Annotated in this window: 44 protein-coding genes, 1 tRNA gene and 1 pseudogene; 40 read left to right on the forward strand and 6 right to left on the reverse strand. The window is 38.9% G+C overall.

The window, feature by feature from the left end; translation table 11 throughout:
* The 10 genes from gltB to rsfS form a co-directional block, all read left to right on the forward strand.
* Window positions 1-2,897 (forward strand): glutamate synthase large subunit (gene gltB / locus WKV44_10155; protein MEM5948902.1); only part of this gene is annotated, 2,897 nt, incomplete at its 5' end.
* Entirely contained in the window at window positions 2,898-4,373 is a 1,476-nt protein-coding gene (locus WKV44_10160; GenBank protein MEM5948903.1) for a glutamate synthase subunit beta, read from the forward strand.
* Between the two features lie 56 nt (window positions 4,374-4,429).
* Entirely contained in the window at window positions 4,430-4,741 is a 312-nt protein-coding gene (rplU, locus tag WKV44_10165; protein MEM5948904.1) for a 50S ribosomal protein L21, read from the forward strand.
* Window positions 4,742-4,744: 3 nt separating this feature from the next.
* A complete protein-coding gene (locus WKV44_10170) occupies window positions 4,745-5,071 on the forward strand; it encodes a ribosomal-processing cysteine protease Prp (GenBank protein ID MEM5948905.1) in 327 nt (108 codons plus the stop codon).
* Window position 5,072: 1 nt separating this feature from the next.
* On the forward strand, window positions 5,073-5,330 hold the full coding sequence (rpmA, locus tag WKV44_10175) for a 50S ribosomal protein L27 (protein ID MEM5948906.1): 258 nt from the start codon (window positions 5,073-5,075) through the stop codon (window positions 5,328-5,330).
* Window positions 5,331-5,345: 15 nt separating this feature from the next.
* Window positions 5,346-6,350, forward strand: coding sequence for a GTPase ObgE (obgE, locus tag WKV44_10180; protein MEM5948907.1), 1,005 nt, complete (start codon window positions 5,346-5,348; stop codon window positions 6,348-6,350).
* Window positions 6,350-6,937 (forward strand): nicotinate (nicotinamide) nucleotide adenylyltransferase, encoded by a 588-nt coding sequence (gene nadD, locus WKV44_10185; GenBank protein MEM5948908.1) that lies wholly within the window; start codon window positions 6,350-6,352, stop codon window positions 6,935-6,937. Before obgE ends, nadD begins: the two co-directional genes overlap by 1 nt.
* Window positions 6,885-7,496, forward strand: a complete 612-nt coding sequence (yqeK, locus tag WKV44_10190) for a bis(5'-nucleosyl)-tetraphosphatase (symmetrical) YqeK (GenBank protein ID MEM5948909.1) — start codon at window positions 6,885-6,887, stop codon at window positions 7,494-7,496. The genes nadD and yqeK overlap by 53 nt, the downstream gene beginning before the upstream one ends.
* Complete coding sequence (locus WKV44_10195; protein MEM5948910.1) at window positions 7,480-8,661, forward strand: LCP family protein; 1,182 nt, start codon at window positions 7,480-7,482, stop codon at window positions 8,659-8,661. The genes yqeK and WKV44_10195 overlap by 17 nt, the downstream gene beginning before the upstream one ends.
* A complete protein-coding gene (gene rsfS, locus WKV44_10200; GenBank protein MEM5948911.1) occupies window positions 8,642-9,010 on the forward strand; it encodes a ribosome silencing factor in 369 nt (122 codons plus the stop codon). Before WKV44_10195 ends, rsfS begins: the two co-directional genes overlap by 20 nt.
* Here rsfS and WKV44_10205 read toward each other — a convergent pair.
* Window positions 8,989-9,213, reverse strand: coding sequence for a hypothetical protein (locus tag WKV44_10205; protein ID MEM5948912.1), 225 nt, complete (start codon window positions 9,211-9,213; stop codon window positions 8,989-8,991). The two genes, rsfS and WKV44_10205, sit on opposite strands and share 22 nt — an antisense overlap.
* A 9-nt stretch (window positions 9,214-9,222) precedes the next feature.
* A complete protein-coding gene (locus WKV44_10210; protein MEM5948913.1) occupies window positions 9,223-9,693 on the reverse strand; it encodes a chemotaxis protein CheX in 471 nt (156 codons plus the stop codon).
* 193 nt (window positions 9,694-9,886) lie between these two features.
* Between WKV44_10210 and nadC the strand changes: the two genes are divergently transcribed.
* The 13 genes from nadC to WKV44_10275 all read left to right on the forward strand — a co-directional run bounded on the left by nadC (window position 9,887) and on the right by WKV44_10275 (window position 22,442).
* Window positions 9,887-10,753, forward strand: coding sequence for a carboxylating nicotinate-nucleotide diphosphorylase (gene nadC, locus WKV44_10215; GenBank protein ID MEM5948914.1), 867 nt, complete (start codon window positions 9,887-9,889; stop codon window positions 10,751-10,753).
* A 12-nt stretch (window positions 10,754-10,765) separates the two neighbouring features.
* A complete protein-coding gene (gene nadB / locus WKV44_10220; protein MEM5948915.1) occupies window positions 10,766-12,334 on the forward strand; it encodes an L-aspartate oxidase in 1,569 nt (522 codons plus the stop codon).
* Window positions 12,335-12,337: 3 nt separating this feature from the next.
* Window positions 12,338-13,216, forward strand: coding sequence for a 4-(cytidine 5'-diphospho)-2-C-methyl-D-erythritol kinase (ispE, locus tag WKV44_10225; protein ID MEM5948916.1), 879 nt, complete (start codon window positions 12,338-12,340; stop codon window positions 13,214-13,216).
* Window positions 13,217-13,255: 39 nt separating this feature from the next.
* Complete coding sequence (spoVG, locus tag WKV44_10230) at window positions 13,256-13,546, forward strand: septation regulator SpoVG (protein MEM5948917.1); 291 nt, start codon at window positions 13,256-13,258, stop codon at window positions 13,544-13,546.
* Between the two features lie 62 nt (window positions 13,547-13,608).
* Window positions 13,609-13,680: transfer RNA gene (locus WKV44_10235), tRNA-Gln, on the forward strand.
* 41 nt (window positions 13,681-13,721) lie between these two features.
* Window positions 13,722-14,330: a 50S ribosomal protein L25 gene (locus WKV44_10240; protein ID MEM5948918.1), complete on the forward strand. Its 609-nt coding sequence runs from the start codon at window positions 13,722-13,724 to the stop codon at window positions 14,328-14,330.
* Between the two features lie 2 nt (window positions 14,331-14,332).
* Complete coding sequence (pth, locus tag WKV44_10245; protein MEM5948919.1) at window positions 14,333-14,914, forward strand: aminoacyl-tRNA hydrolase; 582 nt, start codon at window positions 14,333-14,335, stop codon at window positions 14,912-14,914.
* A complete protein-coding gene (gene tilS, locus WKV44_10250; GenBank protein MEM5948920.1) occupies window positions 14,907-16,286 on the forward strand; it encodes a tRNA lysidine(34) synthetase TilS in 1,380 nt (459 codons plus the stop codon). Before pth ends, tilS begins: the two co-directional genes overlap by 8 nt.
* Window positions 16,287-16,290: 4 nt before the next feature.
* Complete coding sequence (gene ftsH, locus WKV44_10255) at window positions 16,291-18,153, forward strand: ATP-dependent zinc metalloprotease FtsH (GenBank protein MEM5948921.1); 1,863 nt, start codon at window positions 16,291-16,293, stop codon at window positions 18,151-18,153.
* Between the two features lie 31 nt (window positions 18,154-18,184).
* Complete coding sequence (locus WKV44_10260; GenBank protein MEM5948922.1) at window positions 18,185-19,837, forward strand: tetratricopeptide repeat protein; 1,653 nt, start codon at window positions 18,185-18,187, stop codon at window positions 19,835-19,837.
* Complete coding sequence (locus tag WKV44_10265; GenBank protein ID MEM5948923.1) at window positions 19,809-21,602, forward strand: S1C family serine protease; 1,794 nt, start codon at window positions 19,809-19,811, stop codon at window positions 21,600-21,602. The genes WKV44_10260 and WKV44_10265 overlap by 29 nt, the downstream gene beginning before the upstream one ends.
* Window positions 21,603-21,687: 85 nt before the next feature.
* Window positions 21,688-22,107 (forward strand): hypothetical protein, encoded by a 420-nt coding sequence (locus WKV44_10270; protein MEM5948924.1) that lies wholly within the window; start codon window positions 21,688-21,690, stop codon window positions 22,105-22,107.
* A gap of 62 nt (window positions 22,108-22,169) precedes the next feature.
* Entirely contained in the window at window positions 22,170-22,442 is a 273-nt protein-coding gene (locus WKV44_10275; protein MEM5948925.1) for a DUF3276 family protein, read from the forward strand.
* Here the strand turns inward: WKV44_10275 and WKV44_10280 are convergent.
* A complete protein-coding gene (locus tag WKV44_10280) occupies window positions 22,378-22,962 on the reverse strand; it encodes a ribonuclease HII (GenBank protein MEM5948926.1) in 585 nt (194 codons plus the stop codon). The genes WKV44_10275 and WKV44_10280 overlap by 65 nt on opposite strands.
* A gap of 287 nt (window positions 22,963-23,249) precedes the next feature.
* Between WKV44_10280 and gap the strand changes: the two genes are divergently transcribed.
* The 4 genes from gap to secG all read left to right on the forward strand — a co-directional run bounded on the left by gap (window position 23,250) and on the right by secG (window position 26,724).
* Window positions 23,250-24,263, forward strand: coding sequence for a type I glyceraldehyde-3-phosphate dehydrogenase (gene gap, locus WKV44_10285; GenBank protein MEM5948927.1), 1,014 nt, complete (start codon window positions 23,250-23,252; stop codon window positions 24,261-24,263).
* Between the two features lie 71 nt (window positions 24,264-24,334).
* Window positions 24,335-25,513: a phosphoglycerate kinase gene (locus WKV44_10290; protein ID MEM5948928.1), complete on the forward strand. Its 1,179-nt coding sequence runs from the start codon at window positions 24,335-24,337 to the stop codon at window positions 25,511-25,513.
* A gap of 42 nt (window positions 25,514-25,555) precedes the next feature.
* Window positions 25,556-26,311 (forward strand): triose-phosphate isomerase, encoded by a 756-nt coding sequence (gene tpiA / locus WKV44_10295; protein MEM5948929.1) that lies wholly within the window; start codon window positions 25,556-25,558, stop codon window positions 26,309-26,311.
* A gap of 8 nt (window positions 26,312-26,319) precedes the next feature.
* Complete coding sequence (gene secG / locus WKV44_10300; protein ID MEM5948930.1) at window positions 26,320-26,724, forward strand: preprotein translocase subunit SecG; 405 nt, start codon at window positions 26,320-26,322, stop codon at window positions 26,722-26,724.
* Window positions 26,725-26,874: 150 nt separating this feature from the next.
* Here secG and WKV44_10305 read toward each other — a convergent pair whose 3' ends face one another.
* Together WKV44_10305 and WKV44_10310 are read right to left on the reverse strand one after the other, a co-directional pair.
* Window positions 26,875-27,843: an aldo/keto reductase gene (locus WKV44_10305; protein ID MEM5948931.1), complete on the reverse strand. Its 969-nt coding sequence runs from the start codon at window positions 27,841-27,843 to the stop codon at window positions 26,875-26,877.
* Window positions 27,844-28,058: 215 nt separating this feature from the next.
* A complete protein-coding gene (locus WKV44_10310) occupies window positions 28,059-29,051 on the reverse strand; it encodes a class II fructose-bisphosphate aldolase (protein ID MEM5948932.1) in 993 nt (330 codons plus the stop codon).
* Window positions 29,052-29,206: 155 nt separating this feature from the next.
* On the opposite strand from WKV44_10310, the gene WKV44_10315 reads away from it, so the two are divergent.
* The 4 genes from WKV44_10315 to WKV44_10330 all read left to right on the forward strand — a co-directional run bounded on the left by WKV44_10315 (window position 29,207) and on the right by WKV44_10330 (window position 35,342).
* On the forward strand, window positions 29,207-29,989 hold the full coding sequence (locus WKV44_10315; GenBank protein MEM5948933.1) for a hypothetical protein: 783 nt from the start codon (window positions 29,207-29,209) through the stop codon (window positions 29,987-29,989).
* A 74-nt stretch (window positions 29,990-30,063) separates the two neighbouring features.
* Window positions 30,064-32,577, forward strand: coding sequence for a Smr/MutS family protein (locus tag WKV44_10320; GenBank protein MEM5948934.1), 2,514 nt, complete (start codon window positions 30,064-30,066; stop codon window positions 32,575-32,577).
* Between the two features lie 228 nt (window positions 32,578-32,805).
* The gene (locus WKV44_10325) at window positions 32,806-33,258 is read left to right on the forward strand and encodes a DUF1801 domain-containing protein (protein MEM5948935.1); all 453 of its coding nucleotides are present in this window, start codon (window positions 32,806-32,808) and stop codon (window positions 33,256-33,258) included.
* A gap of 185 nt (window positions 33,259-33,443) precedes the next feature.
* On the forward strand, window positions 33,444-35,342 hold the full coding sequence (locus WKV44_10330) for a glycoside hydrolase (protein ID MEM5948936.1): 1,899 nt from the start codon (window positions 33,444-33,446) through the stop codon (window positions 35,340-35,342).
* Here the strand turns inward: WKV44_10330 and WKV44_10335 are convergent.
* Window positions 35,305-36,528, reverse strand: a complete 1,224-nt coding sequence (locus WKV44_10335; protein ID MEM5948937.1) for a hypothetical protein — start codon at window positions 36,526-36,528, stop codon at window positions 35,305-35,307. The two genes, WKV44_10330 and WKV44_10335, sit on opposite strands and share 38 nt — an antisense overlap.
* A gap of 410 nt (window positions 36,529-36,938) precedes the next feature.
* Here WKV44_10335 and WKV44_10340 point away from each other — a divergent pair.
* From WKV44_10340 to WKV44_10380, 9 genes and pseudogenes are all read left to right on the forward strand, one after another.
* A pseudogene (locus WKV44_10340) lies at window positions 36,939-37,106 on the forward strand (tyrosine-type recombinase/integrase).
* A 121-nt stretch (window positions 37,107-37,227) separates the two neighbouring features.
* Window positions 37,228-37,983: a DNA alkylation repair protein gene (locus tag WKV44_10345; protein MEM5948938.1), complete on the forward strand. Its 756-nt coding sequence runs from the start codon at window positions 37,228-37,230 to the stop codon at window positions 37,981-37,983.
* A 164-nt stretch (window positions 37,984-38,147) separates the two neighbouring features.
* Entirely contained in the window at window positions 38,148-38,618 is a 471-nt protein-coding gene (locus tag WKV44_10350; protein ID MEM5948939.1) for a hypothetical protein, read from the forward strand.
* 3 nt (window positions 38,619-38,621) lie between these two features.
* Window positions 38,622-40,055, forward strand: a complete 1,434-nt coding sequence (locus WKV44_10355) for a UvrD-helicase domain-containing protein (protein MEM5948940.1) — start codon at window positions 38,622-38,624, stop codon at window positions 40,053-40,055.
* On the forward strand, window positions 40,055-40,654 hold the full coding sequence (locus tag WKV44_10360) for a UvrD-helicase domain-containing protein (protein MEM5948941.1): 600 nt from the start codon (window positions 40,055-40,057) through the stop codon (window positions 40,652-40,654). Before WKV44_10355 ends, WKV44_10360 begins: the two co-directional genes overlap by 1 nt.
* A 313-nt stretch (window positions 40,655-40,967) precedes the next feature.
* On the forward strand, window positions 40,968-41,252 hold the full coding sequence (locus WKV44_10365; protein ID MEM5948942.1) for a 3'-5' exonuclease: 285 nt from the start codon (window positions 40,968-40,970) through the stop codon (window positions 41,250-41,252).
* Between the two features lie 226 nt (window positions 41,253-41,478).
* Window positions 41,479-42,285, forward strand: a complete 807-nt coding sequence (locus WKV44_10370) for an ABC-three component system protein (GenBank protein MEM5948943.1) — start codon at window positions 41,479-41,481, stop codon at window positions 42,283-42,285.
* A 301-nt stretch (window positions 42,286-42,586) separates the two neighbouring features.
* Window positions 42,587-44,212 carry a DUF2326 domain-containing protein gene (locus tag WKV44_10375; GenBank protein MEM5948944.1) on the forward strand — a complete coding sequence of 542 codons (1,626 nt, stop codon included), beginning with the start codon at window positions 42,587-42,589 and terminating at the stop codon, window positions 44,210-44,212.
* Between the two features lie 179 nt (window positions 44,213-44,391).
* On the forward strand, window positions 44,392-44,622 hold a 231-nt coding region (locus WKV44_10380; GenBank protein MEM5948945.1), incomplete at its 3' end, for a hypothetical protein.

Consider the following 44,622-nt stretch of genomic DNA (forward strand, 5'->3'; position numbering starts at 1 on the left):
GCCTTGAGGCTTTTATCGGGCCTGAGAAAAATTTGCTGGATACTACTCCCGAGCATTGTCATAGACTGCATATTCCCACACCATTCCTCACCAATGAGCAGCTTGCTGCACTCAAGCATCTAAACTACAGAGGGTGGAAATCCAAGCTCATAGATATAACCTTCCCCAAGACAGAAGGACCCTCTGGATTGGAAAAGTGCCTTGACAGAATAGAAAAAGAGGCGGAAGAGGCTATAAAGGATGGATATTCCCTTATTATTCTTTCCGACAGAGGAGCTGGCAAGGACAGAGTTCCTGTGAGCGCTCTTCTTGCTACTTCTACCGTGCACCATCATCTTGTAAGAAAATCTGTGAGAACTCAGATTGGTATTGTTGTTGAGTCAGGAGAACCCAGAGAAGTCCATCACTTCTGTATGCTTGTGGGTTACGGTGCGGATGCTATTAACCCCTATCTTGCCTATGAGGCGATGTGGAAGATGGCAAGAGAAGGCATATATGACTATTCTGATGAGGAAATTCTCAAGAGATATATAGCTGCCCTGGAAAAAGGCATGCTTAAGGTTTTTGGAAAAATGGGTATATCGACCCTTGAGAGTTATAAGGGCGCTCAGATTTTTGAGGCAGTGGGACTTGCAAAATCCGTTGTAGAGCGTTCTTTTGCCGGCACAACCAGCAGGATAGGTGGTGTTGATTATAAAACCCTTGCAGAAGAGGCAATTACAAGGCATAAAACTGCGTATCCGGGCAGAAATAAACCCATAGGTGATACTATTCCTAATCCTGGTGATTTTGCTTACAGATATGCGGGCGAAAAGCACATGTGGGATCCGGAATCAATTGCCAATCTACAGCATGCCTGTTGGTTTGATGATAAAGAAGCATATAGGAGATTTTCGGATATTCAGAATAGAAGGTCCAAAGAGCAGGCAACTATAAGAGGCTTGCTTAAATTTAAGAAGACCAACCCAATTCCAATAGAAGAGGTTGAGCCTGCTTCTGAGATTGTAAAGCGCTTTGTTACCGGTGCTATGAGTTTTGGATCTATTTCTCAGGAAGCTCATGAGACTCTTGCCATTGCAATGAACCGTATTGGAGGAAAATCTAACACAGGAGAAGGCGGAGAAATGCCTGAGCGTTTTATTCCTCTTCCCAATGGAGATTCTAAGCGTTCTGCAATAAAGCAGGTTGCTTCCGGAAGGTTTGGGGTTACTATAAACTATCTTACTAACTCGGATGAGATACAGATTAAGATAGCTCAGGGAGCAAAGCCTGGCGAAGGTGGAGAACTTCCCGGCCATAAGGTCTTTGAAATAATTGCAAAAACAAGACATACGACTCCTGGAGTAGGACTTATAAGTCCTCCGCCGCATCATGATATATATTCTATCGAGGATCTTGCACAGCTTATCTTTGATCTTAAAAATTCTAACCCTAATGCACGCATAAGTGTCAAGCTTGTTTCTGAGGTAGGTGTAGGAACGATAGCAGCTGGTGTTGTAAAAGGTCATGCGGATCATCTTCTCATCTCCGGTCATGATGGTGGAACAGGAGCTTCTCCTCTTACAGGGGTAAAGAACGCAGGGCTTCCGTGGGAGCTTGGAATAGCAGAGACACATCAGACCCTGGTTATGAATGACTTGCGTTCTAGAGTGGTTTTGCAGACGGACGGTCAGATAAAAACAGGTAGGGATGTTGTTGTAGCAGCTCTTCTTGGTGCAGAAGAGTGCGGTTTTGCAACAGCGCCTCTTATTGTTATGGGCTGCATAATGATGCGTAAGTGTCATAAGAATACCTGCCCTGCTGGTATTGCAACACAGGATGAAAGGCTTAGGGCAAAATTTAAGGGAAGTGCAGACCATGTTGTGAGATACTTCTATTTTGTAGCAGAAGAAGTAAGAGAGATAATGGCACAGCTTGGCGTCAGAACTTTTAATGAGCTTGTGGGTAGAAGAGAATTGCTTGAGGTGGATACGGATTCTATTCCTGAGAAGGCAAAAGGTATAGACCTTACTCCTGTAATTACCATGCCAATAAAACCCAGAGAAGATATAGGTGTTTATTGTACCCAAAAACAGGATCATGGCATAGATAAAATATTGGACAGGCAGCTTATAAGTGATATTCTTCCTCTTGCAAAACAAAATAAAAAGGCAGAGCTTACATATAATATAAAAAATATAGATAGAACAACTGGTACTATGCTTAGTCATACTCTTACCAGAGAGCTTGGTCCTGATGTTTTGGAGGATGACTCTTATGTAGTACGTTTTTACGGGTCTGCCGGTCAGAGTTTTGGTGCATGGCTTGCAAAAGGACTTACCTTCGAATTGGAAGGTGATGCTAACGACTATGTGGGCAAGGGGCTTTCCGGAGGCAAGATTATTGTGAAACCGCCAAAGGGTGCTACTTTTGTTCCTGAGGAAAATATTCTTATAGGCAATGTTGTTTTGTACGGAGCCATAAAAGGAGAAGCATATTTCCGTGGTATTGCGGCAGAAAGGTTTTGCGTAAGAAACTCTGGTGCACATGCAGTAGTAGAAGGTATAGGAGATCATGGTTGTGAGTACATGACAGGTGGTATTGCTGTTGTGTTAGGTGAGACGGGCAGAAACTTTGGTGCTGGTATGAGCGGTGGCGTTGCCTATGTTTGGGATAAGAAGGGAGATTTTGTAGAAAAGGTTAACTATGAGATGGTTAATACAAAAGAACCTTCAGATGAGGATTATGAAGATATTCTCAGACTGGTTAAGAATCATGTTAAGTATACTGAGTCCACTGTTGGACAGTATGTGCTTGATAACTGGGATGAGGTTAAAAAGCAATTTGTAAAAGTTATTTCTCCCGAGTATGAGAGAGTTATCCAAAAGCTAAAAAACGCTTCAAAGGTGGAGGCATAAATGGGAAAACCTACAGGATTCTTAGAATATGACAGAAAGACTGTTATAGATAGAGCTCCTTCTGAGAGGATTAATGATTTTAACGAATTTCATATACATTTATCCGAAGAAGAGAGAAAAGAGCAGGGTGCAAGGTGTATGGATTGTGGGGTGCCTTTCTGCCACAGCAGTTATGGCTGTCCTATCCATAACCTCATTCCTGAGTGGAATGATTTTGTCTACAGAGGAAGATGGGAAGATGCTTTCTATAGGCTGAGATACACCAATAATTTTCCTGAGTTTACCGGAAGAGTGTGTCCTGCTCCCTGTGAGTATGCATGTGTTCTGGGTATAAATGAGCCTGCCGTTACAATAAAAGATAACGAGTGTACAATAATTGATAAGGCTTGGGAGAGCGGACTTATGGTTCCCAGACCTCCTCAGAGCAGAACTGGGAAGAAGATTGCTGTAGTGGGTAGCGGTCCTGCCGGGCTTGCGGCAGCGGATCAGTTAAATCAAGCAGGTCATGAGGTTACTGTATACGAGAGGGATGATAGACCGGGCGGACTTTTGATGTATGGTATTCCCAATATGAAGCTTGATAAAGAGTTGGTGCTCAAAAGAATATCAATAATGGAGCAGGAAGGTGTCAAGTTTATAACAAGCACTCATATAGGCAAGGATATTCCTCTTTCTCAGCTTGTGGAGGAGTTTGATGCGGTTTTGTTGGCATGTGGGGCGACAAAACCAAGGGATTTACCTGTTCCAGGAAGAGATTTGAAGGGAATCCATTTTGCAATGGATTTTCTCAAAGCTAATACTAAGAGCCTGTTAGATTCCAGGCTGGAAGACAAGAATTATATTTCTGCGGAAGGTAAACATGTAGTCGTGATAGGCGGAGGAGATACAGGAAATGACTGTATAGGCACATCTATACGTCATGGTTGTGTGAGTGTGACCAATTTTGAGCTTCTCCCAAAACCACCTGAGGACAGGTTTGAGGCTGCTCCTTGGCCGTTATATCCGCGCATGTTTAAGGTTGATTATGGACATGCGGAGGCTATTGAAAAGTTTGGAAAAGATCCCAGAGAATTTTCTATCTTGACTAAGGAATTTATAGGAGATGAAAATGGTCATGTTAAGGCTATAAAGACAGTAAGGGTAGAATGGAAGAAGAACTCGGAAGGTCGTTTTGTAATGGAAGAGCTTCCTGGTACAGAAGAAGAATGGAAGGCTGATCTTGTACTGCTTGCTCTTGGTTTTCTTGGGCCTGAGGATACTCTTCCAGAAGAGTTAGGATTAGAAAGAGATGCCAGATCCAATATATCTGCTCCCTATGGCAGGTTTACTACTTCTAATCCCAAGGTCTTTGCTGCGGGAGATGCCAGGAGAGGGCAGTCTCTTGTTGTATGGGCTATACACGAGGGACGTGAAGCTGCTTATGAGATAGATACTTATCTTATGGGAGAAAGTGTGCTTCCAAAGATGAGGCCTTGACTAGATTAGCAAGGTATGGTATACAGCCCACTATATTATTGTATGAGGTTATAGCTATGTATGCGCTAGTAGAGATTGCAGGAAAACAGTATAAGGTAGAAGAGGGTTCCAAGCTGGTTGTGGATAAACTTCAGCTTGAACCGGGTGCTTCTGTGGATTTTGATTCTGTTTTGATGTTAAGAAAGGATGATGAAGTAAAGTTGGGCTCTCCTTATGTGGATGGCTGTAAGGTAAAGGCTGTTGTTGAGGATCAGATAAAAGGCAAAAAGATAGTGGTTTTTAAGTACAAAAGAAGAAAAAACTACAGAAGGAAAAGAGGACACAGACAACAGTATTCTGTTCTTAAGGTAGAAAAAATAGAGGCATAATTTATGATTTTTGTGAGACTCTATCTTCAAGATGGATTGATAAAACGGATAGAGTCCGCGGGTCATGCCTCTGCATCAGAGGGTGTGAGCATACCTTGTGCAGGAGTAAGCCTTGTATTGAGAACCGCAGGACGCTTGATTAATAAAGTTCCTGCGGCTAAGCTGGATGTAAGAGCAAATAAAGAGGGGGAGTTTTTTCTGGATGTTTTATCACCAGAGAGGCTTTCTCGTGATTGGTACTCAGGTGTTTCTTCTTATATCCTGCAGGCTCTGGAAGATCTTGTGAGAGATTTCCCAGACCAGATAAAACTAAGTGTTGAGGAGTTGTGATATGGCACATAAGAAAGGTGGCGGTAGCTCTAAAAACGGAAGAGACTCTAAGTCAAAAAGACTTGGGGTAAAGCGTTTTGGCGGTCAGATGGTTAAGGCCGGTGAGATAATCGTGAGACAGAGAGGAACTAAGTTTCATCCCGGCAATAATGTGGGATTGGGTAAGGATTTTACTATATTTGCCAAAACAGAAGGCGTTGTAAAGTTTAGACTCAGAAGGGGAAAGAAGCTTATAGATATCGTTCCTGTTGAGGCTTAGTTTTCGGGATTTGGAGTGGAAAAATTCGTAGATGAGGTAGTGATAGAGCTGTCTTCCGGAAAAGGGGGAGATGGCTCTGTGTCTTTTAGAAGGGAAAAATATATTCCCAAGGGTGGTCCTGACGGGGGAGATGGTGGGGACGGTGGTTCTGTCGTTTTTGTTATAAAAGAAAATCTAAAAACCCTTTTACATCTTAGTCATAAACCTTTTTTGCGTGCAAAGAACGGAGAACCCGGAAAAGGTAAAAAAATGCATGGTAAAAAAGGTGAAGATCTTATAATAGAAGTTCCCCCGGGTACTGTTATAAGGGATGCTGATACTGGAGAACTTATAAAGGATCTCTCGGATATATCTGAGCCGTGGACTTTTTTGAAAGGTGGAAAGGGAGGAAAAGGGAATGTCCATTATAAGTCCTCTGTGCGTCAGGTTCCGCGCTATGCCCAACCGGGAAAACCTGGAATAACAAAAAGAGTAGTTATAGAATTAAGGCTTATTGCTGATATCGGCCTTGTGGGGTTTCCTAACGCGGGTAAATCTACTCTTTTGAGTGTTCTTACCAATGCGCATCCTAGAATCGCTCCCTATCCTTTTACGACAAAAATTCCCAATTTGGGTGTATTGTATGTAAATGATTTTGAGCTTATTTTGGCTGATATTCCTGGTATAATAGAGGGAGCAAGTCATGGTGCCGGATTGGGGCATAAGTTTTTAAAGCATATTTCCAGAACATCTTGTATAGCTTATATGATTGATTTGTCTGATGACAATTATAGAGATGCTCTTGATATTCTTAAATCCGAGCTTGTGTCTTACGGTTATGGTCTTGAGGATAAGCCCTATATTATTATAGGAACCAAACTTGATATGCCTGATACTGCAGATAGGCTTGAAGAGCTGAAGAAAATGAATCCTGATGATACGGTGATTGGTATTTCTTCTGTAAAGAGAGAAGGGCTTGATACGCTTATCAAAAATTTTTATGCCATGTATATGTCTGCAAGGACCCCGGAGGATGGCTAATGAAGCTTCTCATGTTTGGCGGGACTTTTAATCCGGTTCATATAGGTCATCTTTTTATAGCGGAAGAAGCTCGAGTTTCTCTTGGATATGATAAAGTTATTTTTGTTCCAGCGTATAAGCCTGCTCATAAGCAAATTGTCTCCGGTGTTTTACCTGAAGATAGATTAAATATGCTTTCTCTTGCCATAAAAAACAATGAGTTCTTTTCTGTAGATGATTGTGAAATAACTAGAAGAGGTGTCTCCTATACTCTTGATACTATAGATTATCTTTATAATCGCTTCTCTCCGGAAGGAAAATTGGGTCTATTGATAGGAGATGATCTTGTGCCGGGCTTTTCTACCTGGAAGAAGGCAGATGTTCTTCCCGAGCTTGTGGATATTGTTATTGCCAGAAGAACGTCAGAATCTCCTTATAAAGTGGAGTGGAGGCATAGATATATTACTAATACTATAATACATGTTTCTTCTTCTGATATCAGGAACAGAGTTGCTGAAAATAGGGCTTTTAGATATCTTGTACCTTATGAGGTATATGAATACATTAGTAAAAAAGGATTATACCACGTTGATAAGACATCTTCCTGAAGTGCATTCGTATATCAAGGCTAATTTATCAGAAAAACGGTATTTGCATTCTTTGAGAGTGGCAAGGGTTTCCGCTTTTTTGTGCAGAAGAGAGGGACTGCCTGCCATAAGTGGGCATCTTGCCGGCCTTTCCCATGATATGGCAAGAGAGCTTTCTGATGAGTTAATTCTTGATTATGCGGGACGTATTGGTTATAAGCGTGATGATACTTATGATAGTGTTGTTCTTTTGCATGGTATGGCCGGACGATATATTCTGGCGAAAATGTTTGGAGTGGTGGATGAGGATGTTCTATCTGCTGTGGAGCATCATACTTTGGGGCATCCAAAACTGACCTTGCTTGGTAAGATAGTTTTTTGTGCCGATTATATTGAGCCTGGTAGAGATTATATTTCTTTTGAAAAGTATAATAGTTTTATATCTATGCCGTTAAATGATATGGTTGTTTCTGTTGTTGATGATTGTAGAAAAAGAGGTTATAAAATCCATCCTATTACTCAGATGATGATTGATAATATAGTGTTCTTGAGGGAGGCTTGTGTTGACCAGAAAGGATAGGGAGAGACGCATAATTATAATTGTTTTCTCTATTGTGTTTATTATTATATTTGCTGCTTCTTTTTATATTTATAATAGGGTAAATAAAGATAAATTTTCTGTTCTCATAGATAAGAAGGGGATCGTATCTATTTTATTCACTGTTCATGATGATAAAAGACCTTTGATGACAGAATTGCTTTTGTTTTCAAAAAATGGCAATGGGGCTTTTTTGGATATTCCTGCCAATGTGAGTTATTTGTATTCTGATGAGAAGAGAATAGATGAACTTGCGCTTGCTTTTTCTAAGAGAGGTATAGAGGGATACCGAAAAACGGTTGAATCTTTGTTGAATAGGTCTGTGGATTTTGTTTTTGATGTGTCTCTTGAAAATTTTGTAAATGTTGTGGATTTTCTTGAGGGTTTATATGTATTTGTTCCAGAAGCTATAGAAATGGAGTCCCCTAATGTTAATATTCCTTCTGGTAATGTCAGATTGGATGGCGATAAGATAAAGCAGTTGCTCTTGTATTCTCAGATTGGTGAGGAGGGGTATCCTTCTTCTTCCGATGCTGTGGATGCACGATACCAGATTTTCTCGGCCTTACTTGTTTCTATGAAAGAGTGGTCCGATTACTTTATCAATGATTCCAAATTTTTGTCTGTTTTCTTTTCTGTATGGGATAAAAAGATGGATAAGGCTTCTTTTAGAGCTTTGATGAGAGGTTTTAAGAGTTCTTTTCCTGATCAGTTTATAGCAAGGACGGTATTGGGTAAAATTACTGTTGTTGATGATTTACCTCTTCTTTTTCCTCATGATAATGGTTCTCACCTTGTGTCGTCTTTAAAGGAGATTGAAAATGTTATAACCAGCGATAATCCTACCTCTGCTTTTGATATTTCTATCAGGATCAGGATTCTCAATGGTACCACCATACAGGGGTTAGCAAGCAGAACAAAAGCTCTTTTTGAGAGTTTTGGTTATGATGTTATAGGTGTTGGTAATTTTTCTACTGATTCTCTTGAAAAAACTATAATTATTGACAGGGATGGAGATTTTTCTGATTCTGAGGTTGTTGCAAAATTTATAAATTGTGATAATGTTGTTTTTGAGCAGGATGATACTGCTCTTGAGGATGTTACTGTTGTTCTTGGGAGAGATTTTGATGGCAGATATTGTAAGTAATGATAGTAGACTTGATGTAGCAAAGCAGGTAGCGTCTGTGCTTGATTCTCATAAGGCAGGGAATGTGGTTCTTCTTGATGTGCGTGAGTGTTCTTCTATTGCGGACTATTTTATAATATGTACTTCTAATAGTGATGCCCATTTGAGGGGACTTGTTTCTCACTTGAAGGATTTTTTTGAAGATGTCGGTATAAGGGTTTTGCGCAGTAGTTCTGCTGTAGAATGGTTTTTACTTGATTGTGGTGATATTATTGTTAATATTATGAATTCCGATACTCGAGACTTTTACAGGCTTGAAGAACTATGGCATGATGCGCCCGTTATTTTTCAGTCTTCTGGCTCAAATTGATCGTAGTCTATCTCGTCTGTTAGGTCTTTGTCCCAGTCTGTATCGGTGTTGATTGGGGTGTCATCCAAGAAGTCTTCTATGTTTTCTTCTATCTCTTCGTATTCGTCTTCTTCTGGTGTGTATGTTTCTTCTTCCTGAAGAGGGGTGTTGTCCGAGTCGGATATAAATATGTCATAGCTGTCGATTTCTTCCAGGTGATACATTCTTTCCTCTCATTTGTTCTTGAGTATAAGTTTTATAAATATTTTGCCAAAATTTCCTTCTATTTTTGCTGTTGTTTCCTGAGCTTTTGCTATTGATATAGGGTTGAGGTTGTTTCCCATAAGAAGTGATGGTGGTGTTAGCATGGAGTCTATTCCTATTGTCGAGAGTTTGCTCACCAGTCTGCCAAAGAGTTGATTGGTAAATTCCAGAATGAATGATCTGTGAAGTTCTGTCAGGGTAGTGCCTTCCAATGCGTAGCCCAATGCTCTTGATGCTTCTGTCGTAAATTTTAGGGCTGTGTTTTTGTCAAAAAATAATAGTCCGTAGCCTTTATATTTGCCTACTATACCCAATGAACTGATTATTTCTGTTTTTGTATTTTTTTCTTCCGGATCTATGGTTTGTTTTGTTTTTATCTTGGTCTCTTTTAATATGTCTCTCAGGCTTTCTGCTAGTATGGTTTTTATCTTTTGTTCCATCTCTTATATGATGCAGTAGGTTTTAAATATTTTCAAGGGTGGGCTGCATGTGTGTGTACTTTTTGTTGTTTTATTTTTATATGCCGCAGGCAGGGCTTGCCTTGTTTTTTTCTTTTAGTTTTTGCTTAGGGCAAGCCCGTTCGGTTTTTTGTGGTATTGAGTTTTTGCTTTTATTGCATTAGCATTGGTCATTATGAATAGATTTGAAAAGCTTTGCGAGCGGTTTTCTTCCGAGATTGGGCTTCTTGTTCCTCTTGCTCTTAAGGAGGATTTGTCCGATGTCGGGGATGTTACTAGCGATGCTATTTTTGATGAGTCTACTTTTGGAGAGGCTGTTCTTGTGAGCAAGGGCGATGGGGTGTTGGCTGGGGATTTTTTGTTTGATTTTGTTTGTCGTTCTGTTTGTCCTGATGTCACTGTGGAGTTCTATAAGGAGGATGGGGATATTTTGTGCCGTGGGGATGTAGTGGCGCGTATCCGCGGGCCTGTGAGGTATATTTTGCGTGCAGAGAGGGTAGCTCTTAATTTTATTGCGTTTTTGTCGGGCATTGCAACGGAGACAAAGCGTTTTGTGGATGCTGCTTCAAAGTATGGAAGGGTTGTTATTCTGGATACCAGGAAAACTTTGCCGGGTTATAGGCGGTTATCCAAGTATGCTGTTATGTGTGGTGGCGGTAGCAATCATAGGATGGGGTTGTTTGATATGGTTATGATTAAGGATAATCATGTTGATGCTGCCGGGTCAATTTCTGCTGCTGTTGAGCGTGTCAGGTCTGTCTGGGGGGATAGGTTTAGGGTGGAGGTTGAGTGTCGCTCTGTCTCCGATGTGGAGGAGGCTGTTTCTGCTGGTGCGGATATTGTTATGCTTGATAATATGGATGCGGATGAATGTGCCGTTGCCGTAAAGCGGTTTTCTGGTAGGGTCAAGTTTGAGGCTTCTGGTGATATGTCGATTGAGAGGTTATCTGCTTTTGCTGCAAGTGGGGTTGATTATATTTCTGTTGGTAGAATTACTCATTCTGCACCTGCTTTTAATTTTTCTGTTAAGTATTCCAATTGATGGGAGCTGGGTTTGATTACTCATAGGATGTATGTGGATGTTCTTGTTCTTGGCTCCGGTCTTGCAGGACTAAGTGCGGCTATTTCTGCTGCGGATGAGGGGCTGGATGTCCTTGTTGTTTCCAAGGAAAGTGAGCTTAAAGAGTGTAATACTTTTTATGCACAGGGGGGTATAGTTTTTTCGGGTGAGGGAGACTCTCCTGATTTGTTGGCTAGAGATATCGAGCAGGCAGGTGCTGGGGTATGCTTTTCTGATGCTGTAAGGCTTGTTGCGGAAGAAGGACCTTCTCTTGTGAAACGCTATCTTATTGATGATGTTGGTGTTGAATTTGATGTTTCCAGAGAGGGGTTTGATTTTACTCGTGAGGGTGCTCATAGTATCAGAAGAATTTTGCATGTTCATGATGAGACGGGGCGTGCTATAGAATTATCTTTTCTTAGGCGTGTTACTGACCATCAAAGGATTTCTCTTGCTGCTGGATATACGGCTATAGATTTGATTACCAACTCTCATAATTCTTCTAATCCGGAGGAGCTGTATAGGCCTACACGGGTTATGGGAGCTTATCTTTTGGATTCTTCTGGTAATGTGCTTATTGTTTTTGCTGCTGCTGTTGTTCTTGCTACAGGTGGTGTTGGGAATCTTTTTTTGAATACGTCCAATCCGCCAGGAGCAACCGGTGATGGTGTTGCTATGGCTTATAGAGCAGGGGTTCCTATTATAAATGCCCATTATATTCAATTTCATCCTACTGTTCTTTTTCATAGGGATTTGAAGCGGCTTCTTATTACTGAGGCTTTTAGAGGGGAGGGGGCTAGGCTTCTTAACCATAGCGGTGAGTATTTTATGGAGCGATATAGTCCAGATAAGAAGGACCTTGCTCCTAGGGATGAGGTTTCTAGGGCTATATATGCCGAGATGGAGGCGGAAGGGTCAGATTTTGTATTTCTTGATGCAAGAAATCTTGATGTTGATATAAAGGATCGTTTTTCTAATATATATGCAAAGTGTCTTGAGGTTGGTCTGGATATTACCAAAGATCCTATTCCTGTTGTTCCTGCTGCACATTATTTTTGTGGAGGTGTAAAGACGGATCTCAGTGGGGCCACAATTATTCCAGGCCTGTATGCTGTGGGTGAGTGTGCCTGTAATGGAGTACATGGTGCTAATAGGCTTGCTTCTGTCTCTTTGCTGGAAGCTTTGGTGTTTGGGATAAGGGCAGGAAAAGATATTGCTTCTCGTGCAAAGAAACCTTCTAAGTTGCTTATGTCAGAGATAAGAGATTGGATATATCCTGCAAAAGAAGAGTTTTTTGATCCTGTTCTCATAGAGAGTGATCTTAAGTATCTTAGGGTTCTTATGTGGAATTATGTTGGCATTGTAAGAACACGTAAAAGGCTGGAAAGGGCTATGTCTGATATCCATTATTTAAAACAGCGTATAGAGCAGTTTTATAAATCTGCAGAAGTTCGCAAGGATATTGTTGAGCTTAGAAATGCAGTCCTTGTTGCTGAGATAATAACTAGGACAGCTTATGCTAATCCGTCTTCTATTGGATGCCATTATATAAAAACGGATTGATAAATGGCAAAAGATAAATTCCCCTATATGATTTTTTCTCCTGCTAAAGTTAATCTTCATTTAAAGATACTTGACAGAAGAGCGGATGGTTATCATAATATATTTTCGTTATTCCAGTGTGTATCCATGTCTGACAGGATATGGATTTGTTCTTTGACAGAACCGTCCGACTTGGTAGATGGTGTAGACGCCACTCCTGGGTCGAATACCTTGATAAAGGTATTAAATGAGTTTAGGTCTTATACCGGGCTTGATTTTTTTGCACATATACGTGTGGAGAAAAATATTCCTCAGGGTGCAGGTCTTGGAGGAGGCTCCAGTAATGCGGCATCTTTGCTCAAGGCTTTGAATGAGATTTTTTCTACACAGCTTGGTGTGGATGATCTTATAGAGATAGGTGCAAAAGTGGGGAGCGATGTTCCGTTTTTTTTAAAATCCCCTGCTGCAATTGTTTCTGGCAGAGGGGAGGTGCTAAAACCTATCAGAGCACGGGATGATTTTTTTATTGTTCTTGTTGAGCCTGGGTTTTGTGTTAATACTTCTGATGCCTATGCTTGGCTGGATGCATATGCTGAAGGAAATCCCGGGTTTTTTGATATGCAGGATCCTAATATAGAGGAGCAATATCTTTTTTTTGAGCCTGAGAAATGGGATTTTTATAATTCTTTTTTGCCTGTTCTTCTGGAACGTTTTCCAATCCTTCTAGACCTGGAGAGGTTATTGCGAACGTATGGTGCGGTCTATACCAATGTTAGTGGAAGCGGGAGTACTTTTTTTGGTGTTTTTAACTATGAGAGTGATGCACATAATGCATGCGTCAGTCTCAAGAAAAAAGGTTTTTCCGCACATTGTGTGAGACCTCTTTCTTTTTTCCCTGGGTAATATTGGCCTGCTGTGTCAGGCAAAATATAAGGAGTGGTTATGGAAGTAACAGACATCAGAATCAAGAAAGTAGAGGGGGACGGTAAGCTCAAGGCTTATGTTACTGTAACCTTTGACGACTGCTTTGTTGTGCATAATATAAAGGTGATTGAGGGTAAAAACGGTGCCTTTATAGCTATGCCCAGCAGAAAAACAAAGGATGGAGAATATAAAGATGTTGCACATCCCATAAAGGCAGATTTTAGAGAGAGGTTACAAAGTAGTATTTTGTCAATGTATGAGAATATGGGAGAAAAACTGGAAGTTTCTTCTTCCGAGAGTGCTAACTGATTGACACTTTTTTATAAATAAGTATTCTCTATTGCAGCTTGATAGAGCTGTTTTTTCTATAGTGGGACGTCGGCAAGTGGTAAGCCACCGGGTTTTGGTCCCGGCATTCGCAGGTTCGAATCCTGCCGTCCCAGTATGCTCATATAGCATCTAAATCTGTGTGAAGGAGTATAATGTGAAGAATGTAACACTTACTGCCTCTAAAAGAGTAGCTGGTAATAAAAGCAAAACAAATGCTCTCAGACGACAGGGTTTTATTCCTGCTGTTGTTTATGGTGCCGGAGAAGAGATTCCTGTGTCTGTAAATGCACGTGAATTTAACAAGACTTTTCATGGTGCTATCTCCGAAAATATTAGGATAGATCTTGATATTTCTGGAGATAAAAAAAGACAGGTTCTTATCAAGGATTACCAGTATGATCCTATCAAGTCCAAGATTGTTCATCTTGATTTTATAGAGCTTGATCCCAATAAGCCTATAAAGACTCATGTTCCTGTTCATCTGGAAGGTAATGCTCCTGGCGTGAAGTTAGGTGGTATTTTGGAGTTTTTTACTCAGGAACTTGAGGTGGAATGTTTGCCCAAAGATCTTCCGGAGTATATTGTTGTTAATATAGATAACCTTAACCTAGGTGATTCTATCCATGTTGCTGATATTTCTCTTCCTAATGGTGTTAAAATTATTTCTTCTAATGAACAGACTGTTGTTGCCGTAACTCATGCTACAAAAGAATCCACTGATGTGGTATCAGAAGAAGAGACAGAGGAAGAGGTTTCTGAATAATAGTGGCAAGAACCTTATATATCCTTGGATTGGGTAATCCGGGTAAGCGCTATGCATCTACACGGCATAATGTTGGTTGGTGGCTGGTAGATAGTATGGCGCTTTATTTTAACTTATCGTTTTCTTTAAAGAAGAATTATGAAGAGGCTTTTGGTAATGTGAAAGGCAATAAAGTTGTTTTGATAAAGCCTCTTACATACATGAACAACTCGGGTTCTATTTTTAAAAATATGTTTTTCCCAAAGGATGGACTTCCAGACAATCTTATAATATGTGCAGATCAGGTTGATCTGTCTCCTGGTAATGGGAGGCTAAGACTGGCAGGAGGTCATGCGGGACATAATGGTATAAAATCAATTATATCGGATCTGGGAACCAATAATTTTTATCGTTATTATATTGGTGTGGGCAGGCAAGCTCCAGGACAGGATCTTGCAGATTATGTACTTTCCATACCAACTCCTGATGAGAAAACAAGGATTTTTGAGACAATAGAAAGATTTGTAAATACGTTTAATGACTTACTCAATATGGAATATCAACGGGTTATGGAGGTGTTAAATAAGCGTTATTACAATGATTAAAGAAAAAGTTATTTCTTTTTTTAATATGCATCCTTTTTTAAAAAGATCAAGGATTGCTGTTGCTCTCTCAGGTGGTCCCGATAGTGTAGCCCTTCTGCATGTTTTGTATGAATTATCCTCCTTTTTTAACTTACGCCTTTCTGTTGTCTATGTCGAGCATGGTATTAGAGCATATGAGGAAAGAGCAAGAGAAAGACAAATGGTACTGGACTATTCTAAAAAATATAATCTTATATTACATGAAAAAATAGTTGCTCCTGGTTTTATAGAACACGTTGCATCTGAGAAATCAAGAAGTGTAGAAGATGTTGCAAGAGATATCAGATATGATTTTTTTTCCAGTCTTGTGAAAGAAGATAAAACGGATTATATTGCTACTGCACATACTGAAGACGATCAGGTAGAGACTATTTTTATGCGTGTTTTGAGTGGTTCTGATATTTTTGGTTTGCGTGGTATACCTGCTATTAGATTACCATATATCCGTCCTCTCCTGACGTGTACAAAAGAAGAGCTGTTAAGGTATATTTCTGAATTATCACTGGCATATGTAGTGGATAGCTCTAATCTTTCTAACGATTATTTAAGAAACAAGATTAGAAATATCGCTTTTCCTTTTTTAGAAAAATATTTTTCAGGGATAAAATCCGGGTTGCTTGCGCTTTCTCAAAAGGCAGAAATATTTTCCAAAGAATTGCAAGTATTAAAGACTTCTCTTGTTTGGAATTATGATTCATATGGTTATTATGTTGATTATAACAGTTTCTTACATGCCAGTGAGTTTGAACGTTATATGTGTCTGTACGAAGTATTCTCGATGTTGGGAAATAATTTACCTTTTTCCGAGTTGCCTTTTAAACATATATATGGACTTATAAAGGATCCCAAGAATATTTCCAGCATCAGATTGCTGTCGGGCAGAGGCTTTTTTTTGGAAAGATGCGGAGATAAAATATATGTAACAAGGGAGCTTGCTTATGGTTTGGAAAATGGTTATTTTCTAGAAGTGAAAACACCTGGCAAATATATGCTAGGAAATATAGGCTATGTTATAATTGATTTTGTGGAATATGGAAAAAATCCTGTTGGAACTTTTTCTTTTCCATGGTGTAATGAAAGGGCTTTTATAATACGTTCCAAAAAGCCTGGAGATGTTATTGAGTTTTCTAACCATAAGAAGGCAATAAATAAGTTTCTTCAGGAGTGGAATGTCCCAGTGGACAGAAGAGGGATGTTGCCTATAATAGAGGATACGGAGTTAGGAATAGTAGCTATACTTGGCTCTGTTTTTAATAAGGGGCAAGATATAATAAGACATGGTCTTCCTGCTTCTACGATGCAGGTTGCGATAAAATTTTTACAGGAGAGATAGAAAAGTGAATCAGGATAATGATCCCAAGAAACAGCCACCTTTTAACATTAATCCCAATACAAATAGGTTTGCATTGATTTTCCTAATTATTCTTATAGTATTGTTTGCCGCAAGTATTTTATTTTCTTCCGGTAGTATAGGAACAGAGATACCATATTCTGCGTTTATAAGCTATCTGGAGGAAGGAAAGATAAATTCTGTTACGATCATAGACCAGTTTGAAATTCATGGTACTTATTCTGGCAGAGGGGATAATCTCAATTTGTTTATTACAAAAATCCCCTACTATGATCCGGATCTTATATCCATACTAAAAAGCAAAGGGGTTACTGTAAAAGGAGATGTAAAAGGTGTTTCTCCTCTTAGAGTTATTCTGGAGACTATTCCCTGGATACTTATTTTTGCTTTTACCTGGTTTATGTTCAGACAGATGCAGTCTGGTGGTAATAAGGCTTTTTCCTTTGGTAAAAGTAAAGCTCGCTCTTATACTGATGGTAAAAAAGTAACGTTTGCTGATGTTGCGGGTCAGAAAGAAGCGAAACATGAACTTGAAGAGGTTGTTGAGTTTTTAAAGAACCCTGCTCGTTTTACCAAGATAGGAGCAAGGATACCAAAAGGTGTGTTACTCGTAGGCATGCCCGGTACAGGTAAAACTCTTCTTGCAAGAGCTGTAGCCGGTGAGGCGGGAGTGTCTTTCTTCCACATGTCTGGTTCTGATTTTGTTGAGATGTTTGTAGGTGTGGGTGCCGCAAGGGTCAGGGATCTTTTTGACCAAGCCAGAAAAAACTCACCATGCATAATTTTTATAGATGAGCTTGATGCTGTGGGTCGTGTAAGAGGTGCTGGTTACGGAGGAGGCCATGATGAACGTGAGCAGACCCTCAACCAGCTTCTGGTGGAAATGGACGGATTTGAAAGCAAAGAAGGTATTATTGTGCTTGCAGCTACCAATAGGCCTGATGTCCTTGATCCTGCATTACTTAGACCAGGGCGTTTTGACAGACAGGTGGTTGTTGATATGCCAGATATAAAGGAACGTGAGGCTATTCTTAAGATTCATGCAAGGAAAGTACCTATAGGAGAAGATGTGGATTTTGAGCGTCTTGCAAGAGGAACTGCCGGTAGTTCCGGAGCGGACCTAGAGAACATGGTAAATGAAGCAGCATTGCTTGCTGCAAGAAAGCATAAAGACAAAGTAAATATGGAGGACTTTGAGGAGGCACGCGACAAGGTTATAATGGGTGTTGCAAGAAAATCGAGGGTTCTCAGTAAAGAAGAAAAAGAAAAAACAGCGTACCACGAATCCGGGCATGCACTTCTCCATTTCTTTTTGAACAATGCGGATCCTCTCCATAAGGTTACCATAATACCAAGAGGCAGAGCACTGGGAATGGCAGTTTCTTTACCTGAGAAAGACGAATATTCCAAAGGTAGAAACTGGCTTCTTGATAGAATAAAAATTGCCTTTGGCGGATATGCTGCAGAGAAAATTGTCTACAATGAAACGACAACTGGCACTCAGCAGGATATACGTTATGCTACAGATCTTGCACGTAAGATGGTCTGTGAGTGGGGAATGAGTGAAGAACTGGGTCCTGTAGCTCTAGGACAGGAAGATGAGCCTATATTTATTGGTAAGGAAATTGCAAGGCATAAGGACTACTCAGAAGAAACAGCAAAAAGAATAGATGAGGCTATACATAAGCTTCTAAAGGATGCTCTTGATGATGTGTTTAAAATCCTTACGGAAAATAAAGATAAACTTGATTCTCTTGCTCGTGCACTTGTAGAGAGAGAAACACTTACTGAGTCCGATATTTGTGATCTTTTAAACATAAAGCCAAAGCGGCAAGCAGAGGGCGCTTGATAAGAGTTATTTTTTTGCCGAATATATTGGCATGAAGTCTACCATAAACTTAATAAAACCGGTATGTATCTTGCTTGTCTTTATATCAGGATGTATACCGGTTTTCTCTCAAACACAAGAAAAAACCATAGCAAAATCATATCTCAAAGAAGCAGAGCATTTGTTTGAGCTTAAAAAATACTCTCAAGCACTGAGCATGGCAAACAAAGGCCTTGAGTTCTCTCGCGAACCCAAACTTTTTTTTATTGCAGCAAAGTCTCTTTTTATTCTTAATGCAGATGGAAAAATAGCCAGAGAGTATGCGAGAGAAGCGGTAGATTTATCCAATACTAGTAGTTTTGACGAGAGAGAAGAGTTTCTTGTTTTGTATTATAAAATATTATACAGACAAAAAGAGTATAATTTTATTGTATCCGAGATAACAAAATTGATAGAAAAGAATGAAAACATTTCTCCTGAGCTATACAGAATATATATTTCTTCTCTAAAAAGGTTAAACAAGACGGAGAAGCTTAATGATGTTCTCCCTGTAGTTTTGTCTATTTTTCCAGATGATGCGTGGTTTTATATTTTTTCTGGACTTTATTCTTCTGTACCTATTTCTGAGCTTTTTGATTATGCTACGATATCTACCGAGGACTTAGCTCAGCTTATAGGAATGTTTTTTTATGATGATAGTTTTGATTTGATTCCTGTTTCTATTTTTCATTCTCTTGATATTTCTGAAAGCAATTCTTTGATATCTGCTTTTTCCCTTCTTGCTGATAGCATGGATACAAAAAAGTGGAATATTTTTTTACAACAGGGCGGATATAGGCAGAGGGAGCTTATGCTTGCTTTATATCAAAATAAGGCAATAGATATAGACAGGATAAAACAGGCTTATGACTTCTTTGATGCTACTGACCACATGACTTGGGATACTAATATGGATATGTTCCCCGAGTATAAAATAGACATAAATAATTCTGGAATAGCTACTATGATATATGATGAAAATCAGGATAATCGTCCAGAACTTGTAATAAACTATGAACATGCTTATCCATCGGATATGTATGTGTATGCTGATGAGCAGATATGGAAAATAGTATATGATCCTTATCCTGCTGTTGTCTCCGTGGAACTTATAAGTCAATCAAAACACGTAGAATATAAGCTTATACCTCTCTCACTTGAGATTCCCATAAACGGAATACCCGTACAAAGTGAGAACTGGGTATTGTCCCCTTGGGGAGGGAATGTCCCTTCCTTTGTTATTCCTGTTTCCGACATTCTAAATCACACTTTGGAAATAAATGTATATGATTCTAAGCAGCCAAACAAAGCATATGTAAATATAAGAATGTCAGGTAATAAAATAAATATGCTCAGAGCAAGACTGCTGGATGGTGATTCCTGGGACATGATGGTCTGGTATAAGGATGGATATCCTGAGTATGGAAAACGAGATCTTGATGGCAATGGTTTTTTTGAGATACAGGATACCTACGATGTTGATGGGAATGTAACCAAAAGTTCTTACAACGGTTTAGATAATAACTATAGTCTGGTGTATGATTATAAGGACTCGTCTTTTCTATGGGTATTTAAAGAAGGGGAAAAGGTAAAAAAACTGGTAACAGAGGATAAATGGGGAGGTGCCATTGTTTTTAATGAGCTGCTTAAGGAATTGTATAGGTAAAGTTATAATTATCAATGCAATGCTACTTATTTTTTTTGTATCCTGTAATACGCCCATGCCAGAAGAATATAAGCATGGTATTGATATACGTAATTTAAAAAAAGAACAAATAGAGAAACTATTGAATGACGGAGAAAATGAGATAGTACTTTCTCTTTCGAATTCTCTTAAATCATCACCTTCTGACTTTCATGAACTTACTTCCTCTTTTCTGAATGAAGTAGAAACCAAAGCTCTGGTTTCTCTAAAACTTGAGTATAAAAAAAGCATAGAAAACAAAATTGACTATGATAGAGCTCTTAGTATTGCTCAAACTTTTTATGCCTATAATGACAGCTTTGATACCTTAAAAGAAGTTTATAATCTTATCTCTGATTCTCAAGGACTTTCTCCATATGTTATGGCTTCTTATTATAAGCACCTTTATGATTTTTGTTCTCATGCCATGCGAGAAGATGAGTTTCTGTCTGATAGAGATATTAAAGACCGGATTATAGCCTTACAAAAAAAATATCCCGAGCTAAAAATGTATATAGAGGATTTATTCCCTTTAGATTTTGTTCTTATAGATGGAGATAAAAAAGATATACCAGTTAGTCCTGATGTTCTTTCATCCAATGTTCCTATCATATGGGTAGAAAACGGGCTTACTGTGTCCAATGGTATGTATGTGCCTGATATAAGAATAGGAAGCGGATTTTTTATTGACAGAAAAGGATATATTCTAACCAACTACCATGTGATAGCACCCGTTGTTGATCCCAAAAACGAAGGAATAAGCCATCTATATATAAAGATGCCAAATGATGAAACACATAAAATACCGGCTAAGGTCGTGGGATACGACAGCCTTATGGATATTGCATTATTAAAGACAGAATATATTCCTGGCTATGTTTTTAGTATTTCTCCTAGAGATAGTATCGAGCAGGGTGAGACTGTCTATGCAATTGGTTCTCCTGGGGGATTATCGAGTACTATTACTAAGGGTATTATATCGGCTTTAAACAGAAGGTTTCTTGAGCTCGGGGATCTTATACAGCTTGATGCTCCTGTAAATCCAGGAAACTCAGGTGGGCCTGTTATTGATGATGCTGGAGGTGTTATAGGTATTGTTGATGCTGGTATAGAAACTTTTGAAGGTATAAATTTTTTTATCCCTTCTTATTGGTTTCCTTATGTATTACCTCGTTTGTACAAAGGCGGGGAGGTGATACATCCCTGGCTTGGCTTGGATTTATATGAATCAGGCATGGAGGTATCTGTAAAATCCGTTTTGCCAGGCAGCACTGCAGAACTGGCAGGTATAAAGAAAGGTGATATTATACAGGCTGTTAACGGTATTGAAATTGATAGTATAAAAAGTCTACAAAAAGCACTTTTTATTATAGAACCCAATACACTTGTTAGGATTATAGTAAGAAGAGGTAGTGAAGTTCTTGTCTCTTATGTTGTTACAGGTAAAAGAGATAATGATTATCTCAAATCCAGGGCTAAGTCTTTTTCTTTTGAACAGATTTGTTCTGTTTTCCTGGGAATGGATGTTGAGAAAACTTCTAACAATACTTATGTAGTAAGTCATATATACGGAGGAGGACTTGCGGATAATTCTTCTTTTTCTGTTAATGATTCTTTCACTCTTAAAACCCTAAAAATAACTAACGGCTCAATAAGAATTATCATAGTTGCAAAGCGTATAAAGGACGGATATATGGAAACATATCTGGGGCTTGATGTTCCGCTCTCTTCCACGGATATCTTGTAAATTTTTTGATAATTTTGCTGTTTTCTCTGGATTTTGTCCCTCCCGCGTATTAGATTAATATTAATATAAGCAGGAGGGAGTTTATATGTCCATCAATATGAAAAAAAAGTTGTATCCGATACTGTCCGGTCTTGAGGAAAATATAGTGCTGATTAGGCAGTCATCTTCTCCCTTGAGTATATTAAATAAAATATCATTTGGTTTAAAAGACATATTTGACCTTGCTCTGCATAATGGCAACAGTGTGCTTGCCGATGTCTCCAATACTCTATATCTGTTTATTGAGCAAGCAATAGATAAAGATGCAGCACTTTCTGAGATAGAAGATATTTTGGCTCTTTCTATGGAATACTTTTATCTGAGTTCAGAAGATATGCCCCAATATCAGCATGTAGAGGAAGCTGATATGATAAAGAGGACGGTTTTTGGCTTTTTGTCTCGTCTTGATGGGGTAGAATATAAGAATTCTCCTACTGGTGTGAGTACCGGCAATATTAGTGCATAAAATGCTTGCAATAGGCATTTTTTTGAGTTATAAAGGAAAAAACAATTAGCGAAGGAGAGAGTATGGGGAGTCGAGGAGAAATTTTTTCTTCTAAGGTTTTTGCCGGAAAGAGGACGTACTTTTTTAATGTAAAAGAGAACAGGTATGGCGATCTTTTTCTTGCTCTTGTAGAAAGCAGAAAAGATGTAAGCGGTGAAGGCTTTGAGAGAGATCAGATTGTGGTATATAGAGAAGACCTTTACAGGTTTGTCAACGGTCTTAAGGAAGCTCTCAAGGAGATGGAGAAGCTGGACCAGCAAAAGAATGGCGATGAATTGGGCTCCTTCCATATCTAACAATAGCTTCTCTGTGTGATTGGGTAGGATATCCTTTGTGTTTTTCAAAGCCATAGTTGGGACAGAGCAGGCTGTATCCTTCCATCCAGATATCCCTCAGGTATTTTGCAACTATTGAGGCTGCCATTATGGGCGGATGCAGACTGTCTCCTTTTATAACTGCTGTGCAATTATCTATCCCCTCCGGTATCCACTTGCCATCTACAAGTACCATAATTTCTTTTTCGCAGAGCCCTGCTTTGTGGCACATGTTTTTATAAGCCCTTTGCATAGCAAGAAGGCTTGCCCTGTGTATGTTTATCCTGTCTATCTCATCCGGCCATACCCAGCCTGTCCCTACAGCAATTGCAGAGTCCTTTATGACAGAGTACATCTTTTTTCTCTGTGATGCGCTCAGTTTTTTTGAGTCTCGCAGAAGAGGATGAACAAAGCCTTTGGGAAGTATTACACTTGCTGCGGTAACCGGCCCTGCAAGAGGTCCGCGTCCTGCTTCGTCTATGCCGCATATCTCCATGTCCATATGCTACAGCTTTTTTATCCTTTTTACCAGTTATACCGAACGCGCTATGACGCAGAGCGTCATAGCGCTGCCTCCGGCGGGAGTGTGATAAAAAGAGATTCTTTCTGCTATTTGCCAAAGGCAGCGGAAACTGTGCCGCTCCTGCCATTATTACTGTATGACGGGCGCAGTTTCCGCGTTCGGTATTATTTGTTTTTATGAGTAATTGACACTATCTTTTTATTGCCGTATATTCTCAATTGTATAAAGATTTATCTATAACATCTCTTTTAGAGAGGGGGAATTTTATGAAAATTGCCATCAATGGCTTTGGTAGAATTGGGCGTAATGTGTTTAAGATTGCTCTTGAGAAGGGCGTTGAGGTTATTGCTATAAACGACCTTACCAACACAAAGACTCTTGCACATCTGCTCAAGTATGATTCCACTCAGGGTAAGTTTCCCGGAGAGGTTTCTTATGATGATGAGCATCTTATCGTAAATGGTAAGAAGTATCGCGTAACTGCAGAAAGGAATCCAAAGCAGATTCCTTGGGGTGAGTCTCCCGATGTGGTTATCGAGTCCACAGGTGTTTTCCGCTCTAAGGAAAGCCCCAAGGGTGGTTTTGGAGATCATCTTGTCAATGAGAAGTATCCTGCAAAGAAGGTTATTCTTACTGTTCCCGCTAAGGACGGTATAGATAAGACTATCGTTCTTGGTGTTAATGATGATGATCTTAAGCCAGAGGATAACTGTGTTTCTAATGCTTCTTGTACAACCAACTGTCTTGCTCCTGTTGTCAAGGTGCTTAATGATAAGTTTGGTGTCAAATCTGGTTTTATGACCACAGTGCATGCTTATACTAACGACCAGATTATTCTCGACGGTCCTCACAGTGACCTCAGAAGAGCTCGCTCCTGTGCTGTTTCTATTATTCCTACTTCCACGGGTGCTGCTAAGGCCATAGGCCTTGTTCTTCCTGAGCTCAAGGGCAAGCTTGACGGTGTTGCAATGCGTGTTCCTGTTCCTACAGGTTCTATTGTTGACCTCGTTGCAGAGCTTGAGAAGCCTGCCACTGTTGAGGAAATCAATGCTGCTATGAAGGCTGCTTCTGAAGGTGAGCTTAAGGGTATCCTTGCTTACACAGAGGATCCTATTGTTTCTGTGGATATCATCCACAATCCTCATTCTTCTATCTTTGATGCTCAGAGCACAATGGTGCTTGACGGCAACAAGGTTAAGGTTTTCTCCTGGTATGACAACGAGTGGGGTTATTCAAACCGCGTTGTTGACCTTGTGAAGAAGCTCGAAAAATACTGCTAATTATCTTTATAATATCCGGGCACCTGCTGCCCGGATATCTTTTTATCTTTTTTCTTGCCGGGAGGGTTATTATGGCACTCAAGACTGTTAAAGATTTTGATTTAAAGGGTAAACGTGTTCTTGTTAGAGTTGATTTTAATGTTCCTCTCAAGGATGGTGTTATTACCGATGACACAAGAATCAGGGCTGCGCTCCCCACTCTCAACTATATTCTTGAGCAGGATGCTGCACTTGTTATTATGAGCCACCTTGGAAGGCCCAAGGGAGAAAAAAAACCTGAGTTTAGTCTAGCTCCTGTTTCCAAGAGACTGGAAGAGCTTCTTGGTAAAAAGGTTATCATGGCCTCAGATTGTATAGGTCCTGAGGTTGAGAAGCTTGCTTCTGAGCTTAAGCCGGGTGAGGTTCTTCTTCTGGAAAATGTCAGATACTATAAAGAAGAGACCAAGAATGATCCCGACTTTGCTAAGAAACTTGCTTCCCTCGGTGATGTGTATGTCAATGATGCCTTTGGTACTGCACACAGAGCTCATGCTTCTACAGAGGGTGTTGCTCATCATCTCCCGGCTGCTGCTGGTTTTCTCATAGAGAAAGAGGTTTCTTTCTTCTCCAAGGTACTGGAAGCTCCAGAAAAGCCTTTTGTAGCTGTTATAGGCGGAGCAAAGGTTTCTACCAAGATTGCTGTTCTTGAGTCTCTGCTTTCCCGCTGTACCTGCATGGTAATAGGAGGCGGTATGGCTTATACCTTTCTCAAGGTGCAGGGACACACTATAGGTAATTCTCTTCTTGAAGAAGATTTTCTTGATACTGCAAGCTCTTTCCTCAAGAAGGCTGAGGAACTTGGGGTTGAGGTTATTTTGCCAGTAGACCATGTAGTGGCATCCGAGTTTTCCGAAAATGCAGCTCCAGAGTATGTGGATTCTGCTGATATACCTGAGGGTAAGATTGGCCTTGATGTAGGTAAGAAAACAGTAGAAAAGGTTTGTGCACGTATTTCTGAGGCAAAAACTGTTGTATGGAACGGACCCATGGGAGTTTTTGAGTTCCCTGCTTTTGCAGAAGGTACAAAGAAGGTTGCTGAGGCTATTGCCAATTGTCCGGGAACAACTGTTGTTGGAGGTGGTGATTCTGTTGCTGCAGCCAATGCTTTTGGCGTGGCCGACAAAATGAGCCATGTTTCTACTGGTGGTGGTGCTTCGCTTGAATTTCTGGAGGGGAAAGCTCTCCCCGGAATAGAGGTGTTGAAGAATTGATTGTTTTGCTGTAGTATTGCAAAAAATATATAGGAGATTGTTGTGAAGAGACAGGCTTTTATCGCTGGAAACTGGAAGATGCATAAGACAACAGGTGAGGCTGTTGCTCTTGCTTCCGGTCTTGTTGATAATCTAAGGGGTGTTAATCATAAGATTATGATAGCTCCTCCCTTTACTGCTTTGCAGGCAGTAAGCGAGGTTGTAAAGGGGAGTAATATCCTTCTTGGAGCTCAGAATATGGCCTCTGTAAGAGAGGGAGCACACACAGGCGAGGTGTCTGTGCTTATGCTCAAGGACTTGGGCGTATCGGTTGTCATACTTGGACATTCTGAGCGCAGACTTATATACGGGGAATCAGATAAGCTTATAAATGAGAAAGTAAAACTTGCTCTGGAAGAAGGTCTTGAGGTTATACTCTGTGTAGGTGAGACTCTTGAACAGAGAGAAGCAGGTAAGGAAAACGCTGTGGTAGAAGAGCAGCTTAGAGCAGGTCTTGCAGGTATAACAGAAGAGCAGCTCAGAAACATAACAATAGCTTATGAGCCTGTGTGGGCTATAGGTACAGGAAAGACTGCAAGTCCTCAAGATGCAGATAATATGCATGCTCATATAAGAAAGGTTGTTGCAGAGCTCTACAGCCAGACTGCTGCTGATTCTCTTATAATTCAGTATGGTGGTTCTGTGAAACCCTCCAATGTAAAAGACCTTATGGCAATGGAAAATATAGACGGAGCTCTCGTAGGAGGTGCTTCCCTTTCTGTAGAGAACTTTGTTCCTATTGTTACCTTTGATAAGTAGGAGTTACTATGGCGATTCTGGGAATATTTTTTATCGTACTTCTTGTTATTAGTGCTTTGCTTCTTATTCTTATTGTGCTTGTCCAGGATGAGCAGGGCGAGGGACTTGGAGGTATCTTTGGTGGTGGTTCTGCTTCTCAGGTTTTTGGCGTACAGTCTGAGAACGTACTTACAAAGACTACCAGGGTACTTGCTCTGATATTCTTTCTGAGTGTAATAGGCATAGCCTGGGTGTATAGTTCTGGTAGCACTGATATTACTTCTGATTCTGTTATCAATACTGCTACACAAGAGCAGCTTAAGGAAAATCCTTCTTGGTGGGAGGAAGAAAATACCAGCTCCGATAATTCCCAGGGTCAGGATACTGCGGCAGATACGGAGCAGCCTGCTGCCTCAACCGACAAGGTGGAGTAGTCCGTATTCTGTACTTTCTTGTGATATTAATGCAGATAGTGTTCTCGTTCCTTTGCGTTATAGTAGAGGAACGAGTTATATTAAAAAGCTAGAAGCTTGATATAAAAAAGAGGCAGGAGTTTCCTGCCTCTTTTCTTTATGCATCTTTATTTATGCTGGCCAGATTTTTCTGCCGCCACCAGGAGGAACAATAGCATCTATCTTTGCAAGTTCTTCCTGTGAAAGAGGCGGAAGGTTTGCCGCTTTGATATTGGATTCTGCTTGCTTTACATTCTTGATACCAGGAATAACCGTAGACACGGCTGGATTGGCCAGCACAAATCCAAGTGCTAGCTGAGCAAGCCCTCTCTCTGATGTTTCCAGGTTTTTAAGCCTTTTTACCTTATCCAGATCATCCAAGAAAATCTTATACTCATCTGGATTATCATGCCAGCGCTGCCTGAAATCGCCATCAGGGAACCTTGTGTCCTTGGTATATTTACCAGTAAGAATCCCCATAGCAAGAGCTCCTCTAATTATTACACCAATATTATTTTGCAGACAATATGGCAGAATATCCTTCTCACTTGTCCTGTTTAATATACTGTAATCTATTTGCAGAGTATTTGTCTGACCATCGTGGTTAAACGCCTTAAGGTATTCAAAATCGCTAGTGCTCACGCCGTAGGCTCTCACCTTACCCTGTTCCCTGAGTCTTAAGAAACCCTCCAGAAATATCTCCATTGTAGGATCCCTAAAGTTTATATGACTTTGTATTACATCAATATAATCTGTCTTTAACCTTTTGAGGTTACTCTCAACCCCCTCAATAAGCTTTTCTACCGTGGTATAAGATGTGCTGCCCTTTTCTCCATCAAAATCGCGCCAGCCAATCTTTGTTGCAACTATAAACCTATCTCTGCGGCCATGCATCGCTTGACCCAAAAGCTCTTCGCTGTGGCCATTTCCATATACATCTGCCGTATCAAAAAAAGTTATTCCATTATCCAGCGCATAGTCTATTGCAGAAAGAACATCCCTGTCATCAGTAGGTCCCCATGCATCCCCTCCGGCAGCCCACAAACCCATACCAATCTCGCTTACATTTATACCGGTATTACCAAGCTTTCTATACCTCATCACTTCTCCTTTAAAATATATTTTATATAATATAACAGTTTTTATATGTATTGTAAATTTTTTATTAAAAATAAACACCGAACGCAGTATGACGCGACAGCGTCATACTGCTGCCTCTGGCATCATATTAGTATAGGGAAATGCTAAGGATAGTGATAAAATTCCTTGCATAAAAAAAGGGCTGTCGAAGGACAGCCCATAAATTTAAAAATATTTTAAGCCTTGTTGTCAGAACCAAGCACATTGATGATTTTGTGCTTGTAGAGTTCCTTGAGCTCTGCTCTTGCAGGTCCTAGGTATTTGCGAGGATCAAACTCTGCAGGCTTTGTAGCAAGGATTTCTCTTATTTTTGCTGTCATAGCAAGACGGCCATCGCTGTCTATATTGATTTTACATACTGCCGATGTGGCTGCCTTTCTGAGCTGTTCCTCGGGAATTCCTACCGCATCCTTGAGAGCTCCGCCGTACTTGTTTATTATCTCTACGTACTGCGGGGGTACGGAGGAAGAACCGTGAAGAACGATTGGGAATCCGGGGATTCTCTTTTCTATCTCTTCCAGGATATCAAACCTGAGAGGTGGAGGTACTAATCGTCCGTCAGGGAGTCTCTCGCACTGTTCTGGTTTAAACTTATTGGCACCGTGAGATGTTCCTATTGCAATTGCAAGGGAATCTACTCCTGTGCGGGACACAAAGTCTTCTACCTCTTCCGGGCGTGTGTAGATTGTTTTTTCTGCTACAACCTCATCCTCTACGCCTGCGAGTACTCCGAGCTCTCCTTCTACAGTAACATCGTACTTGTGTGCGTATTCTACTACGCGTCTTGTGAGCTCTATGTTTTCCTCATAAGGAAAGTGAGAACCGTCAATCATAACGGATGAGAAGCCCATGTCTATGCAGGACTTACATGTCTCAAAACTGTCTCCGTGGTCAAGGTGGAGTACTATGGGAATCTCATAGCCGAGTTCCTTGGCATATTGTACTGCACCTTCTGCCATATATCGGAGAAGTGTTTGGTTAGCGTACTCACGTGCGCCTTTTGATACCTGAAGTATCACAGGGGAGCGGGTTTCTACACAGGCCTGTATTATTGCCTGGAGCTGCTCCATGTTGTTAAAGTTGTATGCCGGTATTGCATACTTTCCTGCAATGGCCTTTTTAAACAGCTCTTTTGTGTTTACAAGACCCAAATCTTTATAAGAAATCATTTATTACTCCTTAAGAAAGGATTTCTTTTTTCATATTATGTGCTTTGTTTTATGCTGTCAATAATATGTGAATGTAAATTCTTATGCTTTTTGTTCTTGTTGTTTTCTGCCTGTGTATATTGACACTTTTTCTATGTGTTTTAATACTGAAACGAATGAGAAGGCTTTTTTCTTTTTATTTGTTTGTTTCTTTTGCAGCTATGTTTTTTTTCTCGTGTTCTTCTTATTCTGTGCTTTTTGTTATAAGTCCTCAGACGCGTCTTGTTATGGAGGAGATTGATTCTACTTTTCTGTCTAAGCTTGATAGGTCTGGTGTCCGTGTCGTTGTCTGGAGTCAGGGGGAGCCTGTTGCTCTTCCTAGCGGCGATTTTTCTTCTGTTGTGCTTGGTCCTGTTGTGCTTACAAGTAGAGATTTGCTTCCTGCTGTAAGGCGTGCGTTTCCTGAGCTTCCTGTTAGAGGTTTTGTTTTTTCTTCTGCTTTTGCTTCTTCTCTCTCTTCCGAAGGTGTTGATGTTGCTGTTGTTTCCGGTGCTAGTGCTTTTACTAAGCTTGCTTCTTGGCTTAATGATGAGGGGTTTAATAGGGTTATTCTTCTTTCTTATGCAGATGATGGGGGGCTTTTTTCTTCTTTTTCTACTGTTAATGGTGTAAGCAGGTTGGTGCTTGGAGATGGGGCTTCTTTTGATTCTGTAAGGGCTGCTCTGCCTTTGCCTTCTTCTGATAATCGTATTGCTGTTGTGTGTTTTTTTCCTGATTTTTTAGATGAGCTTCTTGATTTTTATGCAGGCAGGGATGGTGTTGTTATAGTAGCAGTTGGTGTGACGGATTTTTCTTTTCTTGTTAGGGCTTCTTTGGTTCCGGATGTGGATTCTGTTGTTTCTTATGTTGCAGGAAGGTCGGAGTTTCCTGTGTGGCGTTTTGTTTATCAGATGAATTGATTTTTTTGCCAAAGGCAGCGCTGGACGCGTTAGCGTCCATGCGCGTTCGGTTTTTTGTGTTTTGGGAGTTTGGTATGGATGGTTATGCGGTTGAGAGTCTTGAGTTTTTTAGGGTTGTAGATGAGGTTGTTTCTTATGCTATGAGTTCTGAGGGGGCGGAGAGGCTGAGGGGGCAGGGTTTTTTTTATTCTGAGGATGAGATTGCAGATGAGTTAGAGCTTGTTTCCGAGTGGCGCTTTCTTATGGAGCAGGGGCTTCCTGTGTCTGGGGCTTTTCCTGATATTGGAGAGGTTCTTGAGGCTGCTCAGAAGCCGGGGATGGTGCTTTCTCTGGATGATTTGTGTGCTGTGATGCTCTTTTTTAAGGAGATTTCCCGCCTGCGTTCTGTTCTTGTGTCTGCTGAGGCTGTTGAGCGTCTTAGGGCTCTTGCGGGTTCTGTTTATGATTTTTCTTTTGAGTATGAGTTTTTTTCGCGTTATCTTGAGTTTCCTCCTGCTGTAAGGGAGGATGCTTTGCCTGAGCTTGCGGAGATAAGGCAGAGTATGCGCAGGATTTCTGCGGAGATTGAGAGGATTGCTTCTTCTTATCTTAAGAATCCTTCTCTTGAGGGTGCTTTTAATTCTCTTGTGCCTACTCAGAGGGAGGGTCGTACTGTTCTTGCTGTTGTTTCTTCCAGGCGTTCTCTTGTAAAGGGGATTGTCCATGAGGTGTCTGACTCCGGGGCTACGTGTTTTATTGAGCCTTTTGAGATTGTAGAGCAGAATAATCTTCTTGTTTCTGAGCAGAATCGTTACAAAGAGGTTGTCAATAAGCTTTTTGCAGAGCTTACAGAGCGGTTGCGGGCTGTACTGCCCGAGCTTAATGATGCAAGGGATGTTTTGGGTCGTTTGGATGCTGCTTATGCAAAGGCTCGCTATGGTGTTGTACATGACTGCGTACCTGCTTCTCCTGGTTCTAGGTTTGCCGGGAAGGCTCTGAGGCATCCTCTTCTTGGTTCTTCCTGTGTTCCTGTTGATTTTGAGTTTGATGAGAATAGCCGGATATGTGTTTTATCCGGTGCCAATGCAGGTGGTAAGACTGTTTTTTTAAAGACTCTTGGCTTGTGTGTGCTTATGCATCAATTTGGTATGGAGGTTCCTGCTGGTGAGGGGACTGTTCTTCCTGTGTGTTCTTCTGTCCATGTTGCTCTGGGAGATGAGCAGTCTCTTGATAATGCTCTTTCTACTTTTTCTGCATATGCAAAGCGTCTTGCGGAGATTCTTTCTGCATGCAGGGGGGGGGAGCTTGTTTTGCTTGATGAGCTTGGTTCTGGTACTGATCCCCAGGAGGGGGGTGCGCTTTCTGTTGCGGTTCTTGAGGAACTGCGTGCGCGCGGTGCTTTTGTCCTTGCTACGACGCATGTCGATTATCTTAAGGTCTATGCATCATCTACTCCGGGAGTTTTTAATGCGAGTGTTAATTTTGATGAGAGGGATTTTAAGCCTCTTTTTACTATTACTCGCGGTCTTCCTGGTATGAGTTATGCGCTTGTGATTGCGCGTCGTATGGGGGTTCCTGATTCTGTTGTGTGTGCTGCAGAGGGGATTCTCGCGGAGGGTGGGAGCGAGTTTTCCGCTCTGTTGAGGCGTGTGCAGGAGCGTGAGACTGAGCTTTCTGAGCTTGCAAAAAAGCTTGAGGAAAGGGAAAAAGCTCTTGCCGCCATAGAGATGGAGCTTGCAGAGAGGCTGGAGCGGGTAAAAGAGCGTGAGCGGGTCTTGCGCAGAGAAGGGTTGGTTGAGCTTCGTTCTTTTCTTGCGGAGGTCAGAAGAGAGCGAGAGGCGCTTGTAAAAAGGTTGAGGGAAGCTGAGAAGGCTCTTAATGCAAGGGCGATGCAAAATGGGGAATATTTCTCTGAGAGAAAAGCAGGAGAGACAGATAGTGGCTCTTACGACAGCAAAAAAGGGGATGTTGGCAGAGATGTGTCCAGAGGTGTATATAGTGCGGAAAATGATACTCTCCGCTTTGGCAGAGAAACAGGTACAGCTGCTGTGGATTCTGAGGATTATGCTGCGTTTATGGGGCTTGCCAAGAGGCTAGAGGCGCGGCTTGAGAAGGAGGAGCAGGCGCTTTCTGCCGAAAGGCTTCCTTCTAAAACTTCTGATTTTTCTGTAGGTATGAGGGTTATCCATAGGCTTACTGGGAGGACGGGGGAGATTGTGGGACGCGATAAGAAGGGATGGGTTGTTTTGTTTGGCAGTCTCAAGATGGTTATTCCTGCTTCTGACTTGCGTGGTGCAGGGGAGAGTGAGAAGATAAAGCAGGAGTCTGTCAAGGTTCTTGTTGAGGCTGATATGGATTCTGCTGTGCCTCAGGTTTTGGATGTACGGGGGATGCGGCTAGAGGAGGCACTTATGGAAGTTTCTGCTTATATTGAGCGTGCAGCTGTTGCTGGGCTTAGGGAGCTTGCAATTGTGCATGGGACAGGTGCAGGAGTACTGCAGAAAGGCATTGGTGATTTCTTGCGTACCAACCCTATTGTGGAGAGTTTTGACTTTGCACGTCCGGAGGAGGGCGGTTTTGGCAAGACCCTTGTGCATCTCAAGTTCTAAAAGAAATTTATTTTATACCGAACGCACAGCCCGCATATAATCGCGGGCTGTGCTGCCTTTGGCCTAGGTTCTTGAGAGTTATTTTCAAGACTTTGCTTCTTATTAGCCGTTGGCAGGAGTCCCTGCGCCTTTGTCTTTTTTGTTTTGCTATATGGGTGCAGGGACGACGTTCGGTATAATTTATTTGTTTTGTTTGATTTTTGGGTAGTGATAGGTTATCATATCCTTATGCAATACAATGCATCTAATCCTGATGAATATATAAAACAGATTGATCCTGTCTGGAAAGATGCTTTTGTTAGACTGCGTGATTCTATAAAGCGTAGTCTTGACATAGGTTTTATAGAAACTATGCAGTATGGTATGATATCTTATGTAGTATCTAAGGACGTTTTTCCAGAAGGTTATCATGTTGCAGGTGATAAATTGTTGCCTTATATAAGTATAGCAGCTCAAAAGAGATATATAAGTGTCTATCATATGGCAATATATGCAGATGATAGGCTTATGGATTGGTTTGTATCGGAGTGGAATAAACGTTGTGATTATAAGCTGGATATGGGGAAAAGTTGTATAAGGTTTAAAAATGGCTCCAAAATCCCTTATAAGCTTATTGAAGAACTTGCTGGGAAAATGAGCGCAAAAGAGTGGGTGCAGCTGTATAAAAAAATCTCAAAGTAAAGCATGGCAGCTTTTTTTTTAGTTTTACAATCGTTAAGATTGTGATTTATTGTATTTTTTCTTGTCATAAGTTGTGCTATATATTAGTATATCGTCTCAAAAATATTTGTGCTTTTCAATATTTGATACATGGAGTATACTGTATGGGTAAAAACGTATGGGGGGAGATATGATGGGAGGGGATTTTGTTTCCTGATAATTTTAATCTTATCATAGGCTTATTGCATTCTCTTCCTTATGGTACGGATTCCACTGTAATATCCGATTATTATAGCAATATTATAAAACCTCTTGTTTCCAAGATATATGCACGCAGAAATGTTCCCCTGTGTGTGTATTATTCGGGTGCTCTGCTTGAGATGCTTGAGCCGGAAAACGGAGCTTTTTTTAATGTGATACGTGAGATATCAGATAGAAAACAGATAGAGATTCTTGGTGGATGTTTTTACGAGTCGCTTTTGCCTTTTGTTCCAAGACCGGAGAGGATTGCAGGTATAGAAAAGCTTACTACTTTTATCAGACAGGAGTTTGGTAAGAGACCAAGGGGCTGTTTTTTGGGACATGGTGTATGGTCGCAGGAGATAGTACCTGTGTTTTCTACTGCCGGGATGGATTATGTCCTATTCCCAGATTCTCATCTTGTTTATGCTGGTATCGGTTCTGCGGATATTTTTAAACCCTATATTACGGAGCATGACGGCAAAACTTTAAAGCTGCTTCCTTATGTTACTCGTCTTCCGGATAATACCTATTCTTCAAGATACGATGACTTTCTTGCTTTCTTTGCTTCAAGAGTGAAAACAGGCAGTATGCTTATTCTGTTAGAAGATACATCTTCCTGGCTTGGGCTATCTGTTGCAGATAAGAAGAAAAGGCTAGTATGGTGGGAAGGCTTTATTGATTTTCTATCAAATAAAACAGACCTTCCTCTTACCCTGCCCAGGGATTTCTCAAAATCTCATATGGACTACACAGCATTGCACCTACCGGAGCTTGTTCTTACAAAATCAGGCAAGAGTACAGGGGTTTACTCTGGAGACTATATTTCTAGGAGAGAAGAGGCACGGCTTTTGTACTCCAAGATGCAGTACGTAAATACCCTTGTTAAGCAGATACGCCGTGACCGCTCCAGAAAAAAAACTGCCAAGGAGGATTTGTTACGCGGGCTTTCCGGCCATGTATATACCAATAATATGCCTGGAGGCATAGGAGACCCTGTAGCTAGATTTGCCGCTTATTCTGCTCTGCTGGATGCGGAAAACAACACTAGAGAAAAAGGCATTTTTATGCCTTCTGTTGTAAAAACTGATTTTGACTTTGACGGTAGGGATGAGTTCTTGTATCAGGGAAATGAACTTAATGTTTACATAAAACAAAAAGGAGCTTGTGTATTTGAGCTGGATTATTTGCCGTTTTCATGGAATTTTATGGCTGTATGTTCTGTCTTAAACGGAGGAACCAAAAATAACAGCTATAGAACTCCGCGTTTTTTTGCGGAAGATAAGATATATGATAATGCCCCTGTAGAAAATTCTAAAGATCTGCATGATATATCGGGTTTTTCAGAGACTATTTATGATATCAAGAAGTATAGCAGCGATTCTGCGGAGCTTTTGTTCTCAGCACAAGCTGAGATAAGAAAAACAAAGAAAAAATCCTATGTTGTTTTATCCAAAAAATATGTTTTTTTAAAAACAGGTTTCTCTGTTATTTATACGCTTGAGCATAAGGGAGAAGGAAAACTGTTTTTTTCACCTGATTTTAGCTTTTTTCTTCCCCCTGCATACAGCTGGCTGGGACATATAAAAAATGGAGAAGAATCATCAGAGCTCATATTGAGCAAAGATAGAGCCTTTATTGCGGATGATATCAGTCTGTACAATGTTGCCAGCAAAAGAAAGATAAGAAATTTTAACATAAGGTTTTCTTACCCTGTGCAAACAAGATATAAAATCATAAAAGATACTATGGAAGATAAGTCTTTGACTCAGGCGTACTGTCTTAGTCCTGTCATCCCTTTAGAACCAGACTCCACAATTGATTTTGCTATTGAGATAACGGTTGGGAAAGGGCTTCCGGATTGAGAATTGCAGTAATCCATTTTTTTGTCCTGAGATAATATGCTTCTCGTGCCATAAGAAAACTGAGAAGAGCCTGTTCTCTTTTCCCTTCAAAGAACAAAGCCTGCCCCAGATAAAAATAAACACGCATCTCTATGTCCTTATCAGAAGTCGTAGCAAGCAGATTGTAAAGCTGCAATTCTATTGGCTCCCAATCGTTTGTCTTTGTCATATTGGATACTACGGATCTTAGAGATGCCGCAGTACCTGCAAGCGATGTATCCCGTTCTTCTGGAAGCAGCTCAGGAGACGGTAGTACAGGTCTGAAGACAGGCAGAGAAGATATTATATTCTTTACGCTTTTTTCTGTTTTGTCCGATATTGCCTGTCTCCTGGGCATATCTTCTTTTGCAGAACGCCCCACGCTAGGAGTAAAGTTGGGAAGAGGTGCTTCCCTCAGATTGCTTCCGGGTGTTTCTGGGAGACTTATTATTGTTCTTTCCAGTGCAATCTTGACGGGCTCAAGAATAGTATTTTTCCCTGCCAAAAATGTTATCTCCGTACTCAACTCATCTGCAATAGCATAGTAATAATCTATCCCGGGGACAGGATAATCGGTATAACTTGTTTCTGAGCTAGCTATCTCCGTAACCTTTGTAGCAGACTCTATAGAAGACGGAGAAGTAAAAGGCTTTGTGCTCCTGTATATAACAAGATTTCTGTCAGAGCGGGAAGCCTTAAAACTCAGCCTTACTGACTTTTCCTCTGCTTTTGCAGAAAAAGAAAGCACATCTGCCGGAGTAATCTCCTCTTGTGCCTGCTCCACATTTATTTCTATAGGGCTTATGCTAGTATTTCTAAAAGGAATAAAAATCTGGTACTCTGTTCCGTACTCATCCACCACAAGCACAGCATAGTAATAAGCCCCGGACTCTGGAGGATTGTCTATAAAAAACTCTACATCCTCGCCAACAACACCAGCAAGAATCGCAGAAGAAAAAGAAGAGTCTCCTATCCTCTCAGTAGACCGGTAAACCCTGTATTTCTCACCAGAAAGATTAGAGGCATCCTTCCAAAGAATCTTTATCTGCGAACCCTTTACAGAAGTCTTTATAGAAGACACAAAAGGCACAAATCCATTTTCTTGAGAAAATACACAAAGAGAAGTAAAAAAAACAGCAATAAGAAAAAATATCTTTGCAATGCGCATCCTATTATATAATCGGAACATATAACTATATTCTTGATAAAGGCGTACTCATGGTCAAGAACTCATGCTGATATTTTTTATACCGAACGTGTGGAGGCTCATAAGAGCCTCCACACTGCCTCCAGGTGGAAGAAAACATGATGGATTCTCCTATTCCATACACTTTACGGCATCATTTTTGATAGCTATTAAAAATGCTTCCAAAGTTTCCTTCCGATATACTCGCACAAAAAAACACCCATCCCCCCAGAAAAAGAAAGAAAAATTGAAAGTGCATTTAACTTTTTTGTTTTCTTTTGCTATAGATTATTATATACTGTTAAACGAAGATAAACTCAGGTATTTGATTACAATACAGAAAAAGGAGCGAGCTTATAAATCTAAAAACATCGGATATTGATTCGGAGCGTTTTGCAACTCACTTACTTGAGCAGGGGACCGATCTTAGATATATACAAGAATTATTAGGACATAATAGCTCTAAAACAACTGAGATATAAACTCATGTTTCCAAGCAAGCAATAGATAAAATTAATAATCCTATAGACGTTTGGGTAAGGATAACTAATGACTTCTAAAGTAAAAATAACAATAATTGATGTTATTACTCCAAATTAATAGGATAACAACAATGGGTGATATACAGACGTTGTGCCGCATGCTAAGAAAACCGTTTCGCAGATAAACAATGAGTTCAAAATGGAAAATATCATAAATAAAATTCGAACTCAATTAGAACATTCTATTGACAAGAAAACTCAAGCGACAAGTCAAAATTTCTTCAAAGAAAAGATAAAGTTTTATGGGGTCAAGGTTTCAATTGTAAACAAGATTAGTAAGGAGTATTTTAAACTGATTGATTTTAAAACAAAATCAGAAATATTTGACCTCTGCGAGATTTTATGGCAATCAGGATTTATTGAAGAATCATTTATTGCATGCAATTGGTCTTATTATATTCATAAAAAATATGAACCAGGGGATTTTCAAATATTTGAGAAATGGATAAATGATTATGTAAATAATTGGGCTTCGTGTGATACATTATGTAATCATACGATTGGTGAATTTATTGAAATGTATCCTGAGTATTTAGTAAGGTTAAAAGACTTAGCTAAATCGGATAATAAATGGCTACGCCGAGCTTCATCAGTAACTTTGATTAAACCAGCCAGAAAGGGAAAATTTCTCAACGAGATACTAGAAATTGCGGATATTTTGCTAATAGATAAAGATGATTTAGTTCAAAAAGGTTATGGATGGATGTTAAAAGCTGCCAGTGAAGCGAATCAAAGAGAAATATTTGATTATGTGATAAAAAATAAATCTATTATGCCTCGTACAGCATTACGATATGCAATTGAAAAAATGCCAAAAGAATTGAAAAGCAAGGCAATGGAGAAAAAAAATGATATAACAAAAACACGACGGCACAACACACAATATAGCCAATAAGGGTTTCAGAGGCATATGAAGGTTTGTAGTCCGCTACAATTTTTCTTGTAGCCTGATATAAAATCGTCCGCGACCCCTTACTGGCCATATTGTCAACCGTTAGCGGCAACCGGAAGAGCCAGTGCAAACAGCAAAAATCTGATTATTAACTAAGGATTAATATAATGACAATTGACCAAATAAAAGAGACATTTGAACAAGGGGATGATAAAGAAAAACTAAAAGCATTAAAGTTTGCATCACGGATTGGATTTAAAGATGCTGAGAGTGTTTTATCAATAATTCCACAGTTGATAGACTTCTTAAAATCCGATAATGAAGATTTAGTTGAATTTGCTTGTTGGACAGCTGGACAAGTAGGCATAAATCGACTTGATTATTACAAAAATTCTATTGAAGAAATTATTAAAAATCTTGATAGTAAAAATGAAAAAATAAGAGTGAATGCATTATTTGCTTTGGGGCGTATTGGTCGTTCTGACTTTTCATTGATTAGTGATTACTTGGATTTGATTATTAGTTTTTCAAATGACAAATCACCACTTGTAAGATTAGGAATGATTTGGACTTGTGAGAATATTGGGACAAATAATCCAAAAGTATTTAAAGATACCGACAACTTTAAACGACAATGACAGATGGAAAATACAACTGTGATTATTTTACTCTTAACAGGACTTACAATTGCAGGACTTATATATTATCGGTGGGATAAGGAGCAGAAAAGAAAAAAAGAAGAAGAGCGACAAAAACTTTTTGCCTTCTTCAAATCCAAACTTGACAGCATTTCAAAAGCTGTAAGACAGTTTTACGCACATCTTGATTATACAAACGGTTATTTCACAAATTACCAACTGACAGTTTGGGAAACACAAAACGACATACTTTACAAAGAGATAAAAGACAAGCCATTTGAGAACATTCAACTTGAAAGTGAAGAAGTAAAAACAATCAAAAATTTCCTCAAATATTTTTCTTCATCGGAAAGTTTGAGAACGGAACACAACAAAAATTTTGTAAAGGAAGAACTAAAAAATTACAGCCGCTTTTTCGACAATATTAAGGGGAGAAAACTTGATCTTCAGCAAAGAACAGCGATTGTAACAGATGAAGACAACAATATTATTATTGCAGGTGCGGGTTCGAGAAAAACGACTACCACAATAGGAAAAGTTAATTATGTAATTGACCGCTATAAAGTTCGCCCAAGCGAAATACTCTTAATCTCATTCACAAGAAAATCTGCACAGAATTTAAATGACAGAATAAAAATTGATGGAGTAGAAGCAAAAACTTTTCACAAATTCGGGAAAGACATTATTGCCGAAGTTGAAGGCAGACAGCCAAGTATTTTTGATGAGAGCCAATTCCGACCACTACTTACAAGATATTTTAATGAATTACTTCAGAATAAAAATTATTTGCGAAAAGTCACGAAATACTTTACTGTATTTTTAAAACCTTCAAAAGCACAATCTGAATTTGAAAATCAAGGTGACTACATTCAATACATCAAAGACCAAAATTTCCGAACTTACAAATTAAAGGAAGTTCCTGTTAGAGGGAGAATGACTTACAAGATGGAAGTTGTAAAGAGCATTGAGGAATGCAAGATTGCAAATTTTCTTTTGTTCAATTCCATTGATTACAAATATGAAGAACAATATGAAATTAAAACTGCCGATATGGAGCGGAGGCAGTATAAACCTGACTTCTCAATTTACCAAAATGGAACAAGAATTTATCTTGAACACTTTGGCATCTCAAGAAACGGTGATATTCCTCAGTGGTTTACAAAGGACGGTCAAACCTACGAAGAAGCCAAGTGTGAATACAACAGTAAAATAAATTGGGCAAGAAATTTACACCAAAGGCACGGAACTATTTTAATTGAAACTTTCAGTTATAAAATGGCAGAGGGCACGCTTTTTGAAAACTTAACTAAAAATCTAACTGAAGCAGGAATAATTTTAACGCCTAAAACTCCCCAAGAAATTTGGGAAATAATTAATAACGCAGCGGAAGATAAAGTAAACAACTTCATTACATTATTTCAAACATTCATTCCCTGATGAAATCAAATAATTATACAATAGATGATTTGCTGATAAGAAATGATGATACCGAAGATAGTTTCCACAGACAGCGTAATGAATTATTCATAGAAATTATTCAGCCTATTTATGAACGTTATGAAAATCATTTAAAAGAAATAAGACCAATCCCAGAGATTGACTTCAGTGATCTGATTAACAAGGCTACGACATATATCACAAATGGCCAATACAATAAGGAATTCAAATATGTAATCATTGATGAGTTTCAGGATATTTCAATAGACAGATATAAACTTGTAAAAGCAATCAAGGAAAATAATCCCGCTTGTAAACTCTTTTGTGTCGGAGATGACTGGCAATCAATTTGTCGGTTTAGCGGTAGTGATATTGCCTTATTCAAAGAGTTTGAAGAATATTTCGGCTTCACAGTGAAATCAAAAATTGAAACTACTTATCGTTTCCATAATCCGCTGTTAAATTTATCAAGTGAGTTCATCCAAAAAAATCCAAACCAAGCAAAAAAAGAATTACGAGGGACTTCCAATTCGAAAAGTACAACTTATCAAATTAAATATTCAATTTCAGACAATCAAGATGATACAAATACCTTGTAAGAAATTTTTGATGAATTAATTGGAATAAATAACATTGAAAACAAAAAGATTTTTATTCTTGGCAGATACAACTTTGACATTGACAGAATAAAAAATGAAAACAACATTTTCCGTATTGACAAGCGAGAGGGTTTTATCTCATACAGAACAAGGACAAAAGAGGGAGCGGAAAAAGAATTAATTGCATAGTACCTTACAGTTCACAAAGCAAAAGGACTAGAAGCAGATATTGTAATAATAATAAATTGCAACTCTGGTAAGCACGGTTTTCCATCTGAAATGTCAGATGACGCTGTATTTATTAAACCTGCTTTTGAGTGAGGCAGACCAATATGAAAACGGAGAAGAAAGACGACTGTTTTATGTTGCAATGACAAGAGCAAAAGAAAATGTTTATTTCATTGCAGATAGTTCCTACAAATCGAAATTTATAGCAGAATTAGAATTGGAGGACAATGACACGGAAATAAGAAAATGCCCTCGTTGCAAAACAGCAGACCTTGTCAAACGAAGCGGCACAACAAACGGCAGACAATGGGTATTTTGGGGTTGCTCAAATTTTTTATATGGTTGCAATTATCAAGAATGGGAAAACTAACACGAAATACTAAAAAGGGCAGCACACAACAATGTATAAGCGTAATGTGGGCTTAAGTACTTATTATGAATGATATAACTATTAATATAATTCGGTGTAAATTGAAAGTGAAGTGTTCCAAAAACCCGCAATACGCTTATACTCTCCGTTGTAGCCAATTGAAGAAAGAAAAGTGATATGATAGAAATAATTGACAATAGTTTTATAAAAAAAATAATTTTGCAATATGGGAAATAAAGCAAGACAATATAAAAAATCGACAATTAGAAAACTAGATACTCTATCTTGTAACCAATGTGCAAATCCCGATTGTGACAGAAAATTGATTGCAAGAGATGGAGACACAATAGTAAGTAAAATATGCCATATTGAAGCTGTAAGTCCTAATGGTCCTAGATTTAATCCAAATATGACAGATGACGAAAGAAGAGATTATGATAATCTTATTTTATTATGTGATGAATGTCATAGTATTATTGACAACAAAAAAAATGAAGGAAAATATACTGTTGATTTACTAAAAAAATGGAAGAGAGACCACGAAAATAAATGTCGCCAGCAGCAGTTAAGCAAAAAATCAACTCTTTTAAATCAAGCTATAAATGCTATTGCTTCTATCGAACTTGAAGATAATCTTGATAATTATTCGCTAGAAACCTTTAATATTGATAAAAAGATAGAATACAACTCAATAAAAGAGTATAGGTATATAATTGAAGATTGTAGTAAATATTATGGGAAACTAAATCCCCTTTATAGTGAATTGGAAAAACAAGGATCCTTTAGGAAGGAAAAATTATTGAGAATTATTCAGAATCTATATTTAAAAGCTAAGGGTGAATTTGTAAATGGGGAAAGGAATGAATTAGAAATGATTCAAAATAATGCAGACAAGATTTTTAAGTCGGTAGAGGAAAAACTTTGGCAATTAATTGATGAAAATCAATCAAATACAGATGACATTTACATTGCACTACCAATTATTATGGTTGATGCTTTTATGAGATGTAAAATATTAGAAGAACCAAGGTAATTATGATTTTAGGCAAAGATATAAATCCAAAAAAACAAATCTATTATATCAGTGCGTTAGTTTTGAATGAATTAAAAAGTTATGACAACACTGAGTTTGATTTTTTTGATGTATTCAATTCCCTAAAAAGAAAGGAAAAGGACATAACTATTAATTTATACTCATTATCATTAGACTGGTTGTATTTATTGGGTGCTATCAAAAAAGACAAAAATAGGCTTATAAAATGTTTTTAAAAGAATTATATATTCACAAAAATGACACATTAGTAAGAAAAATTAAATTCCATAAAGGAATCAATTTGATTATTGATGAGACAAAAACATCAGACAGAAAAGAATCTGGTAATAATGTTGGCAAAACAACAGTATTGCGTTTAATAGATTTTTGTTTAGGAGGGAAAGGAGAAAATATTTATAAAGACCCTGAGTTCAAAGAAAAAGGAAGTAACACAATTATTGAAAACTTCTTAAAAAACAACAATGTCATAATCACATTGGTATTAAAAGAGGATTTAGAATTAGAAGCATCAAACGAAATCGTTATTCGAAGAAATTTTTTATCTAGTAAAAATAAAATACAAGAAATAAATGGTGAACGTTTCAATAATAAAGATTTTCTCAAAAAGTTAAAAGAGTTGATTTTTAACTCAAAAAGTCCTAAACCAACTTTTCGCCAAATTATTGCAAAAAATATCAGAGATGAAAAATCAAGACTTATAAATACTATAAAAGTTCTACACCCCACAACCAAACACGAAGAGTATGAGGCATTATATTTTTTCTGGTTAGGTATACCAATAGATGAAGCAGAACGGAAACAACAATTACATTCATTGATTAAAATAGAAGAAGACTTACAACGAAGATTAAAAAAAGAATATACGCTTTCCCAAATTGAACAATCATTGATTATCATCAACCGGAATATAGAACAATTAGAAAAGAAAAAGGCTCAGTTTAATTTAAATGAAGATTACGAATCAGACTTAGAAAAACTTAATCACATTAAGGCTAAAATTAATAGGCTTTCTACACAAATCAGTCAACTGGAATTACGTAAAGATTTAATTTTAGAAAGTAAAGTTGAATTAGAGGAAGAAATAGCTAATATAGATGTAGAACAAATAAAATATTTATATTCTGAGGCAAAAATATTAGTCCCCGACTTACAGAAATCTTTTGAAGATACTTTAAAATTTCACAATGAAATGTTAATTGAAAAAAAGAATTATATAACAAAAGAACTACCTGGTATTGAAAACCAAATTAAAAATATAAATCAAGAGATTAAAAGTTTAATTTCACAAGAGAAAAAGTTAAGTGAATTATTACAGAAATCTGGTGCTTTGGAAGAATTGGAAAAAATTGTTTTAGAATTAAATAAATATTACGAGCAAAAAGGAAATCTTGAAGAACAAAAACGACTCTGGAATCAGACGATTAGCAATATTGAAAAATACAAAGGTGAATTAAATAGCATTGATAAAAACATTACTTCTAAAGAAGATTTGTTAAACGAAAGAATAACCATTTTCAATAAGTACTTTTCTTCAATTTCTCAAAAATTGTATGGAGAGCAATTTGTATTAAGTTATGATAAAAATGAGAAAGGATTTGAATTGAACATATCGACTATTAGTGGTAACCCTGGAACTGGAAAGAAAAAAGGACAAATTGCAGCTTTTGATTTGGCTTATATTCAATTTGCTGATGAATTAGGGATAAATTGTCTACACTTTATATTACACGACCAGATTGAAAATGTTCACGACAATCAAATCACCAGTCTTTTAAATGAAATAGTTTCAAATATTAATTGCCAGTACGTATTGCCAGTATTAAGAGATAAATTGCCAGAAGATGTTGATGTCGATAAATATAGAATATTATCTCTTTCGCAAAAAGAAAAGTTATTTAAGATATAGGACAACTGGCTACAACAAAAGCTATACGTAATGCGGGGGAAGTGCTAATATGAAAGTAATTACATTAAACAAACTTTACGGTAAGCGAACAGTGAAGTGCCTTGAAATCCCGCACTACGCATAGCCAAACCGTTAGGCGAAATTCTGCGCGTCAACAAAAACCATTAAAGGAGAAAAAAATGGAAAGAAAACTTAGAAGCTTATTGCCAATACTTATTATGGTAGTGTTAGTATTGGTGGTTATTGGTTGTAGCACTGTTAAAAAACAAGTCGAGGTTCCAGATGTTGCGCAAAAGATTTCACCCAAGGGGGATGATTATCTTGGAAAGAACGTTGTTCTTGCTAGATTTATTTGGGAAGACTTTTTTGAGGCAATCTTTTTCCCTGCCAATATATTAACAGAAGCAAGC

It is taken from the genome of Spirochaetia bacterium 38H-sp (assembly GCA_039023545.1).
GTDB classification, from domain to species: Bacteria; Spirochaetota; Spirochaetia; order Winmispirales; family Winmispiraceae; genus Rarispira; species Rarispira pelagica.

What these genes read in the sequence shown, in the direction of transcription:
- WKV44_10160 (MEM5948903.1), top strand. Translation starts at nt 2,898, where the DNA reads ATGGGAAAACCTACAGGATTCTTAGAATATGACAGAAAGACTGTTATA.
- rplU (MEM5948904.1), top strand. Translation starts at nt 4,430, where the DNA reads ATGTATGCGCTAGTAGAGATTGCAGGAAAACAGTATAAGGTAGAAGAG.
- WKV44_10170 (MEM5948905.1), top strand. Translation starts at nt 4,745, where the DNA reads ATGATTTTTGTGAGACTCTATCTTCAAGATGGATTGATAAAACGGATA.
- rpmA (MEM5948906.1), top strand. Translation starts at nt 5,073, where the DNA reads ATGGCACATAAGAAAGGTGGCGGTAGCTCTAAAAACGGAAGAGACTCT.
- nadD (MEM5948908.1), top strand. Translation starts at nt 6,350, where the DNA reads ATGAAGCTTCTCATGTTTGGCGGGACTTTTAATCCGGTTCATATAGGT.
- yqeK (MEM5948909.1), top strand. Translation starts at nt 6,885, where the DNA reads ATGAATACATTAGTAAAAAAGGATTATACCACGTTGATAAGACATCTT.
- rsfS (MEM5948911.1), top strand. Translation starts at nt 8,642, where the DNA reads ATGGCAGATATTGTAAGTAATGATAGTAGACTTGATGTAGCAAAGCAG.
- WKV44_10205 (MEM5948912.1), bottom strand. Translation starts at nt 9,213, where the DNA reads ATGTATCACCTGGAAGAAATCGACAGCTATGACATATTTATATCCGAC.
- WKV44_10210 (MEM5948913.1), bottom strand. Translation starts at nt 9,693, where the DNA reads ATGGAACAAAAGATAAAAACCATACTAGCAGAAAGCCTGAGAGACATA.
- nadC (MEM5948914.1), top strand. Translation starts at nt 9,887, where the DNA reads ATGAATAGATTTGAAAAGCTTTGCGAGCGGTTTTCTTCCGAGATTGGG.
- ispE (MEM5948916.1), top strand. Translation starts at nt 12,338, where the DNA reads ATGGCAAAAGATAAATTCCCCTATATGATTTTTTCTCCTGCTAAAGTT.
- spoVG (MEM5948917.1), top strand. Translation starts at nt 13,256, where the DNA reads ATGGAAGTAACAGACATCAGAATCAAGAAAGTAGAGGGGGACGGTAAG.
- tilS (MEM5948920.1), top strand. Translation starts at nt 14,907, where the DNA reads ATGATTAAAGAAAAAGTTATTTCTTTTTTTAATATGCATCCTTTTTTA.
- WKV44_10260 (MEM5948922.1), top strand. Translation starts at nt 18,185, where the DNA reads ATGAAGTCTACCATAAACTTAATAAAACCGGTATGTATCTTGCTTGTC.
- WKV44_10265 (MEM5948923.1), top strand. Translation starts at nt 19,809, where the DNA reads ATGAGCTGCTTAAGGAATTGTATAGGTAAAGTTATAATTATCAATGCA.
- WKV44_10270 (MEM5948924.1), top strand. Translation starts at nt 21,688, where the DNA reads ATGTCCATCAATATGAAAAAAAAGTTGTATCCGATACTGTCCGGTCTT.
- WKV44_10275 (MEM5948925.1), top strand. Translation starts at nt 22,170, where the DNA reads ATGGGGAGTCGAGGAGAAATTTTTTCTTCTAAGGTTTTTGCCGGAAAG.
- WKV44_10280 (MEM5948926.1), bottom strand. Translation starts at nt 22,962, where the DNA reads ATGGACATGGAGATATGCGGCATAGACGAAGCAGGACGCGGACCTCTT.
- gap (MEM5948927.1), top strand. Translation starts at nt 23,250, where the DNA reads ATGAAAATTGCCATCAATGGCTTTGGTAGAATTGGGCGTAATGTGTTT.
- WKV44_10290 (MEM5948928.1), top strand. Translation starts at nt 24,335, where the DNA reads ATGGCACTCAAGACTGTTAAAGATTTTGATTTAAAGGGTAAACGTGTT.
- secG (MEM5948930.1), top strand. Translation starts at nt 26,320, where the DNA reads ATGGCGATTCTGGGAATATTTTTTATCGTACTTCTTGTTATTAGTGCT.
- WKV44_10305 (MEM5948931.1), bottom strand. Translation starts at nt 27,843, where the DNA reads ATGAGGTATAGAAAGCTTGGTAATACCGGTATAAATGTAAGCGAGATT.
- WKV44_10310 (MEM5948932.1), bottom strand. Translation starts at nt 29,051, where the DNA reads ATGATTTCTTATAAAGATTTGGGTCTTGTAAACACAAAAGAGCTGTTT.
- WKV44_10315 (MEM5948933.1), top strand. Translation starts at nt 29,207, where the DNA reads ATGAGAAGGCTTTTTTCTTTTTATTTGTTTGTTTCTTTTGCAGCTATG.
- WKV44_10320 (MEM5948934.1), top strand. Translation starts at nt 30,064, where the DNA reads ATGGATGGTTATGCGGTTGAGAGTCTTGAGTTTTTTAGGGTTGTAGAT.
- WKV44_10325 (MEM5948935.1), top strand. Translation starts at nt 32,806, where the DNA reads ATGCAATACAATGCATCTAATCCTGATGAATATATAAAACAGATTGAT.
- WKV44_10335 (MEM5948937.1), bottom strand. Translation starts at nt 36,528, where the DNA reads ATGCGCATTGCAAAGATATTTTTTCTTATTGCTGTTTTTTTTACTTCT.
- WKV44_10345 (MEM5948938.1), top strand. Translation starts at nt 37,228, where the DNA reads ATGGAAAATATCATAAATAAAATTCGAACTCAATTAGAACATTCTATT.
- WKV44_10350 (MEM5948939.1), top strand. Translation starts at nt 38,148, where the DNA reads ATGACAATTGACCAAATAAAAGAGACATTTGAACAAGGGGATGATAAA.
- WKV44_10355 (MEM5948940.1), top strand. Translation starts at nt 38,622, where the DNA reads ATGGAAAATACAACTGTGATTATTTTACTCTTAACAGGACTTACAATT.
- WKV44_10360 (MEM5948941.1), top strand. Translation starts at nt 40,055, where the DNA reads ATGAAATCAAATAATTATACAATAGATGATTTGCTGATAAGAAATGAT.
- WKV44_10370 (MEM5948943.1), top strand. Translation starts at nt 41,479, where the DNA reads ATGGGAAATAAAGCAAGACAATATAAAAAATCGACAATTAGAAAACTA.